We start from the raw sequence: 57,671 nt of genomic DNA on the forward strand, positions 1-57,671 counted from the left end.
GATCACCGGACAATTCAGACCTGCCATCACAGAAGCCGCATAATTCAGCTCTTCCTGAATTCGTTCCGGACTGGCATATTGCGCGGAAGCCGGCAGTCCCAGTGTCTTGAGCCGCTCAGAGCGGATCTCCAGCAAATGCTCCGGCTGCATGGTGAGACCTACAATTAAGCGACCAGGTCCTTGCTTCAGCTCTTCCGGGGGATTCACCTCTGGCATAAGCGGCAGATTAGCGACCTTGATTCCTTTGTGCGACAGGAAGACGCTAAGCGGCGTCTTCGACGTGCGCGACACGCCGATCAGAACAACCTGCGCCTGCACCAGCCCTCTTGCATCCTTGCCGTCATCGTATTTGACAGCGAATTCAATCGCTTCGATACGACGATGATATGCCTCGTCAATAGAATGCAGAAGACCAGGCTCGCGGCTCGGGAAGCTGCCGAACGTATCGACAAATGCCTGCATCATCGGACCCATGACATCCACGGCCCGAACGCCGTGCCTTGCCGACTCTTCTCTCATCCATTCCCGAAGCTCCGGCTGTACGAGCGTATAACTGATAAAACTGCCCGTTTCTGCCGCTTCGGCGACAATGCGAGCGATTTCATCTTCGGTCCGAAGATGGCTATACCGCTTGATCTTGACATCTTCAGACGAGAATTGCCTCAGCGTAGCTTTGGCAACCGCCTCTGCCGTCTCTCCGACCGCGTCGGAGCAGACATAAATATGTTGCTGTGTCATAATCCCTAGTCCCCCAATTCCTGAGCTGTCGCGATATCTGCCATAAGCGAGACGATGTTGGATTTAGACACCCATCCCGTTACAATCGGGTTCACTCCCGGCTCCTCTTCAGGCACAATGACCGGCAAGCAATCCACCTGCTGCTGCGACAATTTGCTGATGGCCTCCATGACGGATTCGTCCGGAGTCAGCGTTACCACGTTGGGATATCGGGTCATCACCATACTGACGGGGATCGACGCGGCACCCGTATTTCCTAACGTAATTTTGAGCAAATCCTTAGGCGTAATGATGCCTGCAAAACGCTTGTCCTCATTGACGACAATTAGCGTATTCGTATTCTCCATAAATAGCGTAATGACAGCGTCGTGAACCGACAGCGTATCCGGAATATTAACCGGCACGCCTTGCACTTCCTTCACCTTCATGCGGTTAAACCGTTGAAGCGGCTCGTGGCTCGCCCGGAACGTATTGCCGAGGAAATAACCAACCTTCGGCTTCGCATCAAGCATGCCGAGCATGACGAGCAGAGACAGATCCGAACGAAGCGTCGGACGGCTCACGCCCAAATATTCGGCCAACTGCTCTCCCGTTACCGGCGAGTGCTTCTTGACCAGCTCAATGAGCTCCAATTGCCTTGAAGATAGCTGAATGATGGTCCCCTCTTTTCCTATGTGAGGATGTTCAAAAAGTTTACTTTTGAAGCTTATGTGCTGAAAACCGGACTTTTTGAACACGCACTATATGACTCATAATCAATGTTTATATGAAAATATCTCCTTGAATAAGATATCACATTCAAATATATTGTACAATATATCCTTCAATCAACTGGATATAAGCTGCCCATATCATAAAAAAGCCCCAGTAGCGAATGTTCACTACCGGGGCACCTCTGTTTATTTCTCTTCCGTCATCTTCAAGAACAGCCGCACGTCTTCTTCCGTGAGGGCGACCGCGTCCTTCCAGAAATCCTGTTCCTCCAAATTGACGCCCAAATGCTTCTCCGCCAGTTGCTCGACCGTCAGACGTCCTGTGTCTCTTAGCAGCGCCACATATTTGGCCGCAAAATCAGGGCCTTCCTGCAATGCTTGTGCATATAGCCCCGAGCTGAACAGGTAACCGAACGTATACGGGAAGTTGTAGAACGGCACATCCGTCAGATAAAAGTGCAGCTTGGATGTCCAGAACTGCGGATGGGCATCACCCAGCAGATCCATGTATGCCTCACGCTGTGCCTCTTCCATCAGCTTGTTCAACTCGTCAGCCGTCACCAAGCCTTCCTTCCGGCGCTCATAGAAGCGGGTCTCGAAGAGGAAGCGGGCCCGGATGTTCATAAAGAACGCAACAGCGCGCTGAATTTTGTCCTCCAGCAGGCCCAGCTTCTCCTCGTCATCCGCAGCCGCCTTCATGGCTCTGTCCGATACAATCATCTCGGCGAATGTCGATGCCGTCTCGGCCACGTTCATCGCATATTCCTGGGACATGGCTGGCAGATCGTTCATAACATGCTGGTGATAAGCATGGCCAAGCTCATGGGCAAGCGTCGAAATATTGGACGCGGTTCCCGAATACGTCATGAAGATGCGTGTTTGCCCGCTCTTAGGGAACGAGGTGCAAAATCCGCCTGGACGCTTGTCGGCGCGATCCTCCGCTTCTATCCAGCCCTGCTCGAACGCCTTCTCAGAAAACTCCGCAAGCGCAGGATCGAAAGCGCGGAACTGCTCGATGATGAAGCGAGCGCCCTCCTCGTATGGCACCGTACGCGCAGAAGAGCCAATCGGCGCTTCCACGTCATGCCAATCCAGCTTCTCAAGACCAAACAGCTTTGCTTTCCGTTCCAAATACGGAATAAGCGCCTTCTTGCCCTCTTCAATGGCGCCCCACATGGCGTCCAGCGTCGCCGCGCTCATCCGGTTGATCGCAAGCGGCTCTTGCAGGACGGTATCCCACCCGCGGTTCTCATACAGCTTCAGACGGAAGCCGGCAATACGATTAAGCGTGTCGGAGCTGAGATCGGTAAGCGAGGACCATACCCGCTCCCACTCTGCAAAGGCTTCCTGGCGCACAGCGCGATCACTGGACGACAGCCGGTTGGACATTTGCCCAGCGGACAGCACCTTCTTCTCGCCGGATCCTTCCTCCACATGGAACTCAGCGCGCGATACGATGACGTTGTAGTTGTCGCCCCAGCCATGATAGCCGTCTATCGCCAGATCGCCCGCCAGCGCTTCCAGCTCCGGCGCCATCTTCAGCTTCGCCTGCTCTCTCCTCTCGCTCAGATTGAAAGCAATCGCTCCCAGCGTTTCATCCTGGAGCAGCGCTTTCCAATCCGCATCTGAGATGCTTCTGAGTATGTTATCGTAACGGGTCATCGCCGCAGCGTATTTCGCCGAAATGGTCTTCACTCTGTCATTCAGTCCAACAGCCGCCTGGTCCCGTACATTCTGTGCGATTAGGCAGCCGACAAAAGAGTCCGATTGTCGCAGGCTCAGCAATACTTCCTGAGCAATTCCCGTCATTTCCTTTATCAATTGTACGTCATGTCCTGCTTCCTTCTTCAACAACTCATTCAAGCGCGCAATCCCGCTCTCCATACCCGCAAGCTCCTGCGCGAACGCTTCGGAAGCCGAGCCTCCCGGGTAAATCGCATCCATATCCCATCGAATTGGATAATTGCTCATTAAGGTCACTCTCCTTCATAATTAACATGCGTAGTATGTAACGCAGCGATGAAAAAACCGAGCGGCATCCGCAAATGATTTGCGAGAAACCTGCCCGGCGGTGTATAACAGTAGTATATCCTGAATGGAGGAACAACACCATGTCTAAACCATTGCAAATATCGCCCGAGACCGCAATCAAGCTGTCCGAGCAACTTAATATCCCGCTAGAGCACCTGATGCACATGCCCAAGCATATTTTACTTCAGAAGCTGGCTGAGCTGGCAAAAAAAGAAGCGGATGCCGCCGGGGAGAAGCCGGAATGATGATTCCGTTCCAGAATGCATGGCCCTACGAGCGGATTATGGGAGATCTATATGTATCCAACTGTCCCTTCTGCGATATGGACAACGTTCTGCTTCCCTTGAAGCCGTCGGAGCTTCCCGACATCCAGGACGGCAAAAAGCGGCTCATGGTATTCCCATGCTGCCGCAACAAAGTAACGATTATTGACGCCGATCAGGATTATCTCCTAACGGACGGGCCATTACGTTAAAGCTTTAGCTAAGCGGTCTTAGGCGCTGCCGACCTCTTGCGATGACGGCTCCGCCTGGCCTAGCCGCTTCTCCTCCGCTTCCTGCCGGATGAGCTGCCACTGCTCCCGGCTGGCGCGGATCATAGCGGCATCCATTATCTTTTTGTCATTGACGACACGAGAGAACCACTTCACCGCTTCATTCAGCTCGCCGATACGCCTGTTCAATTCCCCGATCAAATACATCAGCTTGGCGTTATTCACCGACACGCCCTCAAGCTCGAATACGCGTATGTACGCCCCTAGCGCAAACTTCAAGAAACGCTGCTCTTCCGTTTCATTCTTCTCATAGCGGTACAGCCACGCAATATGATGCAGCAGGCCAGCGATAACGCGATCCTTGGCTCCTGTAACCTGAGCCGTCAGCAGCCCCAGCTTGTAGCTTGCCATAGCCTGATCCGCCGTCCGCTCTCCGCTGAAGCTTTGCCCTTTCCAATTCAAGCCGATTCGATCGTAATAGTTTTTCTTCTGGTTGTCGCTAAGCTTATCAAGGCCGTTCTCTGTCGAAGCGAACCCGCAGCTTGGACAGATGCGAACCACATAATAATCCGGATTAACGCCATTATCATAATGGCCGCAAAAATCGGAATCCACGGCAGACGCCCTCTTGAAACTTGAGCGGACTCTAGTTGACTGGAATATCGTTTCACAGCAGATGCATGAGATTTTGGACTCGTACAGCGGCTCCATGGCTTCACGTCTCCTTAATTCGAATTGACGAAATGATTCGCAGGTCCAGACAAACGATCCAGCACGACGGCTTGCAGCTCTCGCTCAAGCCCTACCTCCTCCAGAGCTTTGCCCATGCATGCCAGCCAAGCGGCTGCGTGCTCCGGTGTTATCTTAAACGGCATATGCCGCGCTCTCATCATGGGATGCCCATGCAGATCCGAGAACAAGCTGGGACCTCCGAAAAATTGCGTCAGAAATTGATATTGCTTCTCCATGACAGGATCGATATCTTCAGGGAAGAGCGGTCCTATAAGCGGGTGCGCTTGTACCTTTGGATAGAACGACTCGACTATAGACCTGATTCCTTCGGCTCCCCCTACTGCTTCATAGATGCTTATATTCCTATTCATCGTCATTTCCAACTCCATTGTGTAGGTATTAGGAATTATATTTTGGCAATTCCTTTAGGTAAAAAAAATCGCCCGCTGTAAAAGACACGGGCGCTCATCGATAGACTGCTGCTGCAAGTTAGGCTTCATATTCCTCTTCGCTGGGCGAAGAGATCGATTCTTTGATGACATAGACAAAAGCGCAGACAAGGATGCCGGCGATAATACTCATGATCATCACTCCAACCGTGTATGATGATTCTATTGTACCATAAAGCGACCCCAATAACACCGATTTGTAAACGTTTTCTTTAATAATTCTCATTTTATATCTTCCGCTTGAGGTGATGGGAAGACCAGCTTGGACATATACGTAATAGGAGAGCCTGTACAGGTCATAATCGAAGGAGGCGGCCTGCATGCTGCGAGCTTTCTTGCATCCCTTATCGGTCACCGCGCTATCCGCGCTCTTTATCGCTCTTCTCATGGCCGTATACCCGGTTGAGACGCTCCAATCCTCGCTTCGCGGGCTATCCATCTGGTGGGAGGTACTGTTTCCCGCCCTTTTTCCGTTTTTCGTCATTTCCGAGCTGCTGCTCGGCTTCGGCATCGTTCATTTCTTCGGCAAGCTTCTGGACCCACTCATGCGTCCCCTATTCCGTCTTCCCGGAATCGGGGGCTTTGTCGTGACGATGGGCTACATATCCGGTTACCCGGTCGGTGCAAGACTGACGGCACAGCTATGGGCACAGCGGCTTATAACGAGAGCCGAAGGAGAACGGCTGGTCGCGTTCACCACCACCTCCGACCCCATCTTTCTGATCGGCGCCGTATCCGTCGGTTTTTTCCAAAATGCTGCTGTGGCTCCCATTCTGGCTGCCGCTCACTATGGGGGCGGATTCCTGATCGGCCTGCTCATGAGATTCCATGATGCGCGCAAGGAACCGCCTATAGATCGCACAGAGACAAGCACAAGCGACACGGCCACCACCTCCGGCCATGTCAGACGCCGAATCTCGCGCAGCAGGCTTGGCCTCGCCCTGAAAGCCATGCATGAAGCGCGTCTGCTGGACGGACGGGGAATGGGCCGCTTGGTCCAGGATTCCATACAATCCGCGTTAAAGCTGATGATTGTCGTTGGCGGGCTTGTCGTTTTTTTCTCCGTTGTGATGGAGATGCTCACCCATGCGGGATTCGTGGAGGCGCTCGCAGAAGCGCTCCGGCTTCTGTTCAGCCTGATCGGCCTGCCGACTCCACTTGCCGACGCCGCTATCTTCGGCTTGTTCGAGGTTACCCTTGGCTCCCGTGCAGCGGGTACAACCGGGACAGGACTTATGCATCAAGTCGCAATTGCCGCGTGGGTGTTGTCTTGGGGCGGGCTATCGGTGCATGCCCAAATTGCGAGCTTGCTAAGCCGTACGGATTTGCGCTATCGTCCCTTCATGATCGCAAGAATGCTGCATGGTTTGCTCGCGGTAGCGCTCGTCTATGCGCTATGGGGATGGCTTGGCCTTTAATGCGGTAACGCGATCGATTCATTGAATTTAGCGGCAATATCCGATATGATCATTGGTAATGATCGAATGTTCGGAAGGAGAATGATGACGTTGAAATACGCCGTTATCGACAGGGGCGACTCGCTGTCCCAGTCGTTAGCCCAACAATTCCATGCCCTGGCGGCTGACCGCGGGTTCACCCTGAATGAGACCCATCCTGAGATCGTCATATCCATTGGCGGAGACGGCACGCTGCTGCAGGCGTTCCACAAATATATAGATTGTATCGCCGACGTGTCTTTTGTCGGCATCCATACGGGCCACTTGGGCTTCTACGCAGATTGGAATGCTGATGAGCTGGAGGAGCTGGTCCGCCATATGGCGGAGGAGACGCCGCGCATGGTCCGATACCCGCTCGCCCAGATTGAAGTGGAGACAAGCTCGGAAACCTTGCATTATTTGGCACTGAATGAATTTACCTTAAAGGGCGTAGACGGCACGCTTGTCGCGCAAATCAACATTAATGACGAGATGTTCGAGATGTTCCGCGGCGACGGCATTGTCATCTCTACACCATCGGGCAGCACAGCCTATAACAAAAGCGTAGGGGGCGCTATCGTCCACCCTTCCATCGAATCGCTTCAGATCGCGGAGATCGCCTCCATCAACAACCGGGTTTTCCGAACACTGGGCTCTTCAGTGCTGCTGCCGAAGCATCATCATTGCGATATCATCTCCAAAAAAGAACAGCGCATTCAACTTAGCATCGACCATGTGAACATTACCCATAGCGATATTCGCTCCATTCGCTGCAGCGTAGCCTCCCGCAAAGTCAGCTTTGCGAGGCATCGCCCCTTCCCGTTCTGGGATCGCGTGAGAGAAGCATTCCTTGGCTACGATGTTCGATAAGCAGTTGTGATAAGACCAAAAAAAACGCCGTACGCTCTTATGAGCGTCCGGCGTCTTTATCTTTATTGGTTTGGTTTTGATTGGACGGATTGGCATTCCGCGATTGCTCCGATGCTGCAGCAGACTCGCTCGCTGCCGCTTTCACGGGCTTTTTCCCCTTGTGATCATGGTTGCCGCGATGGTTTTTGTTGCGAAAGTCCTTCCGACGGCTCTGTCCGTCGCCGCCTGAAGAGCGATTGCCGCCCTCTGCGCGCGGATTGCCGCTTCCGCCGCGATGGCGATGCGGATGCTGCTCTCTAGGAGCCGCTTTGGGCGCTTCCGCAGCGGAAGCTGTCTCTGCGGAAGCTGAGACAGCAGCGGACTCTACCGCCGCCCTCAGATCGCCTGCTTCAAGACGCACTGCATCTTCCCCATATTCCAAATCCAGATCCATATCCTCTTCACTTGGCTCTCTGCGTGCGCCCTGCTTCTTCTCCAGGATGAAATAAGCGCAGCCAAAGTTGCAATATTCGTTAATGTAATCTGCAGCCGTTGCATAAGTGCTCTCTTTGTTGGCCTTCTGATGGCCGTCACGGAAAAACCCCTTTAGCCGCAACTGGTTGTAGCCCCAATCCCCGATGATGTAATCATAGCGCTCAAGCACTTCGCTATATCGATTGCGAAAGGCTTCTGGATTCCAGCCGCTTCGGTTCTCATGAATAAGCTCGTACGATTTGCCTCCAATATGAATCAAAGCCATGGTTACACCTCACTTCAGCGTCGGTCAATTATTTGGCGCCAGCACTTGCGCTAGCGCAGGAGCCTGTCGATTCCAGGCCGTAATTCGGCGGAATCAGCTCTTCCGCAGCCATTGCCGCATGTGCGGAATCCGTCTGTTCATGCGCATGGTACGAGCTGCGCACGAGCGGACCCGATTCCACGTGGCGGAAGCCGCGCTTCTTGCCTTCTTCCTTTAGCTTCGCAAATTCGTCCGGATGAACATAACGCTTGATCGGCATATGTTTTGGAGTCGGCTGCAAGTATTGACCCAGAGTCAAAATGTTGCAGTCCGCTGCTCTCAAATCATCCATCGCTTGCAGAATTTCATCCCACTCTTCGCCTACGCCCAGCATGATACTGGATTTCGTCGGAATTTTCGGCTTCATTTCTTTGGCGCGCTTCAGCAGCTCCAGGGAACGCTTGTATTTCGCCTTCGCGCGTACGCGATCGGACAAGCGCTCAACGGTCTCGATGTTATGGTTCAAGATGTCCGGGTTCGCGTCCATCACGACCTGCAAAGCATCCCGGTTGCCCATGAAGTCTGGAATAAGCACTTCCACGCGGCAGAACGGCATGCGCTTACGGATGGCTTTGATCGTAGCAGCGAAGATCGATGCTCCGCCATCGGCCAGATCGTCGCGCGCAACGGATGTGACGACACAGTGCTGAAGTCCCATTTGCTCAGCAGCCTCGGCTACGCGCTCTGGCTCTTGAAGATCAAGCTCAGTCGGCAAGCCCGTCTTCACCGCACAGAAACGGCAAGCGCGCGTGCAGATGTCACCAAGAATCATGAAGGTAGCTGTACGATTCGTCCAGCATTCGTAAATATTCGGGCAGCGCGCCTCTTCACAGACCGTATGTAGCGTCTTCGTGCGCATCATATCTTTAATTTCGGCATAGTTGCCGTTTGTTGTCAATTTTATGCGAAGCCAGTCCGGCTTTTCAAGCTTTTCGCGTTGTGTCATGTGTCGATCCCTGCTTTCACATTCAGTTATAAGTTTACGGCATTGCCAACATTATAACACGCTTTGTACAGAAAAAGTATGACCAGGCCCGCACGCATAGACGATTATCTATAGTTTATCGGAATGCGATCTATCGCAAATTGAGATGTGTTTGGCTAGAACCCATCCATTTAGACCGTACGAGGATGAAATGATGTAGTAACGGTACTTTTCCTTGTGTAGTTTATTCGATAATTCCTCTATCGTATCGAATACCACAGGCCAAGCATAAGACTTTTGTCTTATTAATCATTCATGGTTATGTTTATCCCCAAATCACTTACAAAGTAAGTAGCGTGTCTGTGCTTCCTTTTTAAATTCCTTTTTAATGTTATAACAAAGCGTTAGTTATGTTTCATTTCATATGCTAGAAAAGCTTTCTCCAGTCGTAGATGTAGTAATTCCATTCGAACATCTATTTCTAATTGATTGATGCCTAGTAACACTTCTTTAACCACTAACTTATTGAACTGCTGACCATCCCGAAAGATATAGTGTAATATCGCATATTGGCATTGCTCCAATGTTTCTAACCGCTTGTAAATCGTATCTTCCTGCTCGATGTAGCGATTATACGTGTTCATTTGTTCGCTCATATGTTCACCGCCTATATAATGGCTTGATGAAGCCCATCAGCTTGAATACCGCCGTAGAGATAAATACCTTCGTAAAGAGGGCGTCGATCAAGAATGCGCTTGACCTGCACCTTCGTAAAATGTTTGTCTTAATGAGTTGTAAAGCGTAATTCATCTGATATGCTAACTGGGATAATGATCAATTATGGAACAACTCCTTTAGTTCAAACTAGCTTGGACGGCTACCGCTTCATCCAAATTGATTTCGATTACCTTCTGACCTTTCTTCGCCTTGTAGCCGAATGCCCCCGTCCACCTACGTAGCCCACTTGTGCTTTCTCGTTACGATCTCGGCTTAGTTTCATGGAGATTTCCAAGCGTTGGTATGCATCAAGCAGCTCCATTAGCCCAGCAAGAAATCAGCAGGGTCTTTCTTGTAAATACTGGTAGATTGACTGTTCGATGTTTTTTACGTCTACGCTATACTTCTTGTACTCCCGATAAACCAACACCTTCACGATATCAGACCTCCATAAACGGCTTGTGTTGTGAACGACAACTGCATTCACATCCTTGGAACCTCAATAGTGGTCAGCAGCGTCTGAAAGCCAATTCTGTACACCTCAAGCGCATCCTCGTCAATCTTAGCCCCACTGATACCCTCGTCTGTAAAGATGTTCTTCAAGTCCCGTCCTTGCTCCCGACAATAGGAGCGGATTTCATCTTGCTGATAGGACAAGCTAAACCATCCCTTGCTTGTCCGCTTGTTGACACTCTGACATAACCGATGACTTTCATCCTGTTTCCTCACCCACCGTTACGATAATCTTGATTATTGATACTCTGTTTAAATTTTGACTTACTCTTTTCTTGATATGGTAAAACTGCTAAACTTGCATTGTTTAATATTAATGAATAGCGCATCCCCTCATTAAGTGACTTAAAGTCACGTTTGATTAATTTGATTATACAGTGACTAAAAGTCACTAGTCAAGGAGTTAGTTCTATGTTCAATCGAGAAATATTTGCAGAGCGTTTTAAAAACCTACGCCTCTTGAAGTCGGTCTCGCAGCAGGACATTGCCACATCTTTGGGAGTTGACAGAACTATCGTAAGTCATTGGGAACGTGGGACACGAATCCCAAGTTTAGAAGTCGCTTGCGATTTAGCAGAATATTTTGACGTTAGCCTTGATTACCTAGTTGGACGTTCTGAGTGATTTTTCACCTTAAATGAAGACGGGACTCTTTACTTTACTCCATCAATAGTTGCTACCGTCATCTCTTAATCCTCCATCCAAGAATCAACAATCCCCCTTGAAATTGCAGACCGCCAACAGCGTGTCTGCTGTTTCTTTTTCAAATAATTTTTCCCTTGGTTCTTCTTTAATTGAATATTGTTTATGATTCTTATAATGAGACTGTAGGACGGTTCATTACAGACTTTATGTCCTTCTTACAGACTCTCTCTATCATGGCAGACCGACTTTATATCAAATCGTGGAACACATTGTCTACAGCCTCATTTTATTGGCTTTAGCAGACTGTCTGACCGCTTTAGACAGAGAAAACTAATGTTTTTGAATCCAAATACGGGTGTATCTGATGATTTTGAGGGGTGAAGATAAAAGCTTGCTCAAGTAGGTTATATTGTTAATGCTTAAAGGAGTCGTACTTCCGTATTTGAAGATGTTTCATATGAATCCGATGAGAGTAAAGTTTCATTTGAACTGCCTCCCAATTCAACCAGCACTGGTTGGGGTAGAAGAAAAGACCTTGAAGGCTTTCCCTCAAGGTCTTAGGTATCAGTTACCCTTATTTAATTTTGTCATTGCTTCTTCAAGCGTCTCATACTGGATATTATCGTACTCCCAATTCAAATGACGATTAATAGCCTTTGCCACTTCATCCCAAGTAGGACGGATACAATCCTCCAAAATCTTGTTGATTTCTGCTTCCACCAAAGATATGTCGAAATTATTAATAATAAATATCGCTCTCCCATCTAAAATTTTGTCCTCTTCTAATATTGAAAGTACTCTTTTGGGCGTCATAATTCTGAAATAAAAATAGTCTACTCCTTCCGCATCTGTAGGTCCAATATCTGCAATTGCGGGAATTAAAAAATCATCCTCAGATTGTGGTTCATTACTTACCAATATCCGTTTAAGTTGCGGTATAACCATATAAATCTCTCCTAGTAAATAATCTATTCAATTTCAACATGATAATTTGTCCTAACGTTACCGTTTTTATCCAAAGTTTCAAAGTTAGCCTCATACGCACCCTTCGATTTTTGACCTGTTCTTACTCTTCTTAGACCATCTTTACTGACGTACCACATACCACCATCAATTTTTTGCACTTTTGCTCCTTTACCAACGAAATCAATCGCCGCATCATGAATTAAATCGGCTGAAACTTTAACACCTTGTAGCCCATCAATCTTCTTGGATTTTCTTGCCGAATCCGCCAGATCAGAGGCAGAACCACAAAATAAATTACTATTATGCACCCAAATGCCTAAATCAGTCACATAATACGTATGGAAGTCAGCAACCGTAAAGTTATAAACCATCACCGGCTCATCTAGTATGACAAACTCTACCTTATCAATCGTCAGACTACTTCCATCAGCCTTTTGGAGTTTATCCCCCACCTTAAGCTCATCTGCTAAGACCCATCCTTTGCCTTCTACCCAAAACGGATGGTTATCTGTTGTCTCGATGAGAAGATCACCAATGTATAGCTTTATTATATCATTACGGTAATTTGTATAGAGTGCAGTTACTTCCTTGTAAGCCAACTCTCCATCAGGGTTATTCTCATCCTTAGCAAGAACCATATCTCCGACCTCAATGTCTTCGATATTCTTCTCGCCTTCGTCTGTTTGCACTTTTGTTCCTGCTGTAAAACAATTACAAGGATTGAATAGCTTTTTTATTCCTGAAACAATTCCTTTGCCACCTTTAGCAGCTAACTTCCCTCCCGGTATGATACCTATGAGGCCAAGCGCTCTATCAGTTGCTGATAATTTCTCACCAGTCACTACATTTTTGCCTGTTACAGCTTCTTGGACACTCTTCACGCCACCGACTACTGGAATAAAATCAACTACGCAGTCTCCAGCATCTACCCAACTTTTCACTCCACAATGACCAGATGGATCCGTATAAATTAATGGATTGTTATAGACATAAGTGTAAAGATTCAACGTTATCGGATTATTGATTTCCCCTTTATACGTATCCTCATTGATAAACCTACCCAAGCTTGGATCGTACCAGCGGGCCCGAAGATATTGTAATCTCGCACTATTATCCCATAGCTCTCCGGAGTATCGGAATGGATTAGATACGGGTTCTATCGCCTGGATTGTATTTCCCCAAATATCATACTGATAGCTATTCTGAGCTGCGCCGGTAGCTAACCGAAGCTCTACGACATCACCATGCCCGTTCTTCATATAATAATACTTGTTGTCCGAGCCATCCTCTCTCATTAATGGGCCATTAACCTGCAAATAACTTGCTTTCTCCTTTACTGTATTGTTGCTTTGCACAATTCCTTCTGAAACTAACAGCTGACCAGAATAATAATAACGTGTCGTTACATTATTTTCCTTCCGCTCCACCAATAAGCCATCGCCATCATATTTATATTCGACATAGGTTCCATTTTTCAAGGAATTAACAAGGCGATCCAACGAGTCGTATTCATAGGATACATTCCCTGCAGGAATATAAGCCCCGCTATTTGATGATAAGGTAAGCCTATTTCCTCGACCATCATACGTATAGCTTTCATTGAAGAGCGATGATGTTTGCAGCCGATTCATCGAATCGTATGTGAATGTATATGTCTCTTCAGGTTTATTCAAGACCTTTTCGACCCGTTTATTGATGTTGCCGTTAACATCATAGCTGTAGATGTATTTATTGAGTTGATTAGTACCGTTCAGATGCCAAACCTCGGTCATCTTCCCATTTGCATAATTATAATCATGGGTGAGCCCATTGACATATTTCATTTGATCAATCATGTTCCCGTATACGTAACTAAATTCCACTTGCTTGGCATTATTCCAATTCACTTGTTTAATTTGTTTTTCATCGTTATACAGATAATTTACCCGATCGGAGAATGGCAATATGACTTGTTCAAGATCTCCGGCTACATCATATCCATAATCTATTTTTTTAGTATCTGGATACTCGATATAATCCAAATATCCCGTATCCGATTCATAGAAGTATTTTGTCGTTCGGGTACCATTATCCTGCATCGTCTTTCTCGAACCATCCAAATTGTAGGTAAAACGAATAGTTTGATCAGGGCCGCTCTTTTGTTCTAGCCAGTCTCTTTTACTGTTATACAGATAGTTGATTTGTTGACCTTTCTTATTGATGAAAGCAGAGACATTCCCGTTAGCGTCGTACGTATATTTCTCGACCTTATTCAACGGATCCGTCGTCTTAATAAGTCGTCCTATCTGATCGTAGTCATGTTTGACGATTTTACCGTCTGGATACGTCATTTGAATCATGTTGCCAGACCTGTTATAGCTATACTGGAACAGCTGGTTATCTGGAGCTTTCACGGACAACAATCTTCCTAGCGGATCGTACACATACGTTGTTAGTAAATTTTTCCCGTCCTGTTGGGTTAGCAATTGATGGGCCCAATCATAAGTCCCCGTCCATTTTGTAGTGAACTGATTCCCCTGTCCATCCTCACGCTTGATGACCCGCCCATACGAATCACTTGTCTCCCTGACCTTATAGCCGGTTGGGTCGGTTATCACCGAAGTGGCAAGGAAATCATCATACGCAATGGTAGTCTGCACCTTTCCGGATTTCGCAACCGTTAGAACCCGTCCCCAGCGATCATAATTGAACGTCGTGCGTAAGCCGATTGCATCTTCGGCCCAGATCATTCGACTATTCGAATCATATTCATTTTTCACCTGCGGTCTCATAACACCTGCAACATAAATACCTGATTCCATATGAAGACCTAGAGGATTCCATTTGACATAGGATTTTCGTTTCAGTTCATCTTCATGTGTAATTTGATTTTGAAGATCCAGGTATTGCTGAGTGATCATCGAGCCGTCGGGTTGCGTTACTATCGTCAAACGGTCTAGTTTATCATACGTAAATGTGGACGTGTTTTTCTTCCCATCTGTAAAAGCTTGAATCAAGCCGGTAGGTTTGTCATATAATGCTTGGAGCTCCTGTTGATTCGCAACCCCGTTTACATCCGAATACAACTTTATGATTTTGGTTGGAAAAGCGCTATTATAACCATTGGCTGTGCCATATTCAACCTTTATGGTATTGGTGCGATTCTGCTCTTTATTCTGTATTTCAGTAACGTTCCCATGGGCATCGTAGGAATAAACCGCATTTTGCAAAATAGCACCAGTCGCCGAGTTCGCTCGAATCATGACCTCTTTCGGATCGCCTTGGGCCGTACGGCTCACAATCTCCGTATATAAAGCTTGAGCAGCACTAAAGCGTTGAATCGAACTTTTTAACCTGCGATTGGAATCATAGGTAAAGTCGTTGACAGCTCCCAACGAATTGGAATGTTTGGTAACGTTTTTGAAATTATCGTAGACATAACTTTCGGTTGCCCGATTCGCCGAGGATTGGCCTGCCGCATTCGTATAATACGTTGCAACTGAAAGCGGATTCGTCCTTGTCTTCGTCATATCATAAGTCATATCCGTGACTTTACTTACGTTAGTAGTTAAATCTTTAATCGCTGACTTGGTATGGTAATAAGCTGATCCCGTATCCGAGTTTATAAATCTTTTGTTGAACGAATGTGTCGTTTCTAGCTGCTGATCGAATAATTTAGTCGAAAAATTGTGACTGCTTCCATGTTGACTTCCCATATCTCCTTGATAGACAAATGTGGAAAGATTAAAGTCCTTCGTTTGCCCGTTAGCAAAGGTCACGACATCTTTGCGTGAAGCTAACCTGTACACATCATTATACGATGTTGAACTTCCCCACTTTCTTCGAACATAGGATGATTCATACGCATATTCAGTTCGTAAACCCGTTGGATGCACAATTTTGGTTAGTAATGTGTAATTATTAGCTTTGCTTCCTCCACTTGGCGCAAGCTGGAACGTGGCTTGTCTCGCTGTATAACTGTAAGTGGTTTGACGACCAACCTGATCAATAACTTGGTTCAATACTTCCCTGCCATCAAGAGTTCCTTTGACGTAGGTGACCGTACTATTATTATATTTAATAAGCACTTTGTTTTGTGGGTATTCGATAACGATCGTATTTCCGATGGCATCACTAACCGAAGTAAGTACTGTACCATACGTCGCTATTTCACTATAACCGAAACCTATATAATTATTATTCTTGTCCTGAATATATATCGCGTTTCCATCATTATCGAAATAAATCTTGGTACCCAATACCGACTTTAATACCCCTACTGACTTTCTACCCAAATATGTTATTGAAGTATCATAGGCATAGGACATATCCGACCAAGGATAATTTACGAGCGCAGTTCCAGAGATTTCGTAAGTTCCCAAATCCGGAGCAGTCACATATTTTTTGCTTCCCTCGGTTTTCACATAAGGAATGTTCCATGTCCAACCTTGACCAATGGGGAATTTCTTATTTATCGGGTTTTCTTTTGTATGGTTCGTATAGCTAGTTTCTGGGTTGGAATATATGCCCGAGGTTGCTCGATATACGGTTTTAAACGTCTCATAATTATCGTTATACCTACCGCTTGTTACGACGCTGTATAAATCATCGATTTCTGAACGTGTGTATCTGGACATCGTTCCCTCAGATGTTCTAGGGATCCATGAAGGTGCTTCAGAGATTGTGTACGAGTAATCGAACGAATATTTTGTTCGGTAATTATATGAATAGTACATATCGAAATACTGTGCGCTACTCGTATCATAGGTACGTGTTAGACTAAATGAAAGCCCGTTTCTGCCCGGCAAAGTAATATCTGTTTCTGATATGCTTAGCGAGCCGGATAACATAGATACATTCTCATTATATAACTCTACAGAAAAGGGAGCTTCGTCTATCTTCATTTGAGGAGCCACTATATTGGGGTCATTGGTACTTTGAATACTTAGCTCATTCATTGCACCGCTTGAGTTTTTCTCAGTCTCCTCATTTTTTTCACGATCTTTGTGATCTTCAATTGTGAAACTTGTTTTTTCCTCATCCTGTTGAGCTGTAGATTCTTCTAAGATTTTTTCAGAAAGAATACTCTTATCTGTAACCTCATTAGGTGAGAAATTCTCCCTATTCAAATAGAAATCGTCCCCGAATATGGACTCGTTTTCACTTTCAGCCGTGTCCGAGATGTTTACAGGAACCAGTATTTCACCATCGCGATTGTTTAGGCCATTGGATACCGATGCTTTATGAGATGCTGTAAATAATTTTTCTTTTTCAAGATATTCATTATTTAGTCTCGCACGTTCTTGAATCACTGCCTGCTCAGAGTATGGATCAGAGGTTTCTTTCTGAATTCTAATCGCTTCTAACTCCAAATATTTTTTTAGCAAATAGCTTTTTTCTTCTGCAGTTCCTTCAAATTCTGGAAGATCGCTTTCAACGGGCTCATCTTCGGGAAATGGAAGTGAAGGTAGCTCTTCATCCACACCTTCCAGTGGTTCTGTCGCTAGTATGAATTGTGCGAAACCATAGCCAAATAATTCGGCTGGCGTCAGCTTCAAAGTGTTTAATCGCATCATTTCATTGATTTCAGATGAACCTAGTCCAGGAAAAGCCGCCATATATCTAGCTGTAATACTTGTTACATTCGCAGTCGCTATACCTGTGCCGTCATATTGACCTTCATCGCTTGTGCCATAGCTTACATAATCAATATGTGTCCCTCTATTCGATTGAGGCATAAGCTGATACTCTTCATCCACTGCTCCTACTGCAATAACCGTATTATAACCGGCAGGGAATTCCAATTGATCGGAGGCTTGGTCACCGGCAGCCGCAATGAGTAAAATCCCTTTCTCACTTGCCATATACATAGTTTCAGCCAATGCTAGAGAATAATCTGAATGGCTGAAACTCATATTCACAATCTTTATTTCATTATCTATAGACCATTCGATAGCCTCAATAATTTGGCTGTATGAAGCAACACCTGATTGATCAAATATTTTCAGCGCATACAACAAAGATTCAGGGGAATTTTGTTTTATCGCAGCAATGACATCCCCACCATGTCCATGACTATCCAGGTATTTGTCTTCACCCGATATAAATGATGCTCCTCCTGCAGCTTGTTCTTCAGAAGTTGCACCTGTATCTAGCACAGCTATTTTAACTGGAGATGATGCGGCTGCATGATCCGCTAATAGCTTTTCCTCCTGAATGCTAGATGAGACTTGATTACTATGCGAAGCAGTCAATTGAATGGTTTTATTCTTTTCGATGAATTCAACATTCTCGTCCACCGTTAAATCTTGGTATTCTTCCTGAGATAATGTCACATTAAGGATTGAAACATGCTTGAATGTTTTTATAATGCTCTCTGGGGTCAGGCTATCAATTCCCGCTTCGATATCTTTGAATTTAATTAAATATTGTTCTATTTGGTCCTGAGCTTGCTCTTCCAATCGCGGCTCAGCATATGTCTGAGGAACACTTGTAATAAGCATTAAAAAGCTCAGTGCAAAGATTAATACTTTCTTCATATGAATCCTCCTATTTTTTCCTTTTATTTCTGTACAGATTTCATATTCCCGTTATCATCATAAGTAAAAGTAGCAATAATATTGTTGTTAGAATCTCTAATGTAAATGAGTCGCCCATTAGAGTCATATTCATATTTAATACTTAATGCTTGATTGCCTAGCGATGTCGTGAAATTTATACCCTTATTTTTCCACCCATTATCATACCAATTCATTTTAACGTAATATTGATCTCCGGGATTCAAGTTATAAATAGCATAGGCCCCATTCTCAGCCCTATCACTAGCTATTCTTGTCCATTGTCCACTCGGATAGTGATATAATTCAATTTGATTTCCATAAACAGCATTTGCAGGAAATACTACGTTGACAGTAGCGAATTTGCTCTGGACATTACTGGAGGTTATTGATGGTTGTACTACAGCAACAATACTAACCGTTTGGTCAACTTTTACCCATGCACCATTAGCCAAATAGGTCAGTCTACCCATGTAGGTATTTCCAGGCCTGAGATTACTTGTTATGTAATTTCCGTTTTTGGTGTAATAAGTACCGGAAATATCGGTCCACTGGGAAGTTGTAAAATCGTACAGTTCCAACCTATTCCCATATGCATTAGGATCAATATAAACAACCTTCCAGGTTATTGAGTTTGTTGTTATATTACTCGCTGTAATTGAAGGTAGAGTTGTGTTGGCAGTCGTAGCAAGTGACTGGGATTGCATATTGAAATCACTCATTTGATTCGGAGCATTCTTCATCAATAACATATATTCTAAGATTCTCGGTACATTTATTTCATAGTCGTTATTATCCAATATGCCAATCGGATTTGAGCTTATTTCAAGAAGATTGTTAACTTGCAATTGGTTCATATTTGGATTTACTGATAACATTAAAAGTATTATTTCTATACTTGTTGTTCCTTCTGCTAAAGTGTATTTTTTAGATGCGATTTGATTCTTTTCGATAGAATAACTTTCAATCAGTGCTTTTTCAGAAACCTTTTGCGCAGAATTTTCTTTATTAATTGTTATTACCTTATCAAGCTCATAACTTTCTTCAATACCAATAGCTGTACGAATAATAATAAGTCCTTTTTCACTGGCCATACGGATTGCCTTCCGTTCTTCTCCAGTAAAATCATCTTTGTTTGTCGGTAATTCCAAAACCTTGATTTGATTATCTAGAGACCAGTTAATAGCAGATATTAAGGAGTCGCGACTATCGGAAATAAAGATGGTATATTTCTCGACCTGCTTGTTCTGAACTAAATTCTTATTGGAAAAATACTTTTTCGTATCTTCTTTTTTTAGGCTTAAAAGTGACTTTTCTATTGACTCTGCACGTAATTGTTCAACAATTATTTTTTTAGTATTTTCTTTACTCTGTATGGAAGCTGTTTTAATCGTTTTTATCTCGCTTGCATTATCAATCACTTTCATTTTTTCGCTGATGGCAATACTTTGCGAGCTATGAAAGTAGCTAGTAAATAAGAAAATAGTCATACTTAAGATGACCAGTTTTTTCTTAGAAATACCTGTAAAACCAAACCTTTGTTTCCCTTTAAATATCACCAAAATACATCCTCTCTTATTTTTATTATTTTCTATTATATTTGATAAAATATAACAAATTAAGTGTATACCCTAAAAGTATCACTTCCAATAGTTCTTAAGTAGGATAAGATGCTATATCTACCTATATTTTTCTATAGGCAACATACGTTCTAAATCAAAAACCACCTTATCCCAACCCTAAAATCATTTTTTGGATAAAATCCACTCCACCCGCAAAACATACCTTTATGTCCGTCATGCTTCTGAAAGGGTGAGAAGATTGAAGGTATGGATTCCGATGACGGCCGCTGTGACGGCTTTGTCGCTTATTATAAGTCCGGGAGGCTCCGCATCCTCCGCAGGGAAGACGGTTGCGGCAGCGGCAAGCCGCATGGACGAATCAGGGGCCGCTCCCGTCAAGGATCAATACGATGTCCGGCGCGAGCTGTACGACAGCTTGAGCAGCGTAACGAACGTGGAGTGGTACTGGATCGCCGCTGTCGATCAGTATGAGCGAACCATATCGAAAGCTAAGCCGAAGGCCCGTCCTCAGCTCGGCCAGACGGTTGGCGTCTTTATTGAGCAGGAGCGGTGGGCAGGCGAGCTTAATCCCGACTCCGATGATAGCTTCCCGCTATCCATCCAATGGTTCAACGGAATTGGACGCGACGGAGACGGCAATGGACTAGCGGAACGCAATAGCGATACCGACCTGCTGTATTCCCTTGTCCGATTCGCTTCAGCGAAAGGAACAAGCGAAGTCCGGTTTCCCATCGGTCTATGGGACTATTACCGCAACAGCCGTTCCGTGCAGCGGATTGAGCAGTTCGCATCCATCTATAAGAAATACGGCAAGCTTGATTTATTCCAGCATGCCTTTCCTTTGCCAGTTGGCAACAATTACTCCTACAAGGATACATGGGGCGCCAAGCGGGGCTGGGGCGGCCGCCGCAGCCATGAAGGCACCGACCTGTTCGCCGGCTATGGCACGCCTGTAAGAAGCACCTGCTATGGCGTGATCGAGATTAAAGGCTGGAATCGGTTCGGCGGCTGGCGGATCGGCATTCGCGACTTGAACAACCACTACCACTATTACGCTCATCTGTCCGGCTTCGACAAGAAGCTTGCGGTCGGCGATATTGTAGAGCCGGGACAAGTCGTCGGCTGGGTCGGCAGCTCCGGCTACGGGAAACCAGGCACCTCCGGCAAATTCCCGCCGCATCTTCACTACGGCATCTACAGCGACCGCGGGATGGTGGAGTGGGCGTTCGATCCGTATCCGATGCTGCGGCGATGGGAGCAGCAAGAACGCCAGCGCCGAAGGAGCTAAGCCTTAGCCTGCTGCTGACTGCACTCCTCCCAAGCAGTAAATATATACGCTCCAACGCAACAATCCCGCAAAGGCTGGCAGCCTCTGCGGGATTGTGTGCTGTTGAATCCGTCCCAAAAGTATTATTCGGATTGCATCTGAAGTAACGGGGAATGTCCGTCTTCGGCCTTCTTCTCTTCCTCCGTACCCGGACTGGTAGACACCCCTGTCCCCGGCGAGATCGGAACTGATATATTAGGCGCTTGCGGCGCGTTCTCCCCAACGGGATTGCCCGAGCTGTCGTAATAGTACATCGGCACATCGCCGACAACGAGCAAATATGAGATCGGGATTTCCGTCTCCACCAGCTCCGGCTCAGTATCGAATGGAATAATGATGGACACCTCTGCGACAACTTTAATGTAGACCTCAACCAGCACCATATTGATGGCTGCGTTGCGTTCTCTCGTGCTCAGCTCGACCTTGACCGCTCCGACCGGCTCGAATTTGACAGGCACGCGCGGACCGAAGGAGGAGATGATCGCACTATTGAGCGCATGACCGATCGGAATATGCTCCGGTATATCTTTCATTTCCTTCAATGTGCTTTGCACCGTCTCAATCGTCTCGGAGGTAATGCTCATATGTTCCGTGTAATTCAGCATAAATCCCGATATCTTGCCATTTCCGTTCATCTTCCAATCAATCAGCTTCTCTGAATCGGACTTGCGGGCGACCTGCTCTGTAATGGCTTTATTAATCGCTTGGGTGGCAACCTGCTTCACCCGGACCTTGGCAATATTCATGAGCGGAGGGCGCAAATTCCGTTCGATAAAAATAAACGATGGCACCGTGAATAACAGCATGAAGACCAGCATCAGCAGCAGCAAGCTGCGCTTGCGTATCCGGCGCCGCGGACGCGCCTCCTTGGGATTCATCCCCCATGCGGACACCTGCGCCTTCCGGCTGCTGCGGCGGAATTGAAAGATCGGCTGCCGTCTGCCCCAGCCGCTGCCTTGGCCCCCCGAAGGCGGCTTTCCGCCCCACTTCATGCCAGTGAGCTTCGCTCCGCCAGAGCCCCACTTCGCTCCTCCGCCTGACTTAGCGGAGGTCGATTTGGACCGTGGACTCCCCCACGTCACCGTCTTCACTTTGCGAAAGCCTCCAAGGCCCCGAAACGGACCAAGCCGAAAGCCACGCCTTCCCCACTTTGCCATCTTCATCCCTCCGTCCGCTCGTCCTGCGCTCTTCCATACTTATGCGGAGTTTGGACAAAAAAGAAGGCGAGCCCGGGTACACGTTCCCGTTCTCCCTAATAGCTGCAGCGTCAGAAAAAGTGATTGTCTCCCCGGTTGTTCAGCCGATGTTGTTTGAATGCACATCATGCGATAGACTATAGGTCATGGAACAATGACAGGCAATACGCCTTATCAGGAAGGGAGTTCGAACATGTCGCTTAACCGAAGGCTGCTGACGGACGCGGATTTTGAAGAAGCGCTGCAAAAAGGTACGCGTATCCGGGTATTTCAGGATAACCACATCGTCGATGCGAGCTCCGTTATCGTACGGTTCGACGAGCATACCGTCGTGACCCAATCCACCGTAAGCGATCTCATGTATCATAAAAGATCAGCATGCGAGTTTTTTGATCTGCGAAAGCGGTAAGCATGCATACAAACCGGACAGGCCATCCGTCTGCTGCATTTCGCAGCCTTCGGATGGCCTTTCTTCATGCAACCAGCTTCCTGTGCATCCGACTCAGATACCGCCAGCGGATCAGCAGAAAATAGAGAACTTGAATACCGAAGAATACGCCATAAATCATCAAACCATTCGTCAGCATAGAGGTTCCCGTCAAGCTCGCCATGTTGATAAAAGCAATCGCGCTATGCGCCATGCCCAGCAGGAACGGCAGGAAGAACATAACCGTCAGCTGCCGCGTAACCAATCGTCCAAGCTCCTTCGGACTCAGTCCCAGCTTGCTAGTCATGCCAAGCTGCTTCTCATCCCGCTCCACATCCGCATACAGCCGGAAGTAGATGAAGCTAGCCGCAAAGGTGAAAAACACGACGCCGACCAATACACTAATGATAAGCAAAATGCCGTTAAGCTGCCGCTCATGATAATGGTCCATCGAAAGTGCTGAAAATCGGCCGGTTCCCGCAAAGTTAGCCTCCAAATCAGACTGAAGTTCTCTCGCGAGCTCCAGCGTTTCTTGCCATTCCGGCAAGACGTAATACATGACGGAGGCGGCAGCTGCGCCTTCCTGCTTCAGCCGGGCAACCAGTTGATCAGGCAGCACGATGACATCGTTTGATTGCGCGATAATGGCATCGCCCACTCGTTCCTTCAGCTTTGGCTGACCGCCGTTGTCTCCCAACACTTGTGCTGCGGCTTGCATCACCGATTCATTCTCAAACTTGCCGCTAAACCGGGCAACAATACCAGAGGAGATAAGCAGCTCATCCGCTTCCAGCTCATGCGTCTTGAATCCTCTAATGCCGGCAAGCTCGTTGAATTGAGACAATGACACGACGGAATATTCGCTGTTCTCCGCAGTTACAAGCTCAAGCTTCGATCTCTTAAACGAATATCCCTCTCCCCGTAATTCTTCATCGATACGGCCGACCGCTTCATCGGCACGTCCGTCATGCTCCGAATGATACCAATAGGTGAACGCATACGGATATTGCTTCTCCGTTCGCCCCGGATCGCTTATGGATAAGCAGGCGCCAATCCCGGAGAAGGCGGCTGCCATAACCGTCGCCACCATGAAGAACATGACGGCATTATCTTTGACCCGGTAGGCCATGTCCGTGAACGACATCAGATTAATGCCGCGGAACAATAAGGACTTGCGCCGTTTGAGCGCCCGCAGTACATAGACGTTAAGCTGTGTGAATAAGAAATACGTGCCCAGCACCACACAGCCGATAGCCAAGGCAAGCAGCCACATGAAAAATGCCGACTTGTTGACAAAATAGAACACCATGCCGTACCCCGCCGCAATAAGCGCGATGGCAAGCAGCGACAGCCAGATCGACGCCTTCGGCTCCGGCTTCGGCTTTTCATCCCCCTTGATTAGCTCTAAGGCGCTGTTCTGCCGGCCTATACGTATCGTCAGGATCGATACAACAAGGAACAACAGGGCGAAGGCACCCGCTGTCATCCATACGGCTTGCAGCGGAAGATAGAAGCGCAGACCTTCCTCCAACACAAGCAGCCGGGAGCTGGCCAAAAGGATCAGCTTTGTAAATAAAAGTCCTACACCGATCCCGCAGCCGATAGCCGCCAGTCCGATCAGCATATTCTCGGCAAAGGTCAGCTTCATCCGCTGCTTCTCCGTCATGCCCAGCACAAGTAATATCCCGAATTCCTTCTTGCGGGCCTTCAAGAACGCGCCTGTAGAATAAAGCAAGAACAGGAACGAAAAGATAAAGATAAAATATTGCGAAACTTTAAGTCCCATGGTTGCCAAATACGAGGCTGTCGCGCTGCTAGAGGTAAGCTGGCCTTGCAGGTCGGGATGATAGAGCAGCACGGCATAGATAAAAAACGCCATGACGGAAAATGCGCTGCTTAGAAAATGGGCGGCATACGTCCGTTTTTTGCGGACAACATTCCTATACGCGAACTGTCGGAAATTCATGTCCATTCCCTCCAAGCAGCGACAATACATTCAGTATCTTTTGATAAAAGGCGTTCCGGTTGTCACCGTAGTGAATCTCGGTATAGGTTCGGCCATCCTTAATAAAGACGACGCGATCGCAATAGCTGGCTGCCATCGCATCATGGGTGACGAGGAGCATCGTTGCGCCTTCGCCCTTGTTCATCGCCGACATTAGCTCCATCACATCGCGGGCCGACTTGGAATCCAGATTGCCCGTCGGTTCATCAGCCAGCACAAGCTTCGGCTGATGAATCAGCGCTCTTGCAATTGCGGTACGCTGCGCCTGGCCTCCCGAAATTTCATAGGTTCGCTTGTTCAGAATGCCTGCGATGCCCAGCTTCTCGGCAATCCGCTCCGCTCTTTGCAGCATATCGCTTACCTTAGTCCGATCCAGCGTAAGCGGAAGGACGATGTTCTCCATGACCGTCATCGTATCCAGCAGATTAAAGGCTTGGAAGACGAATCCCAGCTCCCGCCTGCGGAATCTCGCCAGCCCCTCCGGCAGCAAACGGAACGGGTCCGTGCCGTTCAGCAGCACCTGTCCGGAGGTAGGCCGGTCAATGGTGGAGACGACATTGAGCAGCGTCGTCTTGCCGCTGCCCGACGGTCCCATAATGCCGACGAACTCTCCTTTGGCTACGGTTAACTCAATATCATTCAGCGCCCGGTATGGCACATTGCCGGGATAAATCTTGTTCATGCCCTTCACTTCCAATACGTCCATCGCGATCCACTCCTACTCTCTTGTATAACTTAAGTGTAGCCAGAATCGCGTCCGGAGCCTATGAACAACTCCTTCACCTACCTTACAATATTGCAAGGTTGCGTGACTTGCCGGGCGGTTGCCTGCCGAAAATAACAAAAAACGGATTCCTCCTGGAATCCGCCAAATCTTGTTCTGCTACGGGAAAATCAGCCGCATGACCGTTCCTTCGCCGACTCGGGATTCCACATCCAGGCGATATCCCATTCGATCCATGGCCGACTTTACCAAATATAATCCCATCCCGGTCGATTCCTTCAAGCTCCTGCCGTTCTCTCCGGTGAAATAAGGCTGGAAGATACGCTTAAGATCCGATTGCGGAATGCCCGCGCCCTGATCCCGAACCTCCACCACCGTGCCCCCTTCGTCGCGGTAGGCGGCAATCGTCACACCGCTGCCGCTCCCCGGCTCCGAGTAGTTGACCGCATTGGTGAGAAGCTGCTCCAGAATAAAGGAAAGCCACTTCCGGTCTGCATGAACAACCAGCTCCTCGTCCGCCTCCAGCCGGGGGAATACGCCGCTGCGGATAAAGAGTCTGCGGTTCTGCAGAATGACATCATTCGCCCATTCGCGAAGCGGAATGCGTTCCACTGCAAAGTCCTGCTCGAAGGTATCCAGACGGGACATATAGAGCACCGTCTCCAGCCCTTTCCGCAGCCGATCTGTCTCTTCCCTCATGCTTGCGCCACGCTCACTGTCGTCCTCCTGAAGCATCAGCTCCAGTACGGATAACGGCGTTTTCATCTGATGCACCCAGCGGTTGATGAAGGTAACATGACTCTCCCGATTGCGCTCTGCCTCCAGACGCAATTGATCGTAATTCTTGTACTGCTCAGCCAGCAGCTCCCGCATGGCCGCCGGCAAAGGCGCCGAGCCGGTTACGCTTGCCGTCTCTTCGACCGGCTGCTCATGCCGGCCTAGCATCTTGTAGAAGCTGCCGTGGCTGGCGTAGCGATAGACCAAGTAGGCGCCGAATAAGCAAAGTCCCAGCACCGCCGCATATACCGCCACCTTCCAGCTCCGATAGCCGTCCAGATAGAAGACGGCCGTCACAACACCGAGCTGCAATATGACGATGAGGATGAGCGGGCTATGCTCTCTTAGAAACAGCCGCATTACTTGGCATCCCCCAGCCAACTCGGATTGAGCCGGTAGCCGGTGCCGCGCACCGTCTCCAGGGCATCTTGAATACCGAGGTCGGACAGCTTCTTGCGCAGGCGCGTTACGTTGACGCTAAGCGCATTGTCGTCCACATACGCATAATCATCCCACAGCTTCTCCAGCAGCGTCTCCCGTCCGACGAGCTTGCCGAAGCTCAGCAGCAGCGCTTCCATCAGCACGGTTTCCTTTTTGGTCAACTCGACCGATCGGCTGCCAAGCCGCAGCTCCATCTTCTCCAGATGCAGCGCCAGACCCTCGCGCTCTATGACACGCTCCTCCGTCGAGGCGGCATAGTCGCCATAAGCGCGTCTGAGCTGGCTGCGAATCTTGGCCATCACCACTTCATAGTGGAACGGCTTGGTCATATAATCGTCGCCGCCGTTCTCAATCGCCATGACCTGATCCATCTCCCCGCTTCTCGCAGAGAGGAAAATAATCGGACACGTAGACACGGTTCGAATCTGTCTGCACCAATAATACCCGTCGAAGCTGGGCAAATTAATATCCATCAATACGAGATGCGGCTTAAGGCTCTGGAATTGCTGCAGAATCTGCCCGAAATCCTTGGCGACAACAGCCCTATGTCCGTATCGCTCGATATGCGACCCTAGCAGCTCTGCAATTTTCATATCGTCCTCGACGATGAGAATGGTATAGCTCATAGCTTCCTCCTCCAGCAGCCTGGGTAGCTTCGGGCCGCTCCAACACTAGCTTTTTTCGATCTTGCGAAGCCGCGCATCCGGCGTAAAAAACAGTTTTTGATAGAGCATGCTTAGAATCATGCTCGTCATTGCGGCAGAACCGGTATGCGAGAACAGAATCAGCAGCTGATACCGTACCGCCTCCACCGGATCGGCTCCTGCGATGATCATCCCCGTCATCATGCCGGGCAGCTGCACCAAACCTACCGTCTTCAAGCTGTCGATCGTCGGAATCATGCTGAACTTGACCGCACGCTTCATCGGACCTTGCATCGACTGCGTGCTGCTGGCTCCAAGCGACAGCAGCGTCTCGATCTCTCCCCGCGAAGCTTCAACCTCGCGCTTGATCGATGTTGTGAACAGGCCAGCGACAATCATCGCATTGCCGATCGTCATTCCGCTGAGCGGAATGATGTATTGCGGAGTCGGCTCAATCAGATTCAGCCCAATCAGGAACAGCATCATGAAAGCTTCCATAGCCGCAATCGTTAGTGCAATCCGCCAGAAGACACCCCTCAGGCCTGCTCCGCGTCTTGACGCATTCCAGGTTGCCACCGCAGTCATGACGACAATAATCAGAATAATAATAGCCATATGATCCGTCTTGAACACATATTGCAGCACATAGCCAATCGCCAGCAATTGAACGGCTGCCCGTATGCTTCCGATTGCAATGCTTTTCTCAAGATCAAGCCTCTTCCAGAAGGATACGAACATCGTAATAAACACAAAGACGAGTGTACAGCTTAGCGCCAGCAGCGTCATCGCTCTCTCACGCTCCCTATAACCTCATTCTCCGCCGAATCGATGTAATGATCTCGGTTGCCATCCTCCGTTAAACGACCGTCCTCCAGCGTCCACATCCTGGAAGCCACCCTGACTGCCTGATCGGCTTGATGCGTCACCCAGATTAGCGCCGTTCCTTCTTCGCGATGCCAGTCCATCAAAACATCTTCCACTAATCTGGCACTAATGGAATCCAGGGAGGCGGTAACCTCATCCAGAAGCAGCACAGAAGGGCGAAGCAAGAGTGAACGAACAAGCGCCAGCCGCTGCTTCTCGCCCCCGGACAGGTCTTCCGCCGGCCCCTTCATGGGAAGATGGGCAAGCCCGCTTCGCTCTATCAGCCGCTCGGCAAGCGATTGCTCGTATTCCGTCCCATGAAGCCGGCTTACCGTACGCAAATTATCCTCGACACTGCCCGGCAGCATAACGGCGTGCTGTGCGACGTAACAAACCTGGCTCCTCCACTTCGCTGGTTCCATACTGCTGCAAGAGGCGCCGCGTTTATACATCTCTCCCTCATCCGCCGAATCGAGACAAGCCAATATCCGCAGCATCGTGCTCTTGCCTTGCCCCGAAGCGCCCATAATGGCGATGCTTTCCGGCTCCCGGATTATAGCATTTATATGATTCAGCAATACCCGTTCCCCAGTGCTCTCATAGGCCGAGGGAATTCGCTTGCTTAAGCCTCTTATTTCAAATAATGCGCTCAAATCTCTCATCTCCTGCTGCTATATTATCACAGGTAGGCTGCGGAACACATCAACCCGGATAGAGACTTCGCAACTCGCATATTTTCTAGCATTTATATAGATATGCACTTAAAATCTGTAGAAGCCATGCCAAACAGCCCTTTGCCGGATCTCATCCGCAAAGGGCTGTTTCATGCTTCCTTATTCTCGCTTCAGGATTCTCTCTCGGTTAATACACTTCGAATTCGGATACTTGCGCTGCCGGCCATGCGCTGTTCGACGTAATTGTCACTCTAATGTAACGGGTGTCCGCCGGCGTATCCAATACAATCTCTATCTCATTGCCCGTCTTCGGATCATACGTATATGGCGCCGAAGGCACTAATGTTGTGAACGTGGTACCGTCTGCGCTGCCCAGCGCTTCAATATCCTGTGTCCGGGACTCCCACGCATCCTGCGGCGGCAGTCTCAGCTTGATCTTGCCGACAGCATGCTCTTCGCCCAGATCCACCGTTAAGGATTGCGGGAATTTCTTCGCCGTGCTCTCCCAATAAGTGAACGGGTCGCCGTCAACGGTCAGCTTCGGATCGAATGCTTCCGCCGTAATCGACGTGCCGCTTACCGTCTTGCCAAGCGCGAAATTAATTTCCGCCTTCACTTTCGGGAATACCTCCGATGCTTGGCTGGCTTCCTTCGAGCCCATTAACTCGACATACCCGACTTTCTGTTCTTTAATCAACGCGATGAAATCGAAGATGGCATAATCGCCTTCCTCTTTCACAGGCAGATCAGCGATCCGGGTCCCGTTCGCCTCATAGGCAATGGCGGAGACATGCGGCCACTTGTCGCCTTTCTTCACCTTCAGCGTCGTATCGGAGCCGATCGGCTGATAGATTCGAATGGCATCCTTGCCCCGCATCTCAACCAGATCATGCTCGCCCTCGTCGAGATCAAGTCCGTTGTATCTTGTATAATTGCCCGCCCTGACGCTGCCGTCCTTCGCCTGCACATCGAAGCCGCCAACAGCAAGCGTCGTATGCTCATCCAGTACGTATGCGTCCGTCTTGCTCCAATTGGCCGTCACTTGATGCGTGCCGAAGTCGGTACGGGTTGCCGTATCTGTCAGTTGCTCATAATTTCGGACGAGCTGATCAGCATAGCCGGCAAGCACATGCTTCTGGAAGACGCCGATCGCATCGATCCATGGGCTGGTAACCCCGTTGTAGAAGTCGGCACTCAGGTTATAGCCCATCGCCAAATTCCAGCGCAGCATATCCTGATCGTCGGTCATCGTCTCCCCGGCGAGATTATGATGATAGAACATGACCTTGTCTCTCATCAGCATGCCCGACAGCGGGTAATATTCCGTATAAGGCGCGGTGTTTTTGCGGTAGCCGAGAATATCCCAGAGATAAGTCGATCCCATGAACCCAATGGAATCGTCCGCCAGCACATCAGTGCCGTCCTCGATATACATGCGATGGTTCAGCGCCTCAAAGTAATCGCGCACACCCTTGAAATAAGCCGTGGACGGGTCGGTCCCTTCCGGAATCGTCTTGTTGAACACGTAAGGCGAGTTGCGGATGCCCCATTGATCCTCGAATATGCCATCGAAACCGGCATCCTCAATCAGCTTGCGATGTTCTTCCGCTGTCCGCTCGCGGAAGAACGGATGGCCTGTATGGGCGACATAGCCGCTATGCGGACCGTAGTCCTCCTTCGTCACGGTGCCGTTCTCCTTCTCGACCATAATGTCGGCGAGCGTCGTCCCTTCCGGCAGACGATCCAGCGTCGGCGAGCTTACGCCCCACCAGCTCATATTCGTATATGGAACGACAATATTGCCTCTATCTTTCGCATTCTTCACGAATTGCTGGAACTTCGCGTTACCGCCCCACTTCGTATCGGGAGGAATAAAGTCCGGATAATTCTCGTCATGGCCTCCGGTCTGGAAGCCGACCAGATGAATCATGCCATTGTAATTCATCTTGTCGATAAATCCGGTCGTCAGATTGTCCCAATTCGCATCCTTGATCGCGGATATATCGGTCTTGTACAGCGGTAGCTCGAAGTACTTGGCCGCATCGTCGCCAAGCTTATCCTGAAGCGAACGGTACTCGCCAATCCCGTTCAGCTCCCGGTAGCTGGCAATAGAAGCTGTATAGTCGCCGCCAATCTCCAGCACGACGGTCGGACTGCTCCACTTCTGGCCGGCTTCTACCCATGTCCGGTAATTGTGTACAAACGAGGTTTTGCCGGAATCGTTGATCTGATGCTTGTAGCCGATCTCCGTCAGCAGCGTCGTCTCGTCGCCCAGATCGTACATGGCCAGATTGCCCGCATTCGTGCGCATCGCCAGATACGAAGCGAACATGACGCCCGGATACTGGTCGGAGAAGGAATTGCTCTCCTGGAAGAAGGCATTCTTCAGCTTGGCGCCAGGCAGCATCGGCAGAATCGCATCCTGCACGCCGCCTTGGTCGATTTTCAGCTCGTAAGGGAAGCGGAACGACTTCACCTTCTGACTCGTCTTGTTCGCAAGCGCTGCCGTCATATAGATCCGGTCGTCATCCCCGAACCGAACATCGATGTCTACCTCCAGCGGACCGCTGTAATGCATCTGCATCTCGCCTTCACGCTTCTTCCATTCATAAGTGAAGGATTCTGCGCTTGAGCTTTGCACAGACGTATCATCGCCCAGAATCGCCCACCACAGCGTCTGGTTGCCGGCGGACAGCTGCTCCGAAGCTCCCTGCTGCTTCACATAAGCAATACCGCCGTTGTCCTTATAAAAAGCCATTTCGTACTGCTTGTTGCTCACAATGAGCAAGCCTTCCTCTTCATTCAGTAGCATCTTTGCCTTACCTCCGCCGCTCAGCAAGCCTGAGAAGAATAGAATGCAGACAATCGCGACTACAATGACAATGCCTATCCATAACGCTAGCCATCTTGAATTAAACGCCAGCTTCGACATGTAACCACCACCCGATTCCTATGCTAAGCCCCCCCTCGATTAATCCAAGGAGAAGTAGAACGGGGCTGCCCCCGTAGATGCAGGCATCTACCCTGGGACAACCCCGCATGGTCTTAATTAAGGTTGGATTGTATCGTAGAATTTCTCTTGCATGAACTTTGCTGTATTGTCTAGCTGGGTTTTCATATCTACGCCCTTCTTCGAGAATACTTCCTGGATAACATTCGTCATCGCGCCGTAGAAGTCTTGCGTATTGTATGGCGATTCAGCCTTGCCGTCATCCATCAGTTTCATCGTTTCTTCACCGTATTGGTACACGTTGTCGTACTTGTTGAACAGAGCCGTTACTTTCGCGCCGTACTCAGCATCAGGCTTGAAGTATTGATAGACAGCCGGTACGTAGAATTTGTTTTCCTTCTGACGGTCTTGGATGTTTCTTTCCAGCGACTCCAAACCTTTGTCGGAGAAGTAGTCGAATGTTGCATAGTAGAATGCGATGGCTTGCTCGTCTTTGCTAGCGTTCGGGTTGATAACCAGGAAGTCGCCGCCCAGAACGCCATAATGCTTGCCGCCTTTTTCGTATGCAGGGATCGGGTACACCAGAATGTCATTCGGCGTCATGCCGCCTTGGTTAAGCGCCTGGTCAACCGGACCGTCCGGACCTGCGATAACCATTGCCGTTCTGCCTTGTGCGAACGCGCCTACCGCATCGCCCCAGCCAAGCGCCCAGTCCTGAGGAATAGCGTTCGCTTCCCACTTCAGCTTGTCATAATACTGGAGTGCTTTCATGCCGGCGTCTGAGTTGAACGTTGCCGTTACTTTGTCGCCTTCTACCTTAATGATGTCGCCGCCAGCCGTGAACAGGAAGTTGGTCCAGTTCCAGCCGGATTCGTTCCCCTTGCCCATCGGTGCGATACCAGAGATGCCGGCATTCGGATCGGAGGCTGCTTTTGCCGTATTCAACATGTCATCCCAAGTCCAGTTGAACGCAGGAATCGCAATGCTTTTGTCTTCCAGCATTTTTTTGTTAACCGTTACGCCCGTCGGATAGCCGCGTTGAGCGATGCCGTATACTTTTCCGTTAACTGTGAACAGGTCTTGCAGAACCGGGTTCATTTGATCCTTGTACGGGTAAGCGTTGAACAGGTCGGTAATATCTGCCGCCCAGCCCTTCTCCGCCAGGAACTTGCCCTCGGAAGCGTACGTGTTGAACAGCGTTGGCGCTTCGTTCGCCCCCATCTTGATGCCGATTTCGTTCGGGTTGTACTGCCAGTCGCTCTTAATGACTTCTACGTTCGGGAACACTTCGTTGAAGCGTCTGATCTTGTCATCTTCCAGCGCGCGGTCTTCTACGCGATCAGGAGTCGGGTAATAGATACTGATGGATACTTTCTTCTGGGTGATATCGTCCTCGGCTGGAGGAGCACTGTTCGTATCCGAAGGAGTGCTGCTCGGGCTCGGGCTTGGCGATGTATTGCCGCCATTGCTCTTCCCGCATGCCGCCAGGATGAGGGTGAAGGCCAGAACTACCGTAATCATCATCGAAATCTTGCGCATTTGAAAATCCCCTTTTCCTCTCAAATTTAGCTTACACGCTCATCATAATGTAGGCGCATTCATTAGGGCGATGTGTATTCCTATTCGGATCATGTGCAGATTTACGTTCTGTCAAAATCACACACATCATGACAATTAATCAGTTTTCAACCTTTAACCCCGCCAAGGTAAAGCCCTCTTAATATAAACTTCTGGAAGAAGAGGAATATAATGATTGGCGGAATCATGACAATAGTCAGGATCGCAAATCGAATATTCAGATCCAGTCGACGGGCGTTCAAGACAAAGTCCCGAATGGCCGCAGACAGCGGCTTGTTCTCTTGACTCAAGATAAAGCTTGGCCAGAACCAGTCGTTCCAGGCGGTCGCGAACACGAAGATCGAGAGCGTCGCGAAGATCGGAATAGACAGCGGGAACGCAATCTGGAAGAACCCTCTAATCTCCGAAGCCCCGTCAATCCGGGCCGACTCGAAGATCTCCACATGGATACCGTCCATAAAGGTCTTCAGCAAGAGCAGGAAAAACGCATTGGCACCTGCCGGCAGCCAGATCGCCGCGAATGAGCCCATCAGGCCGAGATCCTTCAGGTTGATAAAGTTCGGAATCATATACGTCGTCGCCGGGATGAACAGCGTCATCAGGAAGTAGTAATAGATGGCCGACTTCAGCGGAACCTGCATTTTCGACAGCGCATAAGCCGCAAGGCCAAGCACCATAACGGTGACGACCATATTACCGACAAAAATCATCATCGTGTTTTTGAAGTACATCGGAAGATCCATATAGTTCCATGCCTTGATATAGTTCTCGAAATGCCATTCCTTCGGGAAGAAGGTCGGCGGGAACGAGTTGACCTCGGTATTGGCCTTGAGGCCGTTCAGCATGGAGATCAGAATCGGATACACCATACAGCACATCATGATGACCACGAGCAGGTTCATCAGATAGTACATCCAGCGGGTGCCAGGCTTCTTCAAGTCATAGTTGGATATAATGGTGCGTTCTTGCGCCTTCATGATTTAACTCCCCCTCTGTTGTTGATCCGGTATTGAACGATCGCAAGTATGCTCAGCGCGAAGAACATAAGCACACCGAGGGCGGAGGCGACGCCGTAATCCTGTCTTACAAATGCATATCTTACAATGAGGAGGGCGTAGGTCAGCGTGGCATTGTTCGGTCCGCCTTCCAGCATCGCATATTGGGTCTGGAAGCCTTGCGACGTAGCGATCAATTGCAGCATGAGCAGCAGCATAATCTGGTTGCGGATCGCCGGCAGCGTAATATACCGGATGCGATGCCATATGCCTGCGCCGTCAATCTCAGCTGCCTCGTACCAATCACGAGGCACCGCGAGTATCGCAGCGAGATAGATCAGCATCGCGGAGCCGAAGCTTTGCCACGTCTCCATGATGACGATAGAAGCCATCGACCAGGCCCGGTCAACCATAAAGTTGATCTGATTCAGACCGATGCTCTTCAGAACGGCGTTGATCGGGCCAACTGGGTCATACAGCCATCTCCATACGCCGTACAATACGACGAATGGAACGACATACGGCAAGTAAGCCGCTACCCTGGCGAATCCCTGGAATTTGCGCATCTCCGAGATCGCCAGCGCGAACAGGATCGGTACCCAGAACCCGATCGCGAGCGCGAGCCCCATATAATAGAGCGTATTTCTCACGGACGTCATAACATCCCGATCCGCGAAGATGGTCTTGTAATTGTCGAAGCCGATGAAGGTGTTGCCTTTGACAAAATCGACGTCGTAGAAGCTGTTCAACACCCCTTTAAAGATCGGAAGCCACAGAAAGAGCGTGAAGGTGACAATAGCCGGCAAGATGAAGATAAATCCCCATATATACCGTTTGTACCTTCCTGGTCGCTGCGTCTGCGGCTTTGTCTTGCTGATTGGAACAGCCGTTGTTTGCTCCATTGCGTGGTCCCTCATTCCTTTAGTTAATCTACTATTTATTGTAGATAAAGAGGGTATCCCAGAACATGTGCATATCTATTCGGATGATAGGCAATCTTACTTTTTCATCTCGCTTGGGCTGATTCCAAAATATTTTTTGAAAATTTTGCTAAAATGCTCCGGTGATTCGTAGCCGACTTGCTCCGAGATTTCATAGCGGCGCAGGTCAGTAGTAAGGATGAGCCGCTTGCTCTCCTCCATTCTCAGCTTAATGACGTATTCCCATAGATTGTAGCCTGTTTTTTTCTTGAACAAATAGCTTAAGTAGTTGGGGCTGACGTGGTTTTTTTGCGCAATTTCATTCAAGGTGAGCCCCTTCTGGGCATAGTTCTGATGAATGTACTTGCTGGAGCGCTCCACGATCATATTATTTTGCGCGGCAATCTCATCCTCCGTCGGTTCCTCCGCGGTCTGCACACCCCACTTGAAATCGCCGTAATAGAACACATAATGATCCTTGTATTCACGGCTCCACTGAATCGCCTTGTCCGCTTGCGCATGCACCTCGCCCAGAAATTCGCTGCCCTTCAGGATCTGGCTGATGCCGACGACGCAATGGAAACCCAGAAACTTATGGACGTTGAAGTGCAGGCTTCGACCGATCATCTCCAACTGATTGACCTTGTCAACGCTGGAGTCGCCATAACGCGCCTCATTCCATTGAATGACGATGCAGATCGCCTGATCCGGCGAATAGAAGGACTGGTGATCCCATTCCGCGTCCAGCAGTTCATTGGATATATTAAGCGCCGCATATTGAAGCAACAGCTCGTCTCTCTCCTGTAGCGCACGGCTGTCGGAAGCAAAATCCAGCTTCATTTTTACAACTGCATAATAAGGCCCTTTGAGGTTCGTCTCGTATTGCTTTCTCAGCTCTTCGACAACAGCCTCGCGGTCATGCGTGTCCGCAGCCAACATGCGGTTCATCAACGCTGTACGGCCCGGCAGCGGCTCCTCCATATGAAAGTGCTCTCTGAGGTCCGACATCAGCTCATCCTGGTCGCGCACCGTCTTATCCATATGAAGCAGCACATGGCGAACCGAGCTCATGAACTGTTCGCTATTGAGCGGCTTGATCAAATAATCCCGGGCTCCAAGCCGGATCGCAAGCTGAGCATACTGGAAGGTCTCATGAGCGGATATGACGATGACCTGCACCCATGGCTTGATAATTTTCGCCTGCTGCATGAGCTCGATGCCGCTCATTGAACCCATTTGAATATCGGTAACGAGCAAATCTATATTTTCCATGCGCAAATAATCCAGCGCTTCATAGCCGCTATGTGCATTGTAGATATGGCTGATATTTATGCCGGATGAGGATAAAAGCGCGGTCAATCCTTCGCAAATAAGCGGCTCGTCATCCACAATCAGAATGTTGTACATCGTCTTCCTCCCTTTCCTGCACGAGCTATATGGAACTTAATCAAGCGGCTCCTCATAAGTCGCCGGCAATACAATAACAGCAGCTGTGCCTTCTTCCTCTCGCTTGCGATAGCTAAGCCCGAACGTATTGCCGAAGTGCAGCTGGATACGCTGATGAATATTGCGGATGCCGTACCCTAGTCTATGATCAACCTTCTCATCATTCAGCAGCTGGTCTATCGCGGCAATATTGGCTTCCTTGTAGCCGTTGTCCTCCACCTTGATCGTCACCCGCTCGCCTTCCAGCGCCGCCGATATCCGGATCTCGCCATCGTCTCCCATCAGCTTGACGCCGTGAATAATCGCGTTTTCGATCAGGGGCTGCAGCGAAATCTTCGGAATGCGAATCATTTTCACGGAATCCGGTATATTCCAGATGACCTTGAACTCGTAGGAATAACGCATCTGCTGAAGATTGACATATGCCTTGGCATGCTCAAGCTCCTCCTCAAGACGAATAAGCTCCCGCCCCCTGCTGAGGCCGATCTTCATCAGCTTCGACAGCTCCTTGATCATCTCTGCGGATTCCGTATTGCCCTCCAGCGTGCTTTTCCAATAAATGCTCTCCAGCGTGTTGTACAGCAAATGAGGATTAATCTGCTGATAGAGCAGTTGAAGCTGAGACTCCTTCGCCTTCAGGTCCATGTTGTACTTGTAATGAATCAGCGCATTCAGCCTGCGCGCCATATCATACATGGCCGACATCAGGACACCGACCTCGTCGCGTCGCCGCTTCGATGGCGTCTCCGGTACCAGCTTGCCCGGCTCATAAGTTCGGACGAACTGGGCCAGCTTCTGCAGCGGCGTCATGAGGGAACGCCAGAAGTAGACCATGATGACGGAGCCAAGCAGCATATAGGCCACCGTAATCAGCTGAATAATCCGCTTCAGCTCATTCTGCTGCTTGAGCAGCGATTGAACCGGAATCTGATAGACCAGCTTATGGCCGATCGCATCATTCTGGCTCGCAATATAGATGGAATCAGAGGTGATCATCTCATGGGTGCGGAACGGCTCCTCCAGGAATCCTTCCTTCTTGTGGCTTCTCATGCTTAGTCCATCAAGTAAGTCATCTGGCAGGTCCAGCAGCTTGCCGTTCTGCCCCGGGACCGTCGAGCTTAAGATGCGGTTGCCGGAATCCGCATACGAGATGACCCCGCTGGGCAGCGAGACGGAGCGAAGCGACTCCGCCAACTTGATGTCCATTTTGGTAGCAATCAGCACACCCAGAAATTCCTTGCCATTGTTCACATTGCCGACCGCGCGTATATAAGCCAGCGTATTGATTTTGGCAAGTCCAAAGTTGTATTCAATAATATCCATATAACCCGAGCCTCGCTTGCTTATCGCATAATCAAACCAGGCCGGTTTTGTTTTATCAGAGAAAAAATAAACGCCTGTCTGCATAATCTGACGCTTCGGCGCAAAAAAGTAGTAATCATTGGGATCATAAATATAAAGGGAGTAATAGACGGCTTCGCCGCCATTGATAGGGATGGAATAGCTATTCAGCATGCGATCGACGCTATCGAATTTTCTGACCCGTTCAATTACTGCATCCTTGCCGCTTGGAACGAGCCTTTGCGTAGTCGGATTCTGAATAATGGTAGCTGTCACCTTGTTGACTGTTTCGATATCCCGATTAATAATGGTATGATTTTGCTTGATTAACTCCACATATGCGTTCGTCACATGATTCTTAAGCAAATTCTCTGCCTGAAAGTTGCCATACCAGTGCAGAAGGAAGACAGGACTGACCATCGCAAGAAACAACAAGACGAGCTGCTGCTTCATGTTCAGTCTTGTAAGCGGGTTAATCGGGTTTCCGCGCATAACGGCTCCTCCTGTCAGTCTAGGTCGTTCGAATGTCCTATTGTTCAAATTAGAGTCATATCAGTACTATAGCAAAAAAACAGCGCTTACAGTGTAGTTAATTCTACGCTCTTCCCCCCCTTGCGGGGTCCGAATCGTAGAAATACACCTAAGCGCTTTTATCCACCCTTTTCCTACTCCGCCAGAAAGCGGAACATCTCTTCGTGTACCTCCCTCGGCCGTTCGTGATTAATGCCATGTCCGGTGTGCTCCATGATCCGGTAAGCGTATTGTCCCCGTCTGATCAAGTCCACAGTACGTTTCGATACGATGCGATACTGGTCACCCAGCAGAAAAAACAGCTTGTCCTTCACCGCCGCTCCCTTCGCCTCATCATACGTCTCCACCTTATGCGGGAACATCGCCCCCTGGTTATGCGACTTCATCATCAGCACCAGATGATTGGCCAGCTTGGGATGCCGATCGAACACATCCGATTGCGGCGCGCTCAGCCGTCTGACGATGCGATGCATGTTGCGTTCCGTAGGCATCAAAATTTCAGGGAACATGAGCAGCAATGTGGAGATCATGGACTTGATGGGACTGGTCACGATTCCTCCCTCCAGACACATCGTTTTCCGAATTCGCTCAGGATGCACAGTCGTATAATGATAGGCCATGTATGCGCCATTCGAGACACCCGCCATATATACCTGATCCAGCTCAAAAAAATCAATAACCTCGCTCAGCCATTCCGTCTGGCGGAAGGACTCCTTCGTATACTGCTCGTTAGGCACGCTCTTCCCCGGTCCGCCAAGCGTATCAACCGCAATGCAGAAGTACCGCTTCGACAACTCCTTCATATTAAGCGCCCACATCACCGCCGAGTTGTCACCCACGCCGTGCAGCAGCACAAGCGGTGGATTTCCCTTGTCTCCCGCAGTGAGGCAATGCGTGCTTCCCCATTTCGAGGGAACTTCATGTGACACAGTCTCCACGCCCCACATCGCAATCAACTCGTCATAGGATGCAAGCATCTTCCGGCGAGCCTGTTCGGATTTGAACACCTTCATCATTCGTGGCCTCTTCCTTTCGCTGCGCTAGCCGCATATTGTAACGAAGCTATTTCCTCATAAAAGCCAACACCACGTCAGTATCCGGGAACGGAAGCTCGCTTGTCGTCTGAATACGGGAGATGCCAAGCCCCTGAATGAACGAGAAGTAGGCAATCGCCAGCATAAGCGGATCGCCGTCTGCAATCTCGCCCATCCGCTGTCCTTCCATGACCATCGGCACAAAATGCTTGAACGGCTCGCCCATCTTTTCCTTGGCCATCCGCTTCGCCTCTTCAGGGATGGCGTCTGCCGCAGCCGTCTGCAGCAGATTCAGCCGCCAATGCTGCATAGCCAGACTGTCCGGCGCAAGGAACGCCTCCGTCAGCCATGTAATCCGCTGCATCGGAGTCCCCTCCAGGCGGGCAGCGAATTCGACAGCTCTGCCCGCTCCATCCGCAGCCTGCTCCACGATTCGGGTGAATATCTCATCCTTGGATCTAAAATAGTTGTAGACGTAACCCTGACTAAAGCCGGCACTCTCGGCAATATCCTTAATCTTGGTCCCGGCAAAGCCCTTGCGCGAGAACACATCGACCGCATGCAGCATAATTTGCCGGACACCATGCTCTTTGGCCCCGTCTTCGAAGCTGCGCTTGAAAAACTGCTGGAGCTGCTCGCTCTGAATAGACATGAAGATGCTCCTCTCATCGAGTATTGATATTAGACATTTAAGACAGTTAGAGAATATGAATGAACGTTCATTCATATTCTACTATAATATGGATCTTAATTGCTAGAACTATTTTCCTATACCTATTTAACAGCTCCCTAGACAACTCCCCTCCAACAAGAAAGGTCGGTGTACCACGAAGGAAGCAACGGATAAGTCATTCCCAAACGTTGAATGAAAAAGCCTTCAAAACCACCGAAAAGTGGGTTTGAAGGCTTCTCTCTTGCTTGAAATCTTGTCTACCATAGGGGCTGTAAAATCATAAATGACCTTTGAGACAGCTCCTGTTTTTGTTGGTTTATGAGTCGCAAGTTATTGTTTGGCAGCAGCTCCGGGGTAGCTCTAAGCCGTGTTTTACAGCTTACAGATGCTCGAGGCGCGGCCACGAATGCTCTAAGCCGACTTTCTCGGCTTGCAGACGCTCGGGACGCGGCCACGAATGCTCTAAGCCGGGTTTCTCGGCTTGCAGCTCAGCTTTCCTCTCGGCTCACACTCAGACTGACTCAAAAACTATCGTTAGATGACTGAGGGACGCCCCTTCTTACAACTAATGGCACAACCATTCGCTTTTAGGACAGTCTCCTCAGTTTCGTGTGAATTATTTCTTATTAAGCAGATCAAACACTTTCAAGATGACTTTCGCCGCTTCAGCTCTGGTTGTTTTGTCATCTGCGGCAAACTTGCCATTGCCTTTCCCCTCCATAATGCCCTGCTTCTGCATAGCATCAATGGCCCATTTCGCCCAGCTTGGCATGCTGGCATTGTCTGCGAACGAGGTTTGTGCGTTCGCTTGCTCCGCCGCATGTAATGCCCTGGCGATCATGACGGCCATCTCGGCGCGAGAGATGAGCGCTTTCGGACGGAAGGTGCCGTCCTCATAGCCTTGAATGATGCCGGCCTTCACAGCCAGCTGCACCGATTCTTTAGCCCAGCCGCTGATGGAAGTCTCGTCGGCGAATCCAGGCGCCGCCTGATCTTCCTTAAGTCCTAAGGCTTTTACAATCAGATGTGCGAATTCTTCTCTCGTAATCTGACCTTCCGGTCGGAAGGTACCGTCCGGATATCCCGTGATCAGACCCAGCGCAACCGCGCGTTCGATCATGCCCTTCGCCCAATGCCCGGTGATATCGCCCAGTACAGGCGTATTCGGGTCGACAGGATTAGTCGGTCCCTCGCCTTCCTCGCCAGGGTCCGTATTTCCTCCCGGCTCTGTACCCGTGCCCGGATTTGGTTCGATGCTTGCGACAAGCGTCTTGACCAGACGCAGGTTGCTGGCCTTCGATTGATTGCCCGCTGCGTCATAGGCAATAACCATGTACGCATATTGCGTGTTCGACTTCAGCCTCGTATCCCTGAATTTCGTATCGGTTGTCGTTGCGATCTCCACATCATCACGATAGATCTTGTAGCCCGCTACACCGAGATTATCCGTAGACGGCAGCCAACTCAGCTCGATCGACGAGGATGAAATAGCTCTGGCATTGTCAATAACCGCTGCGGTCGGCGCTTCCGTGTCCACAAGCACAGGCGTCCACCAGTTGCCGGATGTTACGATCATGCTAAGCAAACGAATGTTATTGCTGAAATATACCGTATCCTCCGTAGAAGGCGCTGCATTGTAGTCCCATAGGTCATTCAGCCACTTCTGGTTCGATGCGTCCAGCATTGCTCCCACCATGAACGGCGCGGTAAAGGTCAGGTCGGACCATTCCGCAAGCTCCTTTGTTCCATCCAAGGTATACCCGCTCTTAATGTTGGAAGGCTTATCTCCCGATTTCTTGCGAATCCATTCTGTCATTTTGTTCAATTGATCTTTGGCTCTGCTCTCCCTAGTAATAAGGAAGTCCGTTCCGAGACGCCAAGGCGTTCTCGCGGAGTTGTAATAGTAATCGCCGTCATTCTCCGATTCCAGGAATCCAGGCGGCGCCGGGATGAAGGCTTCGCCATCGCGAATGACGAAATCCGGGATAAGTCCCGTCTCCTTACTATGCGATTGATAAAGCCCGTTCAGGATGCTGTACGTACTGTCAATGACTTGATCCCAGCGCTTGTCGCCCGTTACTACGCGGAAGTCTTTCAAGTGCTGCAGCATCCAGTCCGATGGCCTTGTTGCGCTTCCCCACTTGCCCGAGGTTGCCCAATCCGCCAGTCGCAGCGTCCAATCGGACTTGTTCACTTCGCTGTCCATAATGGCGTTAATCAGCGTTTTTGCTTCTTCAAGATAGTTAATATCTCCCTTGCTGCCCCACTGGCTATGGGCCAATAGCAAGGCATAAGCGATATCCAAATCCCCGTCGGTTGCGGAATCCACGCCGCTGACGCTTAGAATTTCCGAGCCTGTATCGCCTTGCTTCCAAGCCATGAGCGCAGGATTGATTTCGCTCGGATGGGCTTTGAAGTAGTGGAACATGGCGTCAAAATCAGCCTTCGATTCTTCATCGTTCTGAGCCATTAATGCCAGAATCAGCATGCCATAGCCATGCGCTTCCGATACCGTAATCGGCATGAAGGTAATGTCGCCTTCCGTCTCTTCTTCAAACCAGCTTCCATCCGCATACCACACATACTTTTCAGTTGTTGTCGTATTGTACGGATTCGTCTTCAAGTATTTCGCTTTCCATTCCTTGAACAGCTTCAGCACAGTTGCATCCATCTGCTCTTGCGTCACATGATTCGGCTTGATGCTGCCCTCCGCATAAGCGGTATGCTGAGGGAACGGCTTGAACGGACCTTCCCCATCTTTACCGGAGAGTGTTTTAACCTCCGCACTATTGCTGGCGAGCGATTCAATATTTTCCGGGCTAAAGGCTTTGACACTATAACGATAGGTCTTGCCCGGTGTCAGTCCGTTATCGATATAGGACGTGGTATTCCCCGCTACCGTAGCGATCTTCACCGCATCCCGGTACACCTGGTAGCCGCTAACCTTCACATTGCCGGAAGAAGCCGTCCATGACAGGTTCACCTGATATTCCGAGACCGCAGTTCCCTTCAGCCCAGTAGGCGCGGATGGCGGCTCTTCGTCCACGGGACCATCGATGGTCGTCACCTCGACCGCATCGGAGTTTATTCTAGCCCCAACAGCTTTGACGATAAAGTCGTACTTTTTGGCCGGGTTCAGTCCCTTCACCTCAAAGCTGTAGGACTTCTGGCCAGCCTTCACAGGAATATATTCGCTCCAATGCGTCAGCACCTTATCGTTTTTCTCGTAGATTCGGAATCCTCTGACCGGCTCATCGCTGGTTGATGGCGTGTTCCAGGTCAATGTTGCCGTTGTCCCGTCAAGCTTCAACTCTACCGACTCTGGCACAGCCGGCTTCACGTCGGTTCTCTTAATGCCGTACTTGTCGTATTCCAACAAGCCGTTGCCTACCGTGCCTGCCTTCCCTTCATCGTCAACGGCAGCCGTATACGACTTGAAGGACAGCACCTCTTCCGTGATCGAGACATCGGTAAACATCTTTTTGGATGGCTGTTCATTCACATCCGCGAAGAAATGATCGTATAGAACCGGATTGCCGTTTTCGTCCAGCTTCACAATCGCATTCCAGTTCTCGTCGAACTCATACTGATATTCCGCTTTCTGATAAAACTTATTGCCCAGTGCATTCGGCATCAAATAGATCGTGCCTTTAGGATTAACCGCATTGCCGTTAGTATCGAATGTGAGCGCGGAACGCGGCACCACCTCGTTGCCGTACATCTGGAAGGAACGCATATACATATGGTCATGCGCCTCGAATACCATATCGATGCCCAGCTCATCGAATACCGGAATCAGATGCTGGCGGTAAAATTGTACGCGGGCGTCTTCGTACTTCGAAGAATTGTCGCCGGAGGCGTACGGGCTCTTATGGAAGGTGACAAACTTCCATTTCTTATCCGACTTCGCTACCGTATTGCGCATCCAATCGAGCTGAGCGCGGAATTCCGGATCTTCCCAATCGATGCTTTTGCCGTCGGAAGCCAGGCCGCCCTCGAATTGCGAATTGAATACCATGTACAAGGCGTCACCATATTCGAACGAATAGACGGAGCCCTCATGCGTGCCTTCTACGACCTGCTGCGGCACATTGAAGTGATGATAGAAATTGTTGCTGTCAGTCGTGACATCTCCGTCATAATCATTCACCTCATGGCCGCCAAGTACAGGCACATAAGGCACTTTCAGCAAGGTATCCTCGGCTACGCTCAGCATCCATTGCCACTGCGTCTCCAGGTCGCCGTTGTCCACCAGATCCCCGGCTACGATAATAAACTTCGGATCGCCAATGAAATCGGCAGCTTTCTTGAACGTATCGGCCCATGGCTCAAAGTTGGTCAGCGTGGACGCTTGCGAATCCGCACCTACGATGAACCGGTAATCCTGATGCTCGGCCGCATCCGTCGTGAATGTGCCGATCTTGCTCCAGGAGCCTGCCTCACCGTTGCCGAGACGGAACTTGTACGTCGTCCCCGGCTTGAGGCCGTCCGCAATCGCCTTATGGCTGAAGAATTTCGTCTTCGTATTGGTCGCCCGGTCTGCGGCGATCATATACGTCTCTACGATATCCTCTGTTCCTTCGAATACAAGCGTGCCGTCCGCAGGGAAGATGCCCCCTTGAACCTTGCTCGCTTCAGCAACCTCGGCAACGGTGCCCGTCGAAGAATCCGTATACCAGGCAAATCCGATGCTGGTGCGCGGGTCGCCGTTAAATGACATCGTCACAAGCTTCGGCTTAAGCGGCGACTCCGCCACTTGGAAGCTCCATACAAAGTCTTGATTTAACGGAACGCCATCAGCGCCCTTTATCATTTCTTTAGGAATCGTTACGGTATACGTCTCTCCGTAAGTAAGTGCAGGCGCCGTTATGTTCAGCGTATCCCGCTTGGCGCTGTCAACCGCAGCCGCTACATCCTTCACAGCCGCTTGCTTGGAATCCGCCAAGCGTACCTGACCGTTGCCTGTTACGGCAATCTCCTTGCTGAATTGAACGCTAAGAGGTGTCGCCGGGTCCACATTTATGGCCTTATGCGCTGGCGTTGCCAGAATCGCAAGCGTTGGGATTACGACTTCCCCACCGTTCGAATCACCTTTGATCGCCACATTGCTAATGTAGCTGGAGCCCGATGCTCCCACAGCCGCATTGCTCGCCGTGTTGGTCGGCGTCGTGGACGTGACGACCCAGCGGATGTAAAGCATATCGCGGTCGTCCGCCTCTGCTGGCAGAGGCTGTTCAATGAGCTGAGCAGTTGAGGCATAGCTGCCGTTCACAAGCTTCAGCTGCGTCTGCGGCACGTCCTTCCATTCTGTACCGTCAACGCTGTATTGCAGTTTGAAATCAGCAGGACCCGATCCCGATGAGCGCTGCTTGGACGATACTTTAATCCCCTCATGCCCTTTTGTCGGGAGAGCGGCCAGCCAATATTTCGACCCTGCTCCATTGTCCCAGCCTTGGTATTGCACGCTGTTCTCCGAGGAAGAGTTGGTCACTGCCTCATAGCTTGGTCCGCCTACGGTGCGCAGAGTAGCTGCGCTGCTGTATACGCCTTCCGTAGACTTATGGATGCCGATCTGACCTTCCTCGGCACGGAAGCTGGACCATGCAGCAAGCGTATCCGCCGCTTTATCCTTCGTCTTCACGATAACGGCAGCGCTTTTGCCCGACTCGTTATCTCTGGCGTCATAAGCACTAATCTCGTAGGAGTAAGAAGTCGCCAGCTTCAATCCCGAATCGGTGTACGTCGTGCCCGATGTATCGCCTACTTTCACATTGTCGCGATAAATAGAGTAGCCGGTTACCGCTTCATTATCGGTAGATTCATCCCATGACAAGGCAATCGACTGATGGGTCAAGGCCGTTCCTTTGACATTAGCGGGAACGGACGGTGCTTCTTCATCCACGATGATGACAGCGCCATCTATTGCCTTTCCTTTCAGAACGACATCATGCAGTGTGCTGACGCCCCATTCCCCGATTACTCCCCGATCCGGATTAGCTACATGGGTGGATGAGATCACCCAGCGGATGTAGACTTGATCCTGATTATTAAGGGAGGCAGGCAGCGCTTCATCGACCAGTCTGCACTTGTCGCTGGAGCATGTGCTGGACGGAGGCAGCTCCAAATCCTTGATTTTCGTCCAAGTTGTCTGATCTGTGCTGACCTCCACTGCAAAGTCCTTCGGCCCGGAATTGCCCGACCGCTGCCACGAGGACAATGTCAGATTTTCGAAGTTTTTGGTAGACACGGCAACCAGCCAATACTTGGTTCCTACCCCGTCCCGCCATTCTACATATCCAGGCTGACCCGGATCATATTTTGCACCGCCTGTAATGCTCAGCTCTGCATCTGCACGGTTGACGCCTCCGCTTGCCGGGCGGGCCGGGTCGGCGCCTAGCGCCGACCCCGTCCATTCTGCTATCGTATACACTTCATCCGCAGCGGGAGCCGCGTAAGCCCGGTTCATGCCGAAGCCCGCGCCGCCTATTGTTCCTGCAAACATGATAAACACCATGATAATAGCTATTGCGCGTGATATTCTATGAGCGGATCTCATGGGTATATACAAGATGATTCCTCCTCTTCTCATGGGGTTCAAATACTGCGTACCCGTGTGCCCTCGTATTCTGTTGATGCCTTGCTTCTAGGACAACTATAGCTCCCAACTATTACAGCAGTGTCAACCAAAAATAGAGATGTTGTAAAGGGGGAGTGCTGCATGCTGGCAAACGTGATGCCAGCTCTTAGCCTCCATTAATAAGGAGAACCGGACGTTTGGATGCAGTGGAGTTTTCTTTGGTCGCCAGAACCGCTCCGGCATCATGATCAATCCCCACTATACGGAACGAAACGGTGTCGCTCGATTGCGAATTGACGAAAGAAGTTACATCCAGGTAGATGTAGCCGGCCGTTCCGGTTGCCGTAGCCGAACCTTGGGATACGCCTGCTTCTGTCGGCTGATTCGCAAAGGTGATCGAAGCTTCAGACCAAGTGTTGTTATTGATGCCGAATGCCCGAATCGGCACAGAGGTTGCATTGCTATGCACGCTCTCCACATACAGCCTGATCTTGGCCGAAGTAATCGGACCGGTCACCGAAGATTTGATAAACTTCAAATAGCCTTGTCTTGCAAAAGAGAGATTCGGATCGTTCTTCTTCACAGTCATCGAGGTTTCCGTGCTGTAATTGATCGTGCTGTACGTGCCGCCTCTTACATACGTGTCCGATACGACAGGCAAGGTCACGCCGCTGGTCGAGCCGCCGCCCTGCGCAGTAGGCTTCCACCAGTTGCCTGAGATGTAGAGCAGGTTAAGCATATTGTACGAGTCGCTGAAATAGCTGGACTTCGCATTTTTCATATAATCCCAGCCTGCATTCACCCATGCCTGATTGCCGCTGCTAGCTGTAGCTCCGGAGATGAATGGAGAAGTGAATACAGCGGAGCTGTACGTGTTAAGCGCCGTGCCGCTAAGCGAGTAACCCGCCTTTACATTAGTTGGATTATTGCTTGTTGCGCCTTTTATCCAGGTCGACATTTTATCCACGATTGTCTTGCCGCGCGTCTCGCCGTACATGGCATAGTCCATGACCATTCTGAGCGGTACTCTGGCTGCATTGTAGTAATATTGGTTGGTCTGCTGGAACTCGTTCAGGAACCATTCCGGAGCAGGCTGAGCAGGACTGTTAATGATAAAGTCGGAGATTAGTCCCGTAGTCGGCGCATACGTATTGCTCACTTGGGAATAAGCCGTGTAGAGCGCATTGATGACATTCAGCCACGTATTGTCCCCAGTCACATCGTAGAAAGCGCGCAGATGGCTCATCATCCAGTCCGAAGGTCTGGAATTGTGAGTTGTCTTGGAATCCCAGTCTCCCAAATTCAGACGATTGTTGTTCGTTACGTTGCTCGATTTGATCGCATTGATCATCTTGGTCGCTTCTTGCAAGTAATTGATCGTACCGCCCGATCCCCATTGGTTATGGGCCAAAATAAGCGAGTACGCAATATCCAGATCGCCATCCGTTGCCGAACTGAAATTGCCCTGTGCATTCACATGGTCGGCTACGACCCAGCCCATCAGATTGGAGTTAACAGAGCTTTTGAAAGCTCTTGCTGTCTTGAACAATCCGTCATAGATCGTTTTGGCATTGGCATCATGACCGGCCATCAGCGCGGTAATAATCATGCCGTAGCCCTGTCCCTCGGAAGTGCCAAGCGGTACGAAGCCGCCTGAGCTGCCTGTAATCTCACCCTTGACATAGTAGCCGCCCGGCAAAGAGGCAAGATTGTTTTTCAGGTACTTCCCTTTCCAATAGTCATAGTAGGATGCGACCGACGCATTCATAGCTGCCTGGGTTACATGATTGGGCTTAATAATGCCGGAATAGGAAACTTGCTGTGGGAAAGGGCGCAGCTCACCCGCTCCATATGCTGTATCTACTAGCAATGATTGCGTTTTCATTAAAGTCATGAGCAAAGCCATTACAAGGCTTATCATCATGACTTTCCTCATTGTCTTACCTTTTTTCAAGTCTTTCCCGCAATTAGCCAGATTCGTGTTCATCACGACACCTCCAACGGTTTTTATGAGACTTGAAGAGAAGAAATCGAGCAAGCCTTGCTCATCGCTATGCTATTCCTTACTGCCCAGTGTGAATCAGCCTTCTCGTAGATTCTCTGACGATCAATTCCGGTTGAAGCTTGATATGCTCCACCGCATCATGTTGATGCTCTTCCTTGCTCCCGATCTGCTTGAGCAGCAGCTCGATCGCTTGTGCGCCGATCGATTCGACGGGCTGGCGTACGGTTGTTAGCAATGGACGAAGCTGAGTCGCGAACAACTGGTCGTCATACCCGACGACTGATACATCATCCGGTATACGGAGGCCGTTGTTCTTCAGCGCGTCCATCACGCCGAATGCCATCATATCATCCCCGGCAAAGACAGCCGTCGGAAGACTTCCCGACTTGATCCAGCGCTCCGCAATCTCGTATCCCGACGGAATATCGAAGTTGCCTTGCTCAATCCGGGGTTCAAGTCCCGCTTCCTTCATAGCTTCCTTGTAGCCGCGAACCCTCTCTTTGCTGCTTAGGAACGAATCGGAACCGCATATATGAGCGATGGAGATATGTCCAAGATCAATCAGATGTCTCGTCGCCTCGTAGCCGCCGCGGAAATTGTCCACTTGCACAGACGGCGCGAGGGAATTCTCCTGCTGATTGTCGACGAGGACGTAAGGGATATTTTTGCGCGTCAATTCTTGCTCATATCTCTCTTCGTTAATCGGGGACAGCACGATCATGCCGTCTACCCGATCCTCTTGAAATATAGCATTATGCATATCATTTTCATCTTCTTGCGAGATGAAGAGCGCCAGCAAGTAGTGATGCTCGGCCATCTTATCATTGATTTCCTTCACTACGGCATCGAGGAAGGAGTCGTTCAGCGTCATGATCGCAATGCCGATAACCCCTGTTTTACCCCGTGCCAGGCTGCGGGCAGCGGCGCTAGGAGAATAACCCAGCTCCTTCATGGCATGAAGAACCTTCAACCGATTCTTCTCCCGCACCGTTCCCGCGTTATTAATGACCCGTGACACCGTCACAACCGATAGTCCTGACTTGCGTGCCACGTCGAATATGTTCACTTTCATCCGTGCTTCTCTCCTTGCGATAGTCCGCGTATCTCTTTACGATATCACATTTTGAGCGAAGTTGGCAGTACCGCTGCCTGGCACGGATCGAATCGATGTCTTAGGCGCTCGCAAGCGTCCTTAGTAATGTGATGGCTTCTGCGCGAGTAAGCGCAGCATCCGGTCCGAACGGCTGCGATTGCGGCTGGAATAACCGGGCGCCCGCTTCGCCAAGAGCCAGAATGGATGGTTTGGCCCAAGCTGGTATAGCAGCATCATCCGAGAAGCCCGTTGCTGCAGATTCAGCCGACAGCTCCAGCTTCCTCGCGGATGCCAGCAATACGGCCGCTTCTGCTCTCGTCAGCTTCTGCGACGGCAGGAATTGTGCTCCGAAGAGGCCATTCGCAATTCCCGCTTCTACGAGCTGTGCTACATAGCGGTTAGCCCAAGGCGCGATGGCTGCCTTGTCTTCGAATGTCAGCGCAGCTCCATTGCCATTCAGCTTCAGCGACTTCGCCAGCATGACGGAGAATTCAGCACGGGACACGCCTTCATCCGGCTTGAATGTGCCGTTCGGGTAACCGTTCACGATGCCCTCTGCAAGCGACTTTACGATATCCGCTTCAGCCGCGTGGCCTGCAATATCGGTAGAAGCTACGCCTGTCGGCGACCACCAGTTGCCAGACACTACGATCATGCTAAGCAGGCGGATCGAGTTGCCATAGTAATAGCGCCATTCCAGTGCAACGGAGTTGGCTTCCTCTGTGTGGTAATCCCACAGATCGTTCAGCCACTGCTGATTGCTCTTGTCGATCATCGCGCTGACCATGAGCGGAGCCGTAAATTCAAGGCCGCCGTCCCACTCGCTCAGCTTCGTCTTGCCGTCAAGCGAATAGCCGGACCATACTTCATATGGTGCGGTATGCTTCTCAGATACAAATGTGTTCAACGTAGACAATTGATCATACGCTCTCTTATCGCCCGTCAGCAGGAAGTCGGACGCAATCCGCCAAGGCGTGCGGCAAGAGTTGTAGTTATACGCGCCGTCGAATTCCGACTCCAGGAAGTGCCCGCTTTCTGTCGTCCACTTGAATTCCGATACCGGCTTGTATGTGCCGTCCGCATCGCGATAGACGAAGTCCGGCAGCAATCCCGTTTTCGGGCTGTACGTCTTGTGTACATCATTAACGATGCCGTATGTTGTCTCAAGCACATTCAGCCAGCGCTTGTCGCCAGTCGCTTTGTAGAATTCCTTCAAATGCTGAAGCATGAAGTCCGAAGGACGAGTAGCCGGCTTGAAGCTTGGCTCGCTGTCAGAGATCGGAACCCAGTCACCCAATTGCAGGTGGAAGTGCTCTGGATGAACTTCGCTCTCCATGATCGCATTGATCACTTTGACCGCTTCACCCTTGTAGTTAATCGCGCCTGCGCTGCCCCATTGCTTATCGGCAAGCAGCAAAGCGTAAGCGATATCCATATCGCCGTCGATAGCGGAGTCGGTGCCGTTCACGTCGATGATTGCGCCATCGCGGTCAGCCTGCTGCCATGCCATCAGGTCAGGATGAAGCTCGCTCGGATGTACGCGGAAGAACCGGTACATGCCGTCGAAAATCCCTTTCGCTTCCGGATCATGTCCCGCCATTAGCGCAGTAATCATCATGCCATAGCCATGTGCTTCAGATACGGTAATGGCATCCCCGTTCCAGCCGCCGTCGTTGTACCAGATATAATACTGGCTGTTATCGTACGGGTTTTTCTTGATGTATTTCAGCTTGTATTGGTCGTACAGCAATGCAACCTCGGCATCCATCTGCTTCTGGGTCACATGGCTCGGCTTGATGCTTCCTTCCGCATAGCTCATATGCTGGGGGAAGGGCCTAAGCGGCTTATCCGACTCGCCCGAGCCGCTAGCAGCGCTTGCGGCATATCCAATCGGTGCCAGGGTAAGAGATAAGACCAGGGCAACGACCAGCACCATGATGGAGATAATCGCCACAGGTGAGTAAGGCTTGTAGGAATCACGAATCTTCATGTTCTTCATCACTGCCTTTCAGTAAATAGTTGAGAACTAAAAATTTAAGCGCTTTAACTTTTGATGTGCTTAACTCCCTTGCTTCTGAGCTTCTCTCACTCCCTTCGATATGAAAGCGCTTATATACGTATTGTAAAATCGTGCTAATTGAAAGTCAATAAGAAAATTAAAGCGTTTTAACTTTTCGTTCAAAACGCACAATAGACGAGCTATTTTTAACACTGCGCCAGGGCTGTTCCGATCATCCTATTCAAAAATAGCTTCATTAATAGCTTTATTATTTGATTCATTCATAGCTTCATTAATAGCTATATTTATGGCCCGCCAATAAAGATTGATAAGTTTGTGTAAAGCGATTTTGTTTGACAACCTGATTCGGAATGTGATTTAATATCCTATGCATATAATGAGAATGACTATCATCATCAACATCTACAGAAGGGTTGGCGTTCCAACAATGAGTCGAAAGTTACTTGCTCCTTTTATTCTTATGATGGTGCTGATCATCAGCGCCTGCGGAAGCAACAATACCGCTAGCAATCCATCTCCGTCCCCAAGTGCGAGTGAATCCACAGCCCCCGATGCTGGCAACAACGGCAATAGCGGGACGATTACTTATCAATCTGAGCTTGGCCCGGTAGAGGTCCCTGCTAATCCGCAGCGTATTGTCGCGCTATCCAGCGCACCAAATTTGCTCTCGCTCGGCGCTAAGCTCGTCGGGGTCGACGAGTGGACTTACGGCAATCCCCTCTTCACAGAGATGTTGACAGATACGGCTGTTGTGTCTGATACAAACCTGGAGAAGATCCTGGAGCTGGAGCCGGACCTGATTCTGGCCGGGGCTCAACTGAACAACATCAGCAAATTGCAGGAGATCGCGCCTACAGTTGTGTATACATGGGGCAAAAACGATTACCTGACGCAGCAGCTGGAAGTCGGCAAGCTTATCAATAAAGAAAAAGAAGCGCAGGCTTGGATCGAAGATTTCACCAAACGCGCTGAAGAACTGGGCAAGAAGGTTAAGGAGAAAATCGGCGAAGACGCAACCGTATCGGTAATCGAAGTTGGCGACAACAAGACGTTCTATGTATTCGGCAATAACTTTGCCCGCGGAACTGAGCTGCTGTACCAAGCGATGGGGCTGAATATGCCGGAAAAAGTAAAACAAGACGCGCTTGAAAGCGGCTTGTTCACACTATCAACTGAGGTGCTGGACCAATATGCCGGCGATTGGATTATCCTGAGCCGCAACTCGAAGGCTGACGTTTCCTTCATGGAGCTGGAGACATGGAAGAACATCCCTGCAGTCAAGAACGGCCACGTCATCGAGATCGACACAGAAGCTTCTTCTTATAGCGACCCTACTACTCTTGATAATCTGTTTAAGATTTTTGAAGAAGGGTTTTTGAAGTAAAGGTTCGTGTAAACTTGTGAAAAAGACCGAGATCGCTTAGCGAATCTCGGTCTTTTAATTTGTTTCTTTAAAACGAATAATTGGTGATCATTGTGCCTTCAATCAGCCACAGCTAACGTTAACCAAACTTCCTGTAAAAACGAAAAAATTCCTGTCCACTTCCCCCATTCCCTTCAACCCTACTCCCACAAGGTCTCACCGCCAATTCTGAGATAAAAAACCCTGTCCCAAAAAGCAGAGAAAAGTCCTGAAAACTGGAAGGAAACTGGTTCAATCGTGAACGAAAACGACTAATAATTCGTGTCCCTGAAGGGATAGAGAAGTGCCTGAAAAAGCAGGAATCGGCATTTAAAACGCTTGGGCAAGAGCCTGGGAAATGCCTGAGTAAAACCGTCTCTGCTTACCCCAAACGCCTTGATTAGACTGGGTTTCTGCTTGATTACCTAATCGGGATTGGGATGGAAAATCCCTACTGTGGTGATGTAATGGAAGGGAAAAAGACTGGAGAAGTGGCCCGAGAAAAACGGCAACCAGGTTCCAGTCTTTGGTGGTTTGGGGACAGTTGTTTTTAGTTAGGGAAGGTAATTTTGAAATTTGACGGGAATTTTTTATTTGTTAAATAGAAGAAAACTGTAGATTGTGATCTGAAAACAATAAAAAAGAGCTTAATTTACATTAGCCTATTTTACTAAGAGGAATCAGGGATTCCTTGCTTAGTCAGCTATGTAATATTAGCTCTTGAACTCAAGGTTAGTTATTCAGTAATTTGATTATAGTTTATTATTCGTAATTAGTCAATACTTATTTCAAGCCCCCCAAGAAAAGAAAACCTGTTCGGTGGTATCGCAGTTGTACCTTTAAATCGCATTATTCTAAGCAATTCCAACGGTTTATCTTGGGAGTTTGTAACTGCAATCACTGATTTCAAGCTATTTTTATAAAGATTATAATCAACCCTTTTATGATCGTTTATTTCAATTAAAGTTTTGGGTGTTTGTGAATCATGTAACCACGAATATGAAATAGCATTAATAATTGTTTCAACATAATACTTTAATCGGGAGTATGTATTATCAAGAATTTTTGAATCATTGACTCCACTATGGGCCAACATATTTCTTAATCGATACATTTGCTTTATGTCATTGTTAAGTATGTGCTCAAGTTGAATTAGAGATTTACCTGCGTGCTCAAATTGACTAAATGTCCTTAAAGTTTGACGTTCAACAAATTCACTACTCGCCAATGAAAATGAAAAACCATCCCACCACTTCTTCTTGAAGTTTTTATACAGAAGGAAGATGCACGATTGATCCGCGATGGTCAAATTATTTACATCGATTCCTGATGAATTCAACTTAGAAGATACATACTCAAATAGAACTTTTGATGATTCTTTGTAGTCCTCACCATACAAAGCAATTAATTTTTTGAAAAATGTCTTATTGATTTTTCTAAAATAAAACAACCCCATATATGGAATGAAGTTTCTGCAAACTGATTCCACTTTGTTATCATGAACAGAGTGGACCATCATAAACTCCATAATGCTCCATAAAATTAGAAAGGACGTTCTTTTATCATTAGACTTATTAAGCGTTTGTACCCATTCGTTTAATCTAAATAGTTCATCGCAAACATAACTATTTACCTCATTAAAATCTGTAGATTTCCAAAGGGAATCGAAATGTTTTATTTTTACACTATCAATTATTTTTTTATTATTCGCCTTAAAAATCTTCTTACCGTCTTTTCTAATAACAGGTTGAATAATCTCTCTGGTTCTCTCTTCATAAGCCAGTAGCTTTTCAGACAAGTCGTTTAACACCCGATCAACATATAATCCATCAATTTTATTTAAAGAGAAGTAAAAAATAATTTTATTTCCCAATCTCCTGCTTCTAAACAAGCTTATTCTCTTTTGCTCTTCATACATTCTTAGAATTTTCCTCACAAAACTACTTATGTTTTTCAAGTTTAAATCAGAAATTTCTATTGTTATGGAGCATTTAACCGAAGCCAGCTTATTATTATTTGGGTTTCCAATTTCCTTGAGATGCATAATAATTTTTCTAAAGACCTCTTGAGTATTAACAGGATCTTGCCTAAACCAGTTATTACATATTGCATAGACCTCAGCAATCGCATTGCCTCGGTACTCTAAATATTCAACTACAGAGCAAATAAGCTCATCGATAAAGGAATATTCGTCGAAGTCCTTTGCATTGATCCCCTTATTAATCACGTACTGTATAGTTTTGATTAAGCCTAAGTAACTATTATAATTTGAAAGAACCTCGAACAGATTAGGTATATATGTTGTTGTTTTTAATTCATTTATTAAAGTTAATGCTGTAAAGAGAGGTTTCATTTCTTTAACAGGAATATAATTTGCTGATTTCAATAGAAGACTGGAATGCTCAATAATTTGAGTTATAGATCCTTTCAGATATTCTGCCGATAATTCACGAACCGCTGGTGGCATTGAAACAAATTGTCTTGATAATTCAAGCAAACCACATATAGGGAAGTTATTGAATTCGATGTCACCATTTGATCTTAACATTTGGAGAAACCTTTCATTAAAATACTTTGTTTTCTCAATTTGTTTCTGATCATTCATTCGAGTTCCCTCTCAATTTCACTATAAACTTTTTTGTTGAGCCATAAGCAATCTGTTTAGATTTTCATAAACAATCTCCCGTAAATTTTCAATTCCTAAGAAGTGTTCAAAATCACGATATATTGAAGGAATATCTTCTGGCACAGTCTGACGATTATTATATTTGCTATACGGTCCATCGGTCTCAATTAAAATGTATCTTAAAGGTATACTTTGAATTATCTCCTTTCCTTTTTTTGTCCTTAACATTGAGGGATTTAGAGATAGATAATAACGTGATTCAATAACTTCCTGTAGATTCTTTATGCTTCCTGTATACCAATGGAAAACAGCATGCTTAACTCCAAACTCCTTTAAACTTGCTAATACATCCATTCCCGCATTACGTGAATGAACGGACATTATTTTATTCTTATCAGCGGCTTTGCGACAAATGTGGCGAAAAATTCTGGTTTGCTCATCCCGATTCTTAATATGATCTTTGGAAAAGTCCAGTCCGACTTCACCTATATACTTGGTCTCATCGAGATATTCATCAAAATCCTTTTGCTTGAATGGTCGAATGTTGATCATTTCTGGATGATAACCTAATGCTAATTTCACATATTTTGATTCTTGAAAAGTGTCTTTAGCTTTTTTAAAGACTTCTGGAAAATTTGTCACAAATAAAGCGTAGATTTTTTGATCATTATAGAAATCATAGATCCTTTTATAATTTTGGTAATAATCAATATGAACATGAAAATCAACAAAGTTCTTCATAACTTTCCTTTAGGTCCATATATTTTTTTAATCCTCCGCCATTAGTTGCTTCTTCGTAATCAATCATTTGTAGAATCTCTCTTAAAGATTCTCTGTAAACTCTCTCGTATGAATCTAATTCCTCACTTGTTAATGGTCCTTGAATGCGAAGTAGCCTTCTTATATATAATTGATCATTTCTATTTTCTACATACCTTTTTATCGTAAATAAAACAGCTTTTAGATCACTTGCTTTGCCATCAAGTTTTTGATTCTTCTCAATAAAGCTTCTATTCAACTCATAGTTTGGATTATACTGATCCTCAAAAAACTCATTAGAAATTAGCGATGCCCTACGTATGAGGCAAGGATAACAATAACCACAGTTTACAGGTGGACTCTCTCCATCATATCTGCCATGACATGGATGAGAACAAGATAAAGTAGCCTTATAGTTCTCTCGGAAGACGGGATTATTTTGATGTCTCTCCACAATTTCGCCTTTTGTCATTGACGAATAGACATTGGTCACTTGAGTAGTAACTCCAACTTCAAT

41 protein-coding genes and 2 pseudogenes (2 of these 43 running past the window's edge) are annotated in these 57,671 nt (G+C 48.6%); 8 read left to right on the forward strand and 35 right to left on the reverse strand.

Features of this window, described 5'->3' with window-relative positions:
• From ACFVSO_RS19500 to ACFVSO_RS19510, 3 genes are all read right to left on the reverse strand, one after another.
• Window positions 1–738: the 5' portion of a pyruvate, water dikinase regulatory protein gene (locus ACFVSO_RS19500; RefSeq protein ID WP_387476639.1), read on the reverse strand. Its footprint begins 63 nt before the window's first position; the window shows 738 of its 801 coding nt (coding positions 1–738); the start codon lies at window positions 736–738; the stop codon falls past the left edge of the window.
• A gap of 5 nt (window positions 739–743) precedes the next feature.
• On the reverse strand, window positions 744–1,370 hold the full coding sequence (locus tag ACFVSO_RS19505) for a helix-turn-helix transcriptional regulator (protein WP_387476641.1): 627 nt from the start codon (window positions 1,368–1,370) through the stop codon (window positions 744–746).
• 267 nt (window positions 1,371–1,637) lie between these two features.
• On the reverse strand, window positions 1,638–3,422 hold the full coding sequence (locus tag ACFVSO_RS19510; protein ID WP_387476643.1) for a M3 family oligoendopeptidase: 1,785 nt from the start codon (window positions 3,420–3,422) through the stop codon (window positions 1,638–1,640).
• Window positions 3,423–3,562: 140 nt separating this feature from the next.
• Between ACFVSO_RS19510 and ACFVSO_RS19515 the strand changes: the two genes are divergently transcribed.
• Both ACFVSO_RS19515 and ACFVSO_RS19520 read left to right on the forward strand, forming a co-directional pair.
• The gene (locus ACFVSO_RS19515) at window positions 3,563–3,727 is read left to right on the forward strand and encodes a YycC family protein (RefSeq protein WP_119798818.1); all 165 of its coding nucleotides are present in this window, start codon (window positions 3,563–3,565) and stop codon (window positions 3,725–3,727) included.
• Window positions 3,727–3,957, forward strand: coding sequence for a hypothetical protein (locus tag ACFVSO_RS19520; protein ID WP_387476919.1), 231 nt, complete (start codon window positions 3,727–3,729; stop codon window positions 3,955–3,957). The genes ACFVSO_RS19515 and ACFVSO_RS19520 overlap by 1 nt, the downstream gene beginning before the upstream one ends.
• A gap of 18 nt (window positions 3,958–3,975) precedes the next feature.
• Here the strand turns inward: ACFVSO_RS19520 and ACFVSO_RS19525 are convergent, their stop codons facing one another.
• Complete coding sequence (locus tag ACFVSO_RS19525; RefSeq protein ID WP_387476645.1) at window positions 3,976–4,686, reverse strand: DUF2225 domain-containing protein; 711 nt, start codon at window positions 4,684–4,686, stop codon at window positions 3,976–3,978.
• 14 nt (window positions 4,687–4,700) lie between these two features.
• Window positions 4,701–5,078: a globin domain-containing protein gene (locus ACFVSO_RS19530; protein ID WP_387476647.1), complete on the reverse strand. Its 378-nt coding sequence runs from the start codon at window positions 5,076–5,078 to the stop codon at window positions 4,701–4,703.
• A 398-nt stretch (window positions 5,079–5,476) separates the two neighbouring features.
• On the opposite strand from ACFVSO_RS19530, the gene ylbJ reads away from it, so the two are divergent.
• Both ylbJ and ACFVSO_RS19540 read left to right on the forward strand, forming a co-directional pair.
• Window positions 5,477–6,574 (forward strand): sporulation integral membrane protein YlbJ, encoded by a 1,098-nt coding sequence (gene ylbJ, locus ACFVSO_RS19535; RefSeq protein WP_387476649.1) that lies wholly within the window; start codon window positions 5,477–5,479, stop codon window positions 6,572–6,574.
• Window positions 6,575–6,664: 90 nt separating this feature from the next.
• Window positions 6,665–7,462: an NAD kinase gene (locus ACFVSO_RS19540; RefSeq protein WP_387476921.1), complete on the forward strand. Its 798-nt coding sequence runs from the start codon at window positions 6,665–6,667 to the stop codon at window positions 7,460–7,462.
• 37 nt (window positions 7,463–7,499) lie between these two features.
• Here ACFVSO_RS19540 and ACFVSO_RS19545 read toward each other — a convergent pair whose 3' ends face one another.
• The 4 genes and pseudogenes from ACFVSO_RS19545 to ACFVSO_RS19560 all read right to left on the reverse strand — a co-directional run bounded on the left by ACFVSO_RS19545 (window position 7,500) and on the right by ACFVSO_RS19560 (window position 10,598).
• Window positions 7,500–8,201, reverse strand: a complete 702-nt coding sequence (locus ACFVSO_RS19545; protein ID WP_387476651.1) for a YutD family protein — start codon at window positions 8,199–8,201, stop codon at window positions 7,500–7,502.
• A gap of 28 nt (window positions 8,202–8,229) precedes the next feature.
• Window positions 8,230–9,186 (reverse strand): lipoyl synthase, encoded by a 957-nt coding sequence (lipA, locus tag ACFVSO_RS19550; protein ID WP_387476653.1) that lies wholly within the window; start codon window positions 9,184–9,186, stop codon window positions 8,230–8,232.
• A gap of 383 nt (window positions 9,187–9,569) precedes the next feature.
• Complete coding sequence (locus ACFVSO_RS19555; protein WP_387476655.1) at window positions 9,570–9,821, reverse strand: hypothetical protein; 252 nt, start codon at window positions 9,819–9,821, stop codon at window positions 9,570–9,572.
• 11 nt (window positions 9,822–9,832) lie between these two features.
• Window positions 9,833–10,598, reverse strand: a pseudogene (locus ACFVSO_RS19560) (recombinase family protein).
• A gap of 208 nt (window positions 10,599–10,806) precedes the next feature.
• Between ACFVSO_RS19560 and ACFVSO_RS19565 the strand changes: the two are divergent.
• On the forward strand, window positions 10,807–11,019 hold the full coding sequence (locus ACFVSO_RS19565; RefSeq protein WP_387476657.1) for a helix-turn-helix domain-containing protein: 213 nt from the start codon (window positions 10,807–10,809) through the stop codon (window positions 11,017–11,019).
• 585 nt (window positions 11,020–11,604) lie between these two features.
• On the opposite strand, the gene ACFVSO_RS19570 is transcribed toward ACFVSO_RS19565, so the two are convergent.
• Genes ACFVSO_RS19570 through ACFVSO_RS19580 form a run of 3 tightly spaced genes read right to left on the reverse strand, consistent with a single transcriptional unit; the run spans window position 11,605 to window position 20,101 of the window.
• Window positions 11,605–11,985 carry an Imm8 family immunity protein gene (locus tag ACFVSO_RS19570; RefSeq protein ID WP_387476659.1) on the reverse strand — a complete coding sequence of 127 codons (381 nt, stop codon included), beginning with the start codon at window positions 11,983–11,985 and terminating at the stop codon, window positions 11,605–11,607.
• A 23-nt stretch (window positions 11,986–12,008) separates the two neighbouring features.
• Window positions 12,009–18,524, reverse strand: coding sequence for a polymorphic toxin-type HINT domain-containing protein (locus ACFVSO_RS19575; protein ID WP_387476661.1), 6,516 nt, complete (start codon window positions 18,522–18,524; stop codon window positions 12,009–12,011).
• Window positions 18,525–18,547: 23 nt separating this feature from the next.
• Window positions 18,548–20,101, reverse strand: coding sequence for an RHS repeat domain-containing protein (locus tag ACFVSO_RS19580; RefSeq protein ID WP_387476663.1), 1,554 nt, complete (start codon window positions 20,099–20,101; stop codon window positions 18,548–18,550).
• Between the two features lie 280 nt (window positions 20,102–20,381).
• On the opposite strand from ACFVSO_RS19580, the gene ACFVSO_RS19585 reads away from it, so the two are divergent.
• Window positions 20,382–21,413 carry a M23 family metallopeptidase gene (locus ACFVSO_RS19585; protein ID WP_387476923.1) on the forward strand — a complete coding sequence of 344 codons (1,032 nt, stop codon included), beginning with the start codon at window positions 20,382–20,384 and terminating at the stop codon, window positions 21,411–21,413.
• Between the two features lie 122 nt (window positions 21,414–21,535).
• Here the strand turns inward: ACFVSO_RS19585 and yunB are convergent, their stop codons facing one another.
• Window positions 21,536–22,609, reverse strand: coding sequence for a sporulation protein YunB (yunB, locus tag ACFVSO_RS19590; RefSeq protein ID WP_387476665.1), 1,074 nt, complete (start codon window positions 22,607–22,609; stop codon window positions 21,536–21,538).
• A gap of 232 nt (window positions 22,610–22,841) precedes the next feature.
• Here yunB and ACFVSO_RS19595 point away from each other — a divergent pair, with 232 nt between their 5' ends.
• On the forward strand, window positions 22,842–23,057 hold the full coding sequence (locus tag ACFVSO_RS19595) for a hypothetical protein (protein WP_120108263.1): 216 nt from the start codon (window positions 22,842–22,844) through the stop codon (window positions 23,055–23,057).
• 64 nt (window positions 23,058–23,121) lie between these two features.
• On the opposite strand, the gene ACFVSO_RS19600 is transcribed toward ACFVSO_RS19595, so the two are convergent.
• From ACFVSO_RS19600 to ACFVSO_RS19685, 19 genes and pseudogenes are all read right to left on the reverse strand, one after another.
• Window positions 23,122–25,041, reverse strand: coding sequence for an FtsX-like permease family protein (locus ACFVSO_RS19600; protein ID WP_387476667.1), 1,920 nt, complete (start codon window positions 25,039–25,041; stop codon window positions 23,122–23,124).
• Window positions 25,016–25,786, reverse strand: a complete 771-nt coding sequence (locus tag ACFVSO_RS19605) for an ABC transporter ATP-binding protein (RefSeq protein ID WP_387476669.1) — start codon at window positions 25,784–25,786, stop codon at window positions 25,016–25,018. Before ACFVSO_RS19605 ends, ACFVSO_RS19600 begins: the two co-directional genes overlap by 26 nt.
• Before the next feature lie 177 nt (window positions 25,787–25,963).
• A complete protein-coding gene (locus ACFVSO_RS19610; RefSeq protein ID WP_387476671.1) occupies window positions 25,964–26,941 on the reverse strand; it encodes a sensor histidine kinase in 978 nt (325 codons plus the stop codon).
• Window positions 26,941–27,648: a response regulator gene (locus ACFVSO_RS19615; RefSeq protein WP_387476673.1), complete on the reverse strand. Its 708-nt coding sequence runs from the start codon at window positions 27,646–27,648 to the stop codon at window positions 26,941–26,943. Before ACFVSO_RS19615 ends, ACFVSO_RS19610 begins: the two co-directional genes overlap by 1 nt.
• 45 nt (window positions 27,649–27,693) lie before the next feature.
• Window positions 27,694–28,452 carry an ABC transporter permease gene (locus tag ACFVSO_RS19620; RefSeq protein ID WP_387476675.1) on the reverse strand — a complete coding sequence of 253 codons (759 nt, stop codon included), beginning with the start codon at window positions 28,450–28,452 and terminating at the stop codon, window positions 27,694–27,696.
• Window positions 28,449–29,183 carry an ABC transporter ATP-binding protein gene (locus tag ACFVSO_RS19625; protein ID WP_387476677.1) on the reverse strand — a complete coding sequence of 245 codons (735 nt, stop codon included), beginning with the start codon at window positions 29,181–29,183 and terminating at the stop codon, window positions 28,449–28,451. The genes ACFVSO_RS19620 and ACFVSO_RS19625 overlap by 4 nt, the downstream gene beginning before the upstream one ends.
• Before the next feature lie 208 nt (window positions 29,184–29,391).
• Window positions 29,392–32,136 (reverse strand): discoidin domain-containing protein, encoded by a 2,745-nt coding sequence (locus tag ACFVSO_RS19630; RefSeq protein ID WP_387476679.1) that lies wholly within the window; start codon window positions 32,134–32,136, stop codon window positions 29,392–29,394.
• Between the two features lie 117 nt (window positions 32,137–32,253).
• Window positions 32,254–33,693 (reverse strand): ABC transporter substrate-binding protein, encoded by a 1,440-nt coding sequence (locus ACFVSO_RS19635; protein ID WP_387476681.1) that lies wholly within the window; start codon window positions 33,691–33,693, stop codon window positions 32,254–32,256.
• 146 nt (window positions 33,694–33,839) lie between these two features.
• On the reverse strand, window positions 33,840–34,709 hold the full coding sequence (locus ACFVSO_RS19640; protein WP_387476683.1) for a carbohydrate ABC transporter permease: 870 nt from the start codon (window positions 34,707–34,709) through the stop codon (window positions 33,840–33,842).
• Window positions 34,706–35,629 (reverse strand): carbohydrate ABC transporter permease, encoded by a 924-nt coding sequence (locus tag ACFVSO_RS19645; RefSeq protein ID WP_387476685.1) that lies wholly within the window; start codon window positions 35,627–35,629, stop codon window positions 34,706–34,708. The genes ACFVSO_RS19640 and ACFVSO_RS19645 overlap by 4 nt, the downstream gene beginning before the upstream one ends.
• A gap of 96 nt (window positions 35,630–35,725) precedes the next feature.
• A complete protein-coding gene (locus tag ACFVSO_RS19650; protein WP_387476687.1) occupies window positions 35,726–37,054 on the reverse strand; it encodes a response regulator in 1,329 nt (442 codons plus the stop codon).
• 36 nt (window positions 37,055–37,090) lie between these two features.
• Window positions 37,091–38,926, reverse strand: coding sequence for a sensor histidine kinase (locus ACFVSO_RS19655; RefSeq protein ID WP_387476689.1), 1,836 nt, complete (start codon window positions 38,924–38,926; stop codon window positions 37,091–37,093).
• A 173-nt stretch (window positions 38,927–39,099) separates the two neighbouring features.
• The gene (locus ACFVSO_RS19660) at window positions 39,100–39,981 is read right to left on the reverse strand and encodes an alpha/beta fold hydrolase (RefSeq protein ID WP_387476691.1); all 882 of its coding nucleotides are present in this window, start codon (window positions 39,979–39,981) and stop codon (window positions 39,100–39,102) included.
• A 46-nt stretch (window positions 39,982–40,027) separates the two neighbouring features.
• Window positions 40,028–40,651 (reverse strand): TetR/AcrR family transcriptional regulator, encoded by a 624-nt coding sequence (locus ACFVSO_RS19665; protein ID WP_387476693.1) that lies wholly within the window; start codon window positions 40,649–40,651, stop codon window positions 40,028–40,030.
• A gap of 637 nt (window positions 40,652–41,288) precedes the next feature.
• Window positions 41,289–47,240 carry a glycosyl hydrolase family 8 gene (locus tag ACFVSO_RS19670; RefSeq protein ID WP_387476695.1) on the reverse strand — a complete coding sequence of 1,984 codons (5,952 nt, stop codon included), beginning with the start codon at window positions 47,238–47,240 and terminating at the stop codon, window positions 41,289–41,291.
• A 175-nt stretch (window positions 47,241–47,415) separates the two neighbouring features.
• Window positions 47,416–47,916 carry a CBM96 family carbohydrate-binding protein gene (locus ACFVSO_RS28855; RefSeq protein ID WP_483875071.1) on the reverse strand — a complete coding sequence of 167 codons (501 nt, stop codon included), beginning with the start codon at window positions 47,914–47,916 and terminating at the stop codon, window positions 47,416–47,418.
• Window positions 47,917–47,946: 30 nt separating this feature from the next.
• A pseudogene (locus ACFVSO_RS19675) lies at window positions 47,947–49,236 on the reverse strand (family 8 glycosyl hydrolase); the annotation flags it as partial.
• Between the two features lie 76 nt (window positions 49,237–49,312).
• Window positions 49,313–50,326, reverse strand: a complete 1,014-nt coding sequence (locus ACFVSO_RS19680; RefSeq protein WP_387476697.1) for a LacI family DNA-binding transcriptional regulator — start codon at window positions 50,324–50,326, stop codon at window positions 49,313–49,315.
• Between the two features lie 100 nt (window positions 50,327–50,426).
• Window positions 50,427–52,337: a glycosyl hydrolase family 8 gene (locus ACFVSO_RS19685; protein ID WP_387476699.1), complete on the reverse strand. Its 1,911-nt coding sequence runs from the start codon at window positions 52,335–52,337 to the stop codon at window positions 50,427–50,429.
• Window positions 52,338–52,794: 457 nt separating this feature from the next.
• On the opposite strand from ACFVSO_RS19685, the gene ACFVSO_RS19690 reads away from it, so the two are divergent.
• A complete protein-coding gene (locus ACFVSO_RS19690) occupies window positions 52,795–53,751 on the forward strand; it encodes an iron-hydroxamate ABC transporter substrate-binding protein (RefSeq protein WP_387476701.1) in 957 nt (318 codons plus the stop codon).
• A 790-nt stretch (window positions 53,752–54,541) separates the two neighbouring features.
• Here the strand turns inward: ACFVSO_RS19690 and ACFVSO_RS19695 are convergent.
• The 3 genes in view from ACFVSO_RS19695 to qatC are tightly spaced (at most 21 nt apart) and all read right to left on the reverse strand, a layout consistent with a single transcriptional unit that may run on beyond the window.
• Window positions 54,542–56,374, reverse strand: coding sequence for a hypothetical protein (locus tag ACFVSO_RS19695; RefSeq protein WP_387476703.1), 1,833 nt, complete (start codon window positions 56,372–56,374; stop codon window positions 54,542–54,544).
• Between the two features lie 21 nt (window positions 56,375–56,395).
• On the reverse strand, window positions 56,396–57,136 hold the full coding sequence (locus ACFVSO_RS19700) for a TatD family hydrolase (protein WP_387476705.1): 741 nt from the start codon (window positions 57,134–57,136) through the stop codon (window positions 56,396–56,398).
• Window positions 57,120–57,671 carry the end of a Qat anti-phage system QueC-like protein QatC gene (qatC, locus tag ACFVSO_RS19705; RefSeq protein WP_387476707.1) on the reverse strand. Its footprint extends 855 nt past the window's final position, so 552 of the gene's 1,407 nt are visible here — the last part of the coding sequence; the start codon falls outside the window, past its right edge; it ends in the stop codon at window positions 57,120–57,122. The genes ACFVSO_RS19700 and qatC overlap by 17 nt, the downstream gene beginning before the upstream one ends.

The sequence above is a fragment of the Paenibacillus sp. NPDC057967 genome (genome assembly GCF_042887015.1).
Taxonomy (GTDB): Bacteria; Bacillota; Bacilli; order Paenibacillales; family Paenibacillaceae; genus Pristimantibacillus.

Coding starts and splice junctions, on each gene's coding strand:
- ACFVSO_RS19690 (WP_387476701.1), top strand. CDS start 52,795: ATGAGTCGAAAGTTACTTGCTCCTTTTATTCTTATGATGGTGCTGATC.
- lipA (WP_387476653.1), bottom strand. CDS start 9,186: ATGACACAACGCGAAAAGCTTGAAAAGCCGGACTGGCTTCGCATAAAA.
- ACFVSO_RS19695 (WP_387476703.1), bottom strand. CDS start 56,374: ATGAATGATCAGAAACAAATTGAGAAAACAAAGTATTTTAATGAAAGG.
- ACFVSO_RS19615 (WP_387476673.1), bottom strand. CDS start 27,648: ATGAGCTATACCATTCTCATCGTCGAGGACGATATGAAAATTGCAGAG.
- ACFVSO_RS19520 (WP_387476919.1), top strand. CDS start 3,727: ATGATTCCGTTCCAGAATGCATGGCCCTACGAGCGGATTATGGGAGAT.
- ACFVSO_RS19605 (WP_387476669.1), bottom strand. CDS start 25,786: ATGGACGTATTGGAAGTGAAGGGCATGAACAAGATTTATCCCGGCAAT.
- ACFVSO_RS19665 (WP_387476693.1), bottom strand. CDS start 40,651: ATGTCTATTCAGAGCGAGCAGCTCCAGCAGTTTTTCAAGCGCAGCTTC.
- ACFVSO_RS19660 (WP_387476691.1), bottom strand. CDS start 39,981: ATGATGAAGGTGTTCAAATCCGAACAGGCTCGCCGGAAGATGCTTGCA.
- ACFVSO_RS19645 (WP_387476685.1), bottom strand. CDS start 35,629: ATGGAGCAAACAACGGCTGTTCCAATCAGCAAGACAAAGCCGCAGACG.
- ylbJ (WP_387476649.1), top strand. CDS start 5,477: ATGCTGCGAGCTTTCTTGCATCCCTTATCGGTCACCGCGCTATCCGCG.
- ACFVSO_RS19680 (WP_387476697.1), bottom strand. CDS start 50,326: ATGAAAGTGAACATATTCGACGTGGCACGCAAGTCAGGACTATCGGTT.
- ACFVSO_RS19610 (WP_387476671.1), bottom strand. CDS start 26,941: ATGCGGCTGTTTCTAAGAGAGCATAGCCCGCTCATCCTCATCGTCATA.
- ACFVSO_RS19700 (WP_387476705.1), bottom strand. CDS start 57,136: ATGAAGAACTTTGTTGATTTTCATGTTCATATTGATTATTACCAAAAT.
- ACFVSO_RS19600 (WP_387476667.1), bottom strand. CDS start 25,041: ATGAATTTCCGACAGTTCGCGTATAGGAATGTTGTCCGCAAAAAACGG.
- ACFVSO_RS19640 (WP_387476683.1), bottom strand. CDS start 34,709: ATGAAGGCGCAAGAACGCACCATTATATCCAACTATGACTTGAAGAAG.
- yunB (WP_387476665.1), bottom strand. CDS start 22,609: ATGGCAAAGTGGGGAAGGCGTGGCTTTCGGCTTGGTCCGTTTCGGGGC.
- ACFVSO_RS19555 (WP_387476655.1), bottom strand. CDS start 9,821: ATGAGCGAACAAATGAACACGTATAATCGCTACATCGAGCAGGAAGAT.
- ACFVSO_RS19655 (WP_387476689.1), bottom strand. CDS start 38,926: ATGCGCGGAAACCCGATTAACCCGCTTACAAGACTGAACATGAAGCAG.
- ACFVSO_RS19575 (WP_387476661.1), bottom strand. CDS start 18,524: ATGAAGAAAGTATTAATCTTTGCACTGAGCTTTTTAATGCTTATTACA.
- ACFVSO_RS19530 (WP_387476647.1), bottom strand. CDS start 5,078: ATGAATAGGAATATAAGCATCTATGAAGCAGTAGGGGGAGCCGAAGGA.
- ACFVSO_RS19650 (WP_387476687.1), bottom strand. CDS start 37,054: ATGTACAACATTCTGATTGTGGATGACGAGCCGCTTATTTGCGAAGGA.
- ACFVSO_RS19635 (WP_387476681.1), bottom strand. CDS start 33,693: ATGCGCAAGATTTCGATGATGATTACGGTAGTTCTGGCCTTCACCCTC.
- ACFVSO_RS19620 (WP_387476675.1), bottom strand. CDS start 28,452: ATGACGCTGCTGGCGCTAAGCTGTACACTCGTCTTTGTGTTTATTACG.
- ACFVSO_RS19570 (WP_387476659.1), bottom strand. CDS start 11,985: ATGGTTATACCGCAACTTAAACGGATATTGGTAAGTAATGAACCACAA.
- ACFVSO_RS19515 (WP_119798818.1), top strand. CDS start 3,563: ATGTCTAAACCATTGCAAATATCGCCCGAGACCGCAATCAAGCTGTCC.
- ACFVSO_RS19525 (WP_387476645.1), bottom strand. CDS start 4,686: ATGGAGCCGCTGTACGAGTCCAAAATCTCATGCATCTGCTGTGAAACG.
- ACFVSO_RS19510 (WP_387476643.1), bottom strand. CDS start 3,422: ATGAGCAATTATCCAATTCGATGGGATATGGATGCGATTTACCCGGGA.
- ACFVSO_RS19565 (WP_387476657.1), top strand. CDS start 10,807: ATGTTCAATCGAGAAATATTTGCAGAGCGTTTTAAAAACCTACGCCTC.
- ACFVSO_RS19630 (WP_387476679.1), bottom strand. CDS start 32,136: ATGTCGAAGCTGGCGTTTAATTCAAGATGGCTAGCGTTATGGATAGGC.
- ACFVSO_RS19685 (WP_387476699.1), bottom strand. CDS start 52,337: ATGAAGATTCGTGATTCCTACAAGCCTTACTCACCTGTGGCGATTATC.
- ACFVSO_RS19595 (WP_120108263.1), top strand. CDS start 22,842: ATGTCGCTTAACCGAAGGCTGCTGACGGACGCGGATTTTGAAGAAGCG.
- ACFVSO_RS19585 (WP_387476923.1), top strand. CDS start 20,382: ATGACGGCCGCTGTGACGGCTTTGTCGCTTATTATAAGTCCGGGAGGC.
- ACFVSO_RS19545 (WP_387476651.1), bottom strand. CDS start 8,201: ATGGCTTTGATTCATATTGGAGGCAAATCGTACGAGCTTATTCATGAG.